39 protein-coding genes and 5 pseudogenes (1 of these 44 running past the window's edge) are annotated in these 57,671 nt (G+C 61.5%); 26 read left to right on the forward strand and 18 right to left on the reverse strand.

Going from position 1 to position 57,671, the window contains the following annotated elements; genetic code table 11:
* Nucleotides 1-157: 157 nt before the first annotated feature.
* From FJ471_RS05155 to FJ471_RS05175, 5 genes are all read right to left on the reverse strand, one after another.
* Entirely contained in the window at nt 158-370 is a 213-nt protein-coding gene (locus tag FJ471_RS05155) for a DUF3329 domain-containing protein (protein ID WP_140802087.1), read from the reverse strand.
* Between the two features lie 82 nt (nt 371-452).
* Entirely contained in the window at nt 453-1,367 is a 915-nt protein-coding gene (iolE, locus tag FJ471_RS05160) for a myo-inosose-2 dehydratase (RefSeq protein WP_140802088.1), read from the reverse strand.
* Between the two features lie 37 nt (nt 1,368-1,404).
* Nucleotides 1,405-3,249 (reverse strand): 3D-(3,5/4)-trihydroxycyclohexane-1,2-dione acylhydrolase (decyclizing), encoded by a 1,845-nt coding sequence (iolD, locus tag FJ471_RS05165; RefSeq protein WP_140802089.1) that lies wholly within the window; start codon nt 3,247-3,249, stop codon nt 1,405-1,407.
* 35 nt (nt 3,250-3,284) lie between these two features.
* On the reverse strand, nt 3,285-5,219 hold the full coding sequence (gene iolC, locus FJ471_RS05170; RefSeq protein WP_140802090.1) for a 5-dehydro-2-deoxygluconokinase: 1,935 nt from the start codon (nt 5,217-5,219) through the stop codon (nt 3,285-3,287).
* 154 nt (nt 5,220-5,373) lie between these two features.
* Entirely contained in the window at nt 5,374-6,219 is an 846-nt protein-coding gene (locus FJ471_RS05175; RefSeq protein ID WP_181179177.1) for a MurR/RpiR family transcriptional regulator, read from the reverse strand.
* A gap of 158 nt (nt 6,220-6,377) precedes the next feature.
* Here FJ471_RS05175 and FJ471_RS05180 point away from each other — a divergent pair, with 158 nt between their 5' ends.
* Entirely contained in the window at nt 6,378-7,487 is a 1,110-nt protein-coding gene (locus FJ471_RS05180; RefSeq protein ID WP_140802092.1) for a Gfo/Idh/MocA family oxidoreductase, read from the forward strand.
* A 13-nt stretch (nt 7,488-7,500) separates the two neighbouring features.
* Here FJ471_RS05180 and iolG read toward each other — a convergent pair whose 3' ends face one another.
* From iolG to iolE (FJ471_RS05210), 6 genes are all read right to left on the reverse strand, one after another.
* The gene (gene iolG / locus FJ471_RS05185; RefSeq protein ID WP_140802093.1) at nt 7,501-8,493 is read right to left on the reverse strand and encodes an inositol 2-dehydrogenase; all 993 of its coding nucleotides are present in this window, start codon (nt 8,491-8,493) and stop codon (nt 7,501-7,503) included.
* Between the two features lie 20 nt (nt 8,494-8,513).
* Nucleotides 8,514-9,332, reverse strand: coding sequence for an ATP-binding cassette domain-containing protein (locus tag FJ471_RS05190; protein WP_140802094.1), 819 nt, complete (start codon nt 9,330-9,332; stop codon nt 8,514-8,516).
* Complete coding sequence (locus FJ471_RS05195; RefSeq protein ID WP_246684614.1) at nt 9,332-10,441, reverse strand: ABC transporter permease; 1,110 nt, start codon at nt 10,439-10,441, stop codon at nt 9,332-9,334. Before FJ471_RS05195 ends, FJ471_RS05190 begins: the two co-directional genes overlap by 1 nt.
* 76 nt (nt 10,442-10,517) lie before the next feature.
* A complete protein-coding gene (locus tag FJ471_RS05200) occupies nt 10,518-11,480 on the reverse strand; it encodes a sugar ABC transporter substrate-binding protein (protein ID WP_140802096.1) in 963 nt (320 codons plus the stop codon).
* Between the two features lie 131 nt (nt 11,481-11,611).
* Nucleotides 11,612-12,454: a polysaccharide deacetylase family protein gene (locus tag FJ471_RS05205; RefSeq protein WP_140802097.1), complete on the reverse strand. Its 843-nt coding sequence runs from the start codon at nt 12,452-12,454 to the stop codon at nt 11,612-11,614.
* Nucleotides 12,444-13,373 carry a myo-inosose-2 dehydratase gene (gene iolE, locus FJ471_RS05210; protein ID WP_140802098.1) on the reverse strand — a complete coding sequence of 310 codons (930 nt, stop codon included), beginning with the start codon at nt 13,371-13,373 and terminating at the stop codon, nt 12,444-12,446. The genes FJ471_RS05205 and iolE (FJ471_RS05210) overlap by 11 nt, the downstream gene beginning before the upstream one ends.
* A 439-nt stretch (nt 13,374-13,812) precedes the next feature.
* Between iolE (FJ471_RS05210) and FJ471_RS05220 the strand changes: the two genes are divergently transcribed.
* The 8 genes from FJ471_RS05220 (at nt 13,813) to FJ471_RS05255 (ending at nt 25,458) form a co-directional block, all read left to right on the forward strand.
* Nucleotides 13,813-15,438 carry a PLP-dependent aminotransferase family protein gene (locus FJ471_RS05220; protein ID WP_246684615.1) on the forward strand — a complete coding sequence of 542 codons (1,626 nt, stop codon included), beginning with the start codon at nt 13,813-13,815 and terminating at the stop codon, nt 15,436-15,438.
* 158 nt (nt 15,439-15,596) lie between these two features.
* Nucleotides 15,597-17,858 (forward strand): class I SAM-dependent DNA methyltransferase, encoded by a 2,262-nt coding sequence (locus FJ471_RS05225; RefSeq protein ID WP_140802100.1) that lies wholly within the window; start codon nt 15,597-15,599, stop codon nt 17,856-17,858.
* Nucleotides 17,855-19,126, forward strand: a complete 1,272-nt coding sequence (locus FJ471_RS05230; RefSeq protein WP_140802101.1) for a restriction endonuclease subunit S — start codon at nt 17,855-17,857, stop codon at nt 19,124-19,126. The genes FJ471_RS05225 and FJ471_RS05230 overlap by 4 nt, the downstream gene beginning before the upstream one ends.
* Nucleotides 19,123-19,734, forward strand: coding sequence for a hypothetical protein (locus FJ471_RS05235; protein ID WP_140802102.1), 612 nt, complete (start codon nt 19,123-19,125; stop codon nt 19,732-19,734). The genes FJ471_RS05230 and FJ471_RS05235 overlap by 4 nt, the downstream gene beginning before the upstream one ends.
* 3 nt (nt 19,735-19,737) lie before the next feature.
* Nucleotides 19,738-22,815: a DEAD/DEAH box helicase family protein gene (locus FJ471_RS05240; RefSeq protein ID WP_140802103.1), complete on the forward strand. Its 3,078-nt coding sequence runs from the start codon at nt 19,738-19,740 to the stop codon at nt 22,813-22,815.
* Nucleotides 22,816-23,053: 238 nt separating this feature from the next.
* Nucleotides 23,054-24,406: a site-specific integrase gene (locus tag FJ471_RS05245; RefSeq protein WP_140802104.1), complete on the forward strand. Its 1,353-nt coding sequence runs from the start codon at nt 23,054-23,056 to the stop codon at nt 24,404-24,406.
* Nucleotides 24,407-24,445: 39 nt separating this feature from the next.
* Nucleotides 24,446-25,138: a hypothetical protein gene (locus tag FJ471_RS05250; RefSeq protein ID WP_140802105.1), complete on the forward strand. Its 693-nt coding sequence runs from the start codon at nt 24,446-24,448 to the stop codon at nt 25,136-25,138.
* A gap of 8 nt (nt 25,139-25,146) precedes the next feature.
* Nucleotides 25,147-25,458, forward strand: coding sequence for a hypothetical protein (locus tag FJ471_RS05255; protein ID WP_140802106.1), 312 nt, complete (start codon nt 25,147-25,149; stop codon nt 25,456-25,458).
* On the opposite strand, the gene FJ471_RS35185 is transcribed toward FJ471_RS05255, so the two are convergent.
* From FJ471_RS35185 to FJ471_RS05275, 5 genes are read right to left on the reverse strand one after another with little or no spacing between them, the layout of a single operon-like run.
* Nucleotides 25,455-26,480 (reverse strand): hypothetical protein, encoded by a 1,026-nt coding sequence (locus FJ471_RS35185; RefSeq protein WP_246684616.1) that lies wholly within the window; start codon nt 26,478-26,480, stop codon nt 25,455-25,457. The two genes, FJ471_RS05255 and FJ471_RS35185, sit on opposite strands and share 4 nt — an antisense overlap.
* Complete coding sequence (locus FJ471_RS35190) at nt 26,380-27,465, reverse strand: hypothetical protein (protein WP_246684617.1); 1,086 nt, start codon at nt 27,463-27,465, stop codon at nt 26,380-26,382. The genes FJ471_RS35185 and FJ471_RS35190 overlap by 101 nt, the downstream gene beginning before the upstream one ends.
* Nucleotides 27,466-27,480: 15 nt before the next feature.
* A complete protein-coding gene (locus FJ471_RS05265; protein WP_140802107.1) occupies nt 27,481-33,027 on the reverse strand; it encodes a DEAD/DEAH box helicase in 5,547 nt (1,848 codons plus the stop codon).
* Between the two features lie 15 nt (nt 33,028-33,042).
* Nucleotides 33,043-34,110, reverse strand: a complete 1,068-nt coding sequence (locus tag FJ471_RS05270) for a hypothetical protein (protein ID WP_140802108.1) — start codon at nt 34,108-34,110, stop codon at nt 33,043-33,045.
* Nucleotides 34,107-36,935 (reverse strand): hypothetical protein, encoded by a 2,829-nt coding sequence (locus tag FJ471_RS05275; protein ID WP_140802109.1) that lies wholly within the window; start codon nt 36,933-36,935, stop codon nt 34,107-34,109. The genes FJ471_RS05270 and FJ471_RS05275 overlap by 4 nt, the downstream gene beginning before the upstream one ends.
* A 297-nt stretch (nt 36,936-37,232) precedes the next feature.
* Between FJ471_RS05275 and FJ471_RS05280 the strand changes: the two genes are divergently transcribed.
* The 8 genes and pseudogenes from FJ471_RS05280 to FJ471_RS05315 form a co-directional block, all read left to right on the forward strand.
* Nucleotides 37,233-37,715, forward strand: coding sequence for a hypothetical protein (locus FJ471_RS05280; RefSeq protein WP_140802110.1), 483 nt, complete (start codon nt 37,233-37,235; stop codon nt 37,713-37,715).
* Nucleotides 37,716-37,806: 91 nt separating this feature from the next.
* A complete protein-coding gene (locus FJ471_RS05285; RefSeq protein WP_140802111.1) occupies nt 37,807-39,759 on the forward strand; it encodes an ATP-binding protein in 1,953 nt (650 codons plus the stop codon).
* 185 nt (nt 39,760-39,944) lie between these two features.
* The gene (locus FJ471_RS05290; RefSeq protein ID WP_140802112.1) at nt 39,945-40,646 is read left to right on the forward strand and encodes a hypothetical protein; all 702 of its coding nucleotides are present in this window, start codon (nt 39,945-39,947) and stop codon (nt 40,644-40,646) included.
* A 2-nt stretch (nt 40,647-40,648) separates the two neighbouring features.
* Nucleotides 40,649-42,361: an ATP-binding protein gene (locus tag FJ471_RS05295; RefSeq protein WP_140802113.1), complete on the forward strand. Its 1,713-nt coding sequence runs from the start codon at nt 40,649-40,651 to the stop codon at nt 42,359-42,361.
* A gap of 71 nt (nt 42,362-42,432) precedes the next feature.
* The gene (locus FJ471_RS05300) at nt 42,433-44,469 is read left to right on the forward strand and encodes a Druantia anti-phage system protein DruA (protein WP_246684618.1); all 2,037 of its coding nucleotides are present in this window, start codon (nt 42,433-42,435) and stop codon (nt 44,467-44,469) included.
* A gap of 234 nt (nt 44,470-44,703) precedes the next feature.
* Entirely contained in the window at nt 44,704-46,392 is a 1,689-nt protein-coding gene (locus FJ471_RS05305) for a hypothetical protein (protein ID WP_140802115.1), read from the forward strand.
* Nucleotides 46,393-46,758, forward strand: a complete 366-nt coding sequence (locus FJ471_RS05310) for a hypothetical protein (RefSeq protein WP_140802116.1) — start codon at nt 46,393-46,395, stop codon at nt 46,756-46,758.
* A 69-nt stretch (nt 46,759-46,827) separates the two neighbouring features.
* Nucleotides 46,828-47,377, forward strand: a pseudogene (locus FJ471_RS05315) (DUF2493 domain-containing protein); the annotation flags it as partial.
* Nucleotides 47,378-47,401: 24 nt separating this feature from the next.
* Here the strand turns inward: FJ471_RS05315 and FJ471_RS05320 are convergent.
* Nucleotides 47,402-48,742, reverse strand: a complete 1,341-nt coding sequence (locus tag FJ471_RS05320; RefSeq protein WP_140802117.1) for a hypothetical protein — start codon at nt 48,740-48,742, stop codon at nt 47,402-47,404.
* Nucleotides 48,743-49,020: 278 nt separating this feature from the next.
* Here FJ471_RS05320 and FJ471_RS05325 point away from each other — a divergent pair.
* From FJ471_RS05325 to FJ471_RS35195, 6 genes and pseudogenes are all read left to right on the forward strand, one after another.
* Nucleotides 49,021-49,965 (forward strand): annotated as a pseudogene (locus FJ471_RS05325) (IS630 family transposase).
* A 278-nt stretch (nt 49,966-50,243) separates the two neighbouring features.
* The gene (locus FJ471_RS05330; protein WP_140802118.1) at nt 50,244-50,570 is read left to right on the forward strand and encodes a DUF736 domain-containing protein; all 327 of its coding nucleotides are present in this window, start codon (nt 50,244-50,246) and stop codon (nt 50,568-50,570) included.
* Between the two features lie 57 nt (nt 50,571-50,627).
* A pseudogene (locus FJ471_RS05335) lies at nt 50,628-51,134 on the forward strand (S26 family signal peptidase).
* A 70-nt stretch (nt 51,135-51,204) separates the two neighbouring features.
* Entirely contained in the window at nt 51,205-51,540 is a 336-nt protein-coding gene (locus tag FJ471_RS05340; RefSeq protein WP_140802119.1) for a DUF736 domain-containing protein, read from the forward strand.
* Nucleotides 51,541-51,542: 2 nt separating this feature from the next.
* A pseudogene (locus FJ471_RS05345) lies at nt 51,543-52,074 on the forward strand (lytic transglycosylase domain-containing protein); the annotation flags it as partial.
* Nucleotides 52,075-53,094: 1,020 nt separating this feature from the next.
* Nucleotides 53,095-53,370: a hypothetical protein gene (locus FJ471_RS35195; protein ID WP_246684619.1), complete on the forward strand. Its 276-nt coding sequence runs from the start codon at nt 53,095-53,097 to the stop codon at nt 53,368-53,370.
* 31 nt (nt 53,371-53,401) lie between these two features.
* Here FJ471_RS35195 and FJ471_RS05355 read toward each other — a convergent pair.
* Nucleotides 53,402-53,611, reverse strand: a pseudogene (locus FJ471_RS05355) (cold-shock protein).
* 395 nt (nt 53,612-54,006) lie between these two features.
* On the opposite strand from FJ471_RS05355, the gene FJ471_RS05360 reads away from it, so the two are divergent.
* The 3 genes in view from FJ471_RS05360 to FJ471_RS05370 are tightly spaced (at most 36 nt apart) and all read left to right on the forward strand, a layout consistent with a single transcriptional unit that may run on beyond the window.
* Complete coding sequence (locus FJ471_RS05360; RefSeq protein WP_210241997.1) at nt 54,007-55,722, forward strand: DUF262 domain-containing protein; 1,716 nt, start codon at nt 54,007-54,009, stop codon at nt 55,720-55,722.
* Nucleotides 55,722-56,489: a DUF262 domain-containing protein gene (locus FJ471_RS05365; protein ID WP_140802120.1), complete on the forward strand. Its 768-nt coding sequence runs from the start codon at nt 55,722-55,724 to the stop codon at nt 56,487-56,489. The genes FJ471_RS05360 and FJ471_RS05365 overlap by 1 nt, the downstream gene beginning before the upstream one ends.
* A gap of 36 nt (nt 56,490-56,525) precedes the next feature.
* Nucleotides 56,526-57,671: the 5' portion of a hypothetical protein gene (locus FJ471_RS05370; protein WP_140802121.1), read on the forward strand. The gene runs 495 nt beyond the window's last position; only the first 1,146 of its 1,641 coding nucleotides appear in the window; it begins with the start codon at nt 56,526-56,528; its stop codon lies off the right edge, out of view.

Below are 57,671 nucleotides of genomic sequence, written 5' to 3' on the forward strand. Positions count from 1 at the left end.
GCTTTGAAGTCACGGAATGGATACTCGGGTCTGCGCCGCGTCGCTTCGCTCCTTGCTTCGCCCGTGGATGACGAAGCGAGAGGTGGTTCGGCCAATCGCCAACGCATGCGATCCGTCATGCGTACCTGTCCGATCCGTGAGCCACCCATCGACCGCTTCACTCCTTCGGCTCGGCCGGAGGCTTGTTCTCCTCCGCCGGCTTGTAGAGGTAGAAAAACTGCCACACCGCATAGCCGGCGAAGCCGAGCGCGATGACGCCCCAGAACGGCGTGCCGGAGGCGAACTCGATCGCCGACCAGATCAGGCAGACCGCCACGACGGCGATGCGCCGCCACAGCGGCCGGAAGAAGGGGTGCTCATAGTCTTTCATCGCGCCAATCCAGGATTTTGCCCAAGCGCATCAGATAGACCGGGCGCCCCGACTAATCCATCATTCATGACTAATCCATCGTTCAGGCCGGAAACCCTTGTGTCTCCACCGTATAACCAGCGGCCGTCATCACCCGCATCAACTCCTTGTGGCCGACCTGCGCCATCTTCAGCGGTGGGTTCTTTTTCGGATCCTGCTCGGCCTCGACGACGAACCAGCCCTCATAGCCATGATCGGCGAAGCGCTGGACGATGGCGCCGAAATCGAGCGAGCCGTCGCCCGGCACGGTAAAGGCACCAAGCGCCACGGCATCGAGGAAGGACCGTTTCGAGCGGTCGAGCCCGTCGATGACGCCCATGCGCACGTCCTTCACATGGACGTGGTTGATGCGCTTGTGGTGGTTGTCGATGGCGCGCAGCACATCGCCGCCGGCAAAGGCGAGGTGGCCGGCGTCGAGCAGGAGCGGAATGCCTTCGCCGGAATGGCGCATGAAGGAATCGAGCTCCGGTTCGGTTTCGACCACCGCCGCCATGTGATGATGATAGGAAAGCGGCATGCCCTGCTCGGCGCACCATTCGCCGAATTCGGTGACCCGGCGGCCATAGGCCTTCATCTCGTCACCGGTGAGCTTTGGCTTGGTGGCCAAAGGCTTGGAGCGGTCGCCCTGGATCGAGCGGCCGACCTCGCCATAGACGATGCAAGGCGCGTTGACCGCCTTGAACAGCTCGATCATCGGCTGGATGCGGTCCTTGTTCGTGGCGAGGTCCTCATTGACCAGCGTGCCCGAGAACCAGCCGCCGCAAAGCGTGACATCGGCTGCCTTCAGGATAGGCAGCATCGCCTTCGGATCTTCGGGAAAGCGGCGGCCCTTCTCCATGCCGGTGAAGCCGGCCGAGCGCGACTGGCGCAGGCATTCCTCCAGCGACACGTCATCGCTCAATTCCACGAGATCGTCGTTCCACCATGCGATGGGGGACATGCCCAGTTTGGCTTTCAAGTCGTCACTCCAAATGTCGGTTCGTTGCGAGGCCGGCTCAGCCCTGGCGGCTGCCCAAGGCTTCCTCGTATTTCTTGCGCGCGGCGTTCACCTGTGGCCGCGACGAGACTTCCGGCACGGCGACATCCCACCAATGGCCGCCGGCATCGGTCGAAACCAGCGGATCGGTGTCGATGACCAGCACGGTCGTCTTGTCGTTCTTCTTCGTCTTGGCCAGCGCCGTCTCCAACTCGGCGATCGACGCCACCTTTTCGGCGACGGCGCCGAGGCTTGCCGCATGCGCGGCGAAGTCGACGTCGGGCAGCTCCTCGTGGCGAGCGTCCTTCAGGAGATTGTTGAAGTTGGCGCCGCCGGTCGCCATCTGCAGCCTGTTGATGCAGGCATAGCCGCGATTGTCGAGCAGCACGATGGTGAGCTTCAGGCCAAGCATCACCGAGGTGGCGATCTCGGAATTGAGCATCAGATAGGAGCCGTCGCCGACCATGACGACGACCTCCTGGTCGGGCTTCGCCATCTTGACGCCGAGCCCGCCGGCTATCTCGTAGCCCATGGTCGAGAAGCCGTATTCGGCATGGTAGGAGCCCGGCGCGCCGGCCTGCCAGAGCTTGTGCAATTCGCCCGGCAGCCCGCCGGCGGCATGCAGCAGGGTTACGCCCGAGCCCATGGCGCGCTGCACGGCGCCGATCACCTGCGCATCGGACGGATAGGCGGCGTTGGTCGCGGCCGTCACCTTGGCGGCCGCGGCCTGCCACTCCGTCTTGCCCTTCAGCGCGTTGTCGGTCCAGGCGCTAGGGGCCTTCCAGCCCTTCAGCGCGGCGGACAGCTCGGCGAGCCCCTCGGCCGCATCCGCGACCAGCGGCAGCGCCCAGTGCTTGCCGGCGTCGAAGACCTGCGTGTTCAGCCCGATGATGGTGCGGCCGGCATTCTTGAACAGCGCCCAGGAGCCGGTGGTGAAGTCCTGCAGCCTGGTGCCGACCGCAAGCACGACATCGGCTTCCTCGGCCAGCCGGTTGGCGGCGGAAGTGCCGGTGACGCCGACCGCCGCCATGTTGAGCGGATGGTCATCGGGGAGCGAGGACTTGCCGCCCTGCGTTTCGCAGACCGGAATGCCGGCGCCCTGCACCAGCTTCGCCAGTTCATCGGAAGCCTGCGAATAGAGCACGCCGCCGCCGGCGATCACCAGCGGCTTCTTCGCTCCCTTCAGCGCCGCGACGGCTGCGGCCAGCTCACTGCGGTCCGGGCGCAGCCGGCGCGGCGTCCAGACGCGCTCGGCGAACAGGCTTTCGGGATAGTCAAAGGCCTCGGCCTGCACGTCCTGGCAGAGCGAGAGCGTCACCGGGCCGCATTCGGCCGGATCGGTCAGCACCTGCATGGCGCGGTTGAGCGCCGGGATGATCTGCTCCGGCCGTGTGATGCGGTCGAAATAGCGTGATACAGGGCGGAAGCAGTCGTTGACGCTCGCAGTGCCGTCGGAAAAGTTCTCGGCCTGCTGCAGCACCGGATCGGGCAGCCGGTTGGCGAAGACATCGCCCGGTAAAAACAGGACGGGCAACCGGTTTACGTGCGCGAGCGCGGCGGCCGTCACCATGTTGAGCGCGCCAGGACCGATCGAAGAGGTCGCGGCCATGAAGCGGCGGCGGAAATTCGCCTTGCCGTAGGCGATCGCCGCATGCGCCATCGCCTGCTCGTTATGGGCGCGGAAGGTCGGCAGCTCGTCGCGGACCTGATAAAGCGCCTCGCCGACGCCGGCGACATTGCCATGGCCGAAGATCGCCCAGACGCCGCCGAAGATCGGCACCGTCTTGCCGTCGATCACGGTCATCTGCCGGCTAAGGAAGCGGGTCAGCGCCTGCGCCATCGTCAGGCGAACGGTCTTCGTCATTGTCGTTTCCTCCGGCTTCCGTTGACGCCGTTTTCTTATGCTGCCTTGCGCCCACGCGCGGCAAGCCATGCCTCGGTCAGTTGCTCGAAGCGCGCGGCCATGTCGGCCACGGCCTCGTCGTCCGACATCTTGCCGGCCAACCATTGTTCGGCGGCGTTGATGAAGATGGTGCGACCGACCGCAAATCCCTTGACGATCGGCGCATTGCTCGTTGCGGCAAACGCCGCGACCAGCTCGTCCTGCGGCGCTTCGAGACCGAGCAGAACGACGCCCCGGCACCATGGATCGTTCCTGACGATCACCTGTTCGATCTTCGCCCAGGCGCCGGCCGAAGCCTGTGGCTCCAGCTTCCACCAGTCGGGCTTGATGCCCAGCGCATAGAGTTCCTCCAGCGCGCGTGGAATGGTGGTGTCGTCGAGCTTGCCGTGCTTGCCGGCGATGATCTCGACCAGCAGTTCGCGGCCGACCTTCCGCGCCGCCTCGAACAAAGCTCTGATCTTCTTCTGCTGCTCTGTCTTCAGCGCCTCCGGGTCGTCCGGGTGATAGAAGCACAGGCACTTGATGCAATGGTCGACCGGCCATTCGGTGAGCTGCGAGCCGATGTCCTGCGAGAATTCGAAGCGCAGCGGCCGCGATCCAGGCAATTCCACCGGGCGGCCGAGCCAGGCGAAGGGATGGCGGGCGAATTCGAACATCGCGTCGCGGCCGTATTTCTCGTCGATCAGCATGCCGTAGCCGTCGCGGCCGGCGGCGACCTTTGCCGCCGCCTTGACCGTCAGCACCTTGAAGTCTGGAATGCGCGCAACGTCGGCGCCGACCTTGGCGGCAACGTCCTCCAACTGGACGCGATGATCGCAGGCCAAAGCCATCAGCGAGGGAATGTCGCGCCTGCGCGTCGTCGCCCAATGGATATGGTTGATCGCCTCGTCCTTGCGCAGCGCCAGATGCTTGCTGCCGTGCTTCAGGAAGAACTGCAGCTCCTCGAAGGTCGGATATTCCGGCGCGCAGAGCAGCCGCGACACGGCGAACGCGCCACACGCATTGGCCCAGGTCGCGGCGGTGGCAAAGCTTTCGCCGCCGAGCCAGCCGCGCAGGAAGCCCGACATGAAGGCGTCGCCGGCGCCCAGCACATTGTAGATCTCGATCGGAAAACCCTTGCCGACGATGCCGTCCTCGAGGTCGTCGCTGATCGGCCCGTCATAGACGATGCAGCCCTTGGCGCCGCGCTTCAGCACGATGGTGGCCGAAGACAGCGCGCGGATCGTCTTCAGCGCGCTCAGGCAGTCGTCGGCGCCCGAGGCGATCATGATCTCCTCCTCGGTGCCGACGATGAGATCGCAATCCGGCAGCACCGTCTTCAGCTGCGCCGAGACGCGGTCCGACTTGACGTAGCGCTCGAAACCCTCGGCATGGCCGGCAAGGCCCCAGAGGTTCGGGCGGTAGTCGATGTCGAACACCACCTTGCCGCCCCGGGCCTTCATCAGGCGGATCGCCTTGCGCTGCGCGGCATCGGAATTGGGGCGCGAGAAATGCGTGCCGGTGACGACCACCGAGCGGGCAGAGGCGATGAAGGCCTCGTCGATGTCTTCCTCGGCCAGCGCCATGTCGGCGCAGTCGGAGCGGTAGAAGATCATCGGCGAGACGCCTTCGCTCTCGACCGAAAGCAGCACCAGCGCCGTCAGCCGCTCCTTGTCAGTCTTCAGGCCGTCGACAGACACGCCCTCGCGCTGAAGCTGCTCGCGGATGAAGCGGCCCATCTGCTCGTCGCCGACCCGGGTCAGCAGCGCCGAGCGCAGCCCGAGCCTTGCCGTGCCGACGGAAATATTGGCCGGGCAGCCGCCGACCGACTTGGCGAAGGAGGTGATGTCCTCCAGCCGCGAGCCGATCTGCTGGCCATAGAGATCGACCGAGGCGCGGCCGATGGTGATGACGTCGAGCGGCGGGTATTTCCCTTCCACGGCTTCGCCCATTCGAACCTCCCATCGGCCTTGTTGTGCAGAGCAGCGTCGTTGTGGACAGCACGCGCAAACGGCGGCGTGGTGCCATCAATATGAAATATTAATTCCAATCTACAGTCAATATGGAATGAGCATTCCCGAGACGAAAAGAGCTCGCCGGCGAGGCTCAGCCCTTGCGCCTGCGCCCGGCTTCGCGGCGCTTCTCGCCGACGGCGACGGTCAGCGCCATGGCCAGCGCCATCGTCGCCGAAATCGAGCGGAAGCCGCCGAAATCGGCCTCGGCGACCTCGAACCAGACCTTGGCGAATTGCGCCAGCGGCGAGAAGGACGAGTCGGTGATCGCCACGATCGGCACACCCTGTTCCGCGATCGAGCGCGTCTCGTCGATGGTTGCCGGCGCGTAAGGCGAGAAGCTGATGGCGATGACGGCGTCGCGCGGCGTGGCGAAGCCGATCATCTCGGCGTTGAGCCCTGCGGCTGATTCCACCAGCTGGTTGCGGATCTTGAGCTTACCCAGCGCATAGGCGATGTAGGACGCCACCGGATAGGAGCGGCGCTTTGCCAGCACATAGATGGTCTCGGCCTTCGCCAGCAGCGTCACTGCCTGTTCGAAATGCGCATCGTTGAGCGAGCGCGAAATGTCGCCCAGCGAGGTGCTGGCGGCGGCGACGAAGCCGTCGAAGATCGCCCGATGCCCGCCGCCTTCCTCGGCTTTGGCGCGCAGCGCCGCCAGCCGCTCGTCATAGGAGGAGTTGCGCTCGCGCAGCCGCTCGCGGAAAACCTGCTGCAGGCTGGTGAAGCCGTCGAAGCCGAGCTGCTGGGCAAAACGGATCAGCGTCGAGGGCTGCACGCCGGCCGAGGCGGCAATGCTTGCCGCCGTGCCGAAGGCGATGTCGTCGGGGTTGTCGAGCGCATAGGCGGCGATCTGCGCGATGCGTTTGGGCAGGCTCGCGCGCCTGTCCAGGATCGTCGCGCGCAGCGTTTCGAAATCGCGAGGCACCCGTTCGTCCATCGTCGCTCCGCCCACGCCCATAAGGTTTTTCCCTCTCCTGCCTCATCATAGCGAGTTCGCGCAAGAACACCATAAAAAATGATTTGGATATTCCATTCTTTGCCAAAATGGACTAATTCATCCACATCAATTCTTTCCTCATCTTGGAGACAATCGACATGGTCGGAGTGGGCCTCATCGGCACGGGCTTCATGGGCAAGTGCCACGCCATCGCCTGGAACGCGGTGGGCACCGTCTTTCCCGATGTCGAGAAGCCGAAGCTGGTGCATCTGGGCGAGGTGAATGACGAGCTTGCCAAGCGCAAGGCCGGCGAATTCGGCTTCGCAAAGGGCTCCGGCGACTGGCGCGCCGTGGTCGACGATCCGGACGTCGATGTCGTCTCGCTGACCACGCCCAACCAGTTCCATCCGGAAATGGCGATCGCCATCCTCCAAGCCGGCAAGCATCTGTGGTGCGAGAAGCCGATGGCGCCGAGTTTCGCCGAGGCCGAGACCATGGCGGCCGCGGCGAAGAAGTCCGGCAAGGTCGCGGTGCTCGGCTACAACTACATCCAGAACCCCGCCATCCGCCATATCGGCGCGCTGCTCGAGGAAAAGGTCATAGGTGACGTCAACCTCGTGCGCATCGAGATGGACGAGGATTTCATGGCCGACCCGGAAGCGCTGTTCTTCTGGAAGCACGAGGCTTCGTCCGGCTATGGCGCGCTCGACGATTTCGCCGTGCATCCGCTGTCGCTGATCAAGGCGCTGTTCGGCCGTGTGTCCCGCGTCATGTGCGACATGGTCAAGCCCTATGCCGACCGCAAGACCGCGTCCGGCGCCCGCCGCGCGGTCGAGACCTACGACATCGCCAGCGTCTTGATGCATCTCGAGAACGGCGTTGCCGGCACGCTTATGGTCAACCGCTCGGCCTGGGGCCGCAAGGGTCGCATCGCCATCCAGATCTTCGGCTCGAAGGGCTCGATCCTCTACGACCAGGAGCGGATGAACGAGTTCCAGCTCTACCTCACCGCCGACCGGCCGACCGAGCAGGGCTACCGCACCATCCTGGTGGCGCCGCATCACAAGCCCTACGATTCCTTCCTGCCGGCGCCTGGCCATGGCCTCGGCTTCAACGACCTCAAGATGATCGAATGCCGCGAGCTTCTGATGCGCATCGCCGACAAGCCGGCCCGCATCATCGACTTCGACGAAGGGCTGGAGATCGAGCGCACCGTGCATGCCATGGCGCGCTCGTTCCAGGAGCAGCGCTGGGTCGATGTGAGATAGGGCAGGCAACGCCTCAGAACCGGACAGGCTCGAAGCGGCCGGACTTCGCCGAGGCAAGCGCCGCTTCGCACAGGATCATCGCCTTGCGGCCATCGGCGGCGCCGACCGCCGGCTTCCGCCCCGCACCGACCGACTGGATGAAATGGTCGAGCTCTGCCTCGTAGGATTGGGCATAGCGCTCGACGAAGAAATAGAGCGGCCGTTCAGTGGCGATCCCGCTCTCGCCGCTGAGGCTGACCGAGGTCGGCGTGCGGTTGCCGGCCTGCAGCATCCCCTTCGCGCCATGCACCTCGATGCGCTGGTCGTAGCCATAGACGGCGCGCACGCTGTTGTTGATGTGGCACTGCCGGCCGGACGCCGTGCGCAGGATGAACATCGCTGTGTCGTAGTCGCCGAGCTTGGCGTAATAGGGCTCGACCAGCGATGAGCCGGTGGCGAAAAGCTCGATCGGCTCCTCGCCCAACAAAAAGCGCGCCATGTCGAAGTCATGGATGGTCATCTCGCGGAACACGCCGCCGCCGCCGGCCAATGCTTCCTCGGTCTCCGGCTCCGGGTCGCGGCTGGTGATGACCACCTGCTCGACCGCGCCGATCTCGCCGGCCTCGATCCTCTTCTTCACAGCGGCGAAGGATGGATCGAAGCGCCGGTTGAAGCCGATCTGCAGCGGCACGCCGGCCTTCGCGACGGCCGCCAGGCACTGGTCGGTGCGCGCGATGTCGAGGTCGATCGGCTTCTCGCAGAAGATCGCCTTGCCCTTGGCGGCGGCCTCGATGATCAAGTCGGCATGGGTGCGGGTGGCGGAAGCGATCACCACGGCCTTGATCGACGCATCGTTCATCACCGTCGCGGTGTCGGCGATCTCGGCGCCCGTTGCGGCGGCGATCCGCTCGGCCGCGTCGCGTCGCGGGTCGACGATGGCGCGCAGGCGCACGCCCGGATGCCGGGCAAGATTTTTCGCATGCACCGAGCCGATCAGCCCGGCGCCGAACAATGCGGCGTCGATCATTTTTCTCTCTTTTCAGTCCTTCAGGAGATAGCCGCTTCCACACCGGAACCCGGCTTGGTGAAGCGCTCCAGCTCCTGCTGCAATTCGCGGATCTCGCGGCCGCCGGCCATCATGTCCAGCACCTCCTTTTCGGTGATGTCGCCCTTGCGGAACGTGCCGAGCGAGCGGCCGCGGTTGAGCATGGTGAAGACATCGCCGATCGGATAGGCGTGATGGATGTTGTGGGTGATGAAGATGACGGCGAGCCCGCGCTGGCGCGCCTGCGCCACATAGCGCAGCACGATCGAGGCCTGGTGCACGCCGAGCGCCGAGGTCGGCTCGTCGAGGATCAGCACGCGGGCACCATGATAGACGGCGCGCGCGATCGCCACGCATTGCCGCTCGCCGCCGGAAAGCGTGCCCACCGCCTGCTGCGGGTCGCGCACATTGATGCCGATCCTGGCGAGCTCTTCATAGACGATGGCGTCGGCCTTCTTCATGTCGATGCGTTTTGTGACCCAGGCGCCCTTCACCGGCTCGCGGCCGAGGAAGAAGTTGCGGGTGATGCTCATCAGCGGGATCATCGACAGGTCCTGGAAGACCGTGGCGATGCCGGCGTCGAGCGCGTGGCGCGGCGAAGCGAAGGTCACCGGCCTGCCGTCGACATACATCTGGCCTTCGCTCGGCGTGTGCACGCCCGACAGCGTCTTGATCAGCGTCGACTTGCCGGCGCCATTGTCGCCGAGCAGGCAGTGCACCTCGCCGGCATGCGCGGCAAACGACATGTCGCGCAGCGCCGTCACCGAGCCGAAGCGGCGGGTGACGTTGCGCAGCTCGATGAGCGGAACGGCATCAGTCATCAGCGCGCCTCCGTCGCCTTGCGGCGCACGTAATTGTTGACCAGCACTGCGATCAAAAGCATCGAGCCGAGGAAGACCTGGAACCAGTCGGTGTCGATGCCGGTGTAGAAGATGCCCATCTCCACCGTGCCGAAGATCAGCGCCCCGAACATTGCGCCGATCGCCGAGCCGTAGCCGCCGGTGAGCAGGCAGCCGCCGATCACCGCCGCGATGATCGCCTGGAATTCCTTCTGCGTGCCGCGCAGCGTGTCGGCGGAGCCGGCCTCCAGCACCTGGATGACGGCGAACAGCGTCGCCGACAGCGCCGTGCCGATGAACAGCAGGATCTTCACCCGGTCGACCGGCACGCCGACATTGCGCGCCGCGCGGTCATCGCCGCCGACCGCGAACACCCAGTTGCCGAAGCGCGTCTTGACCAGCAGCCAGGTAGCGAAGGCGGTCACCGCCACCCACCACAGGATCGACATGGACAGGCCCTGCACCATCGCCGAGCCGTCGGGGCGCGCGGCGATCACGCCATGCGCGGCGAGCCAGGCGAAGACCGGCGCGCCGAACTTGCCGCCGAACAGCCAGACCACGAAACTGCCTTCCTGGCCGTCGGTGATATAGGGGATCTGCGTGCGCCCGGTGACGGTGCGCGTGATGGCGAGCGTCAGCCCGCGGAGGATGAACAGGCCCGCCAGCGTGACGATGAAGGAAGGCAGCCTCGTGCGCACCACGAGGATGCCGTTGAGCGCCCCGACGATGATCGCAATGACGAAGGCGATCGCCACCGCCACGGGGATCGAAAGCCCGAACTGGGTGACGCAAAGCCCGATGGTGACGCTGGCAAAGCCGATCATCGAGCCTAGCGAAAGATCGAACTCGCCGCCGATCATCAGCAGCGCGACCGCCGCGGCAAGGATGCCGAGCTGCGCCGACACCTGCAGGAAATTGGCGATGCCGGCCATCGAGAACAGGCCGCTGTTGCCGGCGGTGATGCCGAAGGCGAGGAAGACGATGACGGTGCCGGTGATGGCGCCGAGCTCCGGCCGCCGCATCAGGCGCACCAGGCGTCGCGAAACGGGTTTCGGCTCGGGTGGATGAGCCGGGTTCAGTGCATCGGTCACGATCGTCATCCCAATAAGCGTCCAGGGCACCCAACAAGAAGCTCGCCGGCGCTTTCGCCGGCGAGCTATTATAGCATCAGCGGATGCCGGCCTTGCTGAGATCGCGCACGGCGGCCGCGTCATCCTTCATGATGAAGGACGGACCGGTGCGCACGGCCGATGTCGGGAAGGTCTTGTACATCGCCTTGTTGGTCAGGAAGACGACGGGATAGTAGCCCATCATATATTGCTGGTTGTCGATGCCGAACATCATGGTGCCCTTGGCCACCGCATCGAGGATCTCGGGCGACAGGTCGAACGTGCCGATCTTGTAATTGCCGATCGTGCCGGCGTCCTCGAACATCTTGAGCAGCGGTGCGGCGACCGTCGGGCCTAGCGTCAGCACGCCGGTGACGTCCGCATGCGCGGTGAGGTAGCCTTCGACGCGGCGCGTCACGTCGGTCGGGTCCATGGTGGCCGCGACCACGTCGGAGGAGCCGCCGCTCTTCTTCAGCCCGTCATTATAGCCTTCGCAGCGCTTGTCGAGGCTGACATTGCCGACCTCGTGGTTGATGCAGATGCCTTTCTTGACGCCGGCCTTGGCCATGATCTCGCCGGCCTTGACGCCGTTGTCGTATTCCGAGCCGCCGCCGACGAAGAGATCGAGGCCCCAGGGCTCCACCGCTTCCTCGCCGCTGTCGATGACGACCACCGGAATGCCGGCGGCCTTGGCCGCTTCCACCGGCGCCTTCAGCGCGTCCATGTCGGGAATGGAGACGACCAGGCCGTCCGGCTTCGACGCCGTTGCCGCCTCGATCATGCGCGCCATGCGCACCACGTCGAAGGTTTCCGGCGCCTGGTATTCGACCTTGACGCCGAGCTGCTGGGCGGCGGCCTGCATGCCGTTCTTCACCACGCTCCAATAGACGTCGTTGGCCTGGCCGTGGGTGACGAAGACGATGCGCACATCGCTTTCCTTCTTCACCTGGGCCGGCGCGGGCAGGATGCCGGCGCCGGCAAAGGCAAGCGAGAGCGCAGCCGCGCTCAACACATTTCGCATTCCGGACATCGAGAATAAGGCACTCATAGTGGTTCTCCTCAGGTTATCGTTGTCTGCTCTCAAGTTTTGGCCTCGACCCTCCCGGTCAGGCCGCTTTCGTCATGTTTCCAACTCTTTCTTCTCGGGCATGATCATGCCCGGAAATCCCGGAGCGAGCCGCGGCGGATGGACAGTCCTTCCACGAAGGCCATGAAATCCGGGTCTGGAAGCAGGTCGAATTCGTCGATGCGGATCTGCGCCGAATTGGGCTCGATCACCTCGATCTCGCCGGGCGCATTGGCGTGCAGGCAAAGGAAATTGAGCCCTTCGCCGATCTGGCCGAACAGGGCCTCGTAGCGCGCGCGGGCCGGCTGGTTGCGATGCCAGGGCGTCTCCAGCACGGCGCTTGCCAGCGTCTCGCCGGCCTCAACCAGCCGCTTGCCCGGCGCCGCATAGACGCCGTCGTCCAGCCTGCCGAGATTATGGATCGGCCCGTAGACCGAGATGCTTTTGGGAAACAGCGTCGGCAGGCCGTAGTCGATGCCGACCGCGGCATAGCGGTCGACGAATTCCGGCGAGAACACCGCGCCCATATGGCCATCGATATGCGTGAGCGTAAGCCCCGCGGCCAACGCCGCGTCGATCTGCGCCCGCATCTCGGCCTCGACCGCTTCCGGCTCGCCCTTGGCGCGCAATTCCGGCACGGCGCGGAACAGATAGCCGTCGCTGTCGACGATGCCGGACGCCTGGCTCGCCTTGGTCAGCGGCCGCCAGCGATAGTACTTCTTCTCCGAGGTGAGCGTGATGTGGACGCCGAGATTGAGCGAGGCGTCCGCAGCACCCTCCTCGGCGATTTCCAGGAACCACGGGCAGGGCACCATCACCGAGCCGCTGTCGACCGCGCCGGCGCGCTTCAGCTTCAGATAGGCGACATTGGCGCCATGGCACATGCCGACATCGTCGATGTTGATGACGACCTTGCGTTCAGCCGGCATGGCGGACCTCTTGTGCGCGTTCGTGGACGTAGAAGCCGGCGCCCTGCGCCAGCCTCTTCAAATTGCGGTAGCCCATCGTGGCATAGGTCAACGGATGCGCCTTGGCCGGATCCTGCTCGGCCTCCACCACCAGCCAGCCGGAATAGCCCTGGTCGGCGAGGATCTTGAGCAGCGTGGCGTAGTCGATCGCGCCGTCGCCCGGCACCGTGAAGACGCCTTCCATCACCGCGCCCATGAAGCTCATGTCGGCGTCGCGCGCCTTCTTCAGCATCGCCGGGCGCACATCCTTGCAATGCACATGCACGACGCGTTCGACATGCCGGCGCAGCATTTGCTCCGGGTCGCCGCCGGAAAAGGCGCAGTGCCCGGTGTCGTAAAGCAGGCCGACCGCCTCGCCGGTTGTGTGCATCAGCCTCTCGATTTCTTGATCGGTCTCGACGATCGTGCCCATGTGATGGTGGAAGGCCATGCCGACGCCGAAATCTAAAAACCGCTCGGCGAGCTTGGTGATCTTGGCGCCATAGGCCTTCCATTCGCCATCCATCAGCTTCGGCCGCTGCGAGATCGGGTCGTGGATCGCGCCATGCCGGCCGCGCGAGGTATCGGCATAGACGACGCGCCTGGCGCCAAGGTCGCGAAGCAGCGTCAGATGCGGACGGATCGCCTCGAATTCCTCGTCGACGTCCTTCTCGCAGATGCGCCCGTCATACCAGCCGGAGACCAGCGCCAGCCCGTAATGGTCGAGGATGGGCCTGAGCTCGCGGCTGTCGCGCGGAAACTTGCCGCCAAGCTCGGTGCCGGCATAGCCGGCTTCCGCGGTTTCGCCGAGGCAGGTCTCGAGCGGCGTGTCGCCGCCCAGTTCCGGCACGTCGTCATTGGTCCAGGTGATCGGATTGATGCCAAGTCGAACTGTCGTCATTGCTCGCTTTCCGCCCCGCAGCGGGGATGGCTGCGGGGTTGATGGTCTCGGGAGGAGATGGCTGCGATTGCTGGCGGCGGGCGAAAACCCAGCCGTTTCGTTCGGCCAGACGCCCTCCCAGCGCCGTGCCTCACATGTCCCTTATCGACGTCTTACCCCAACGTCAGTAAGCGAAGTCTACCCCGCTCTGTCTCCCTCGCGAGGGCCAGTTTTCCGGAAAATGAAGGAACCAGTTTGTGACGGCCGGCGGCTGTGGCAGGATGGGGAGGATGGGAAATCTGGAAATCATCGAGCGTCGGCGCGAGGCCCCCCTCTCTGCCCTGCCGGGCATCTCCCCCTCAAGGGGGGAGATCGGACGTCGCGTCAGCCCTCGCCAATCACCAACATTGCAAGGAGAAGCGAGGCGCCTGAACTGCCAATCTCCCCCCTTGAGGGGGAGATGTCCGGCAGGACAGAGAGGGGGGCGAAGGAACTCGACCTTCAAAGCCTGCGGCACGCAATTGCGCGCTATTCGCGGAGCAGCGTGACCATGCGCCCGCACCCCAAGCCCCAACCCTTCCCGCTCGACATGCTCACCGTGAACCGCGCCGGCCCCGAGCAGCTCTCGCGCCAGCTCTATCACGGCCTCGTCGCCATCATCCGCAGCCGCGCGCTGCCGCCGGGCTCGGAGCTTCCCTCCACCCGCGCGCTCGCCGCGGAGCTCGGCCTTGGCCGCAACACCATCGTCGCCGCCTACGACCAGCTCGCCACCGAAGGCTATCTCGCCAACCGCCAGGGCGCCCGACCGGTGATCGTCGACCTGCCCGACGGCCCGCGCGAAACACCGGCGGAGGAGCCGCCCGAGCCGCTGCGCTCACCCTCGCTGCGCGGCCAGCAGCTGCTCAGCCAGCCCTACCATCACGGCCGGCCGGGGCATGTCGCCTTCCACCCCGGCATGCCCGATGCGGGAAGCTTTCCCTTCGGCGTCTGGGGCCGGCTGGTGGCGCGCCGCGCCAGCCATGGCGGCGAGACGCTGTTCGGCACCTATGATGTCACCGGCCACCCGGCGCTGAAGGAGGCGATCGCTGGCTATCTCTATTCCGCGCGCGGCGTGCGCTGCCGTCCCGAGCAGATCGTCATCACCACCGGCGCGCAAGCCGCCTTCGATCTTCTCGCACGCCTGCTGCTCGACCCCGACGACACGGTGTGGATGGAGGAGCCCGGCTATTACGGCGCCAAGGCTGCCTTCACTGTGGCCGGCGCAAGGATCCTGCCGATCCCGGTCGACCAGGAGCGCGGCTGGCGTCTTGAGCATGATCCCGAGAAGTGGGAACCGGTTCTCGGACAAAGATCATGCTCCAACAAAGAGTCAGATGCGCCAAGCTTTTCGCCCCGCCTCATCTATGTGACGCCGGCCTGCCAGCATCCGCTCGGCATCACCATGCGCATGGAGGAGCGGCTGCGCCTGCTCGATATCGCCGAGACCGCCAATGCCTGGGTGATCGAGGACGACTTCGACGGCGAATACCGTTTTCAAGGGAGGCCCGTGCCGGCGATCCAGAGCATGGACCGCTCCGGCCGCGTCATCTATGTCGGCACCTTCGCCAAGCTCCTGTTCCCGGCGCTGCGCCTCGGCTTCATGGTGTTGCCACCGGAGCTCGCCGGCCGCATCGTCAACGCGCTCTCCACCACCGGCCAGTTCGCGCCGCTGCTGCTGCAGGCCGCGCTCGCCGATTTCATCACCGAGGGCCATATGAGCCGGCATCTCAAACGCATGCGCCGCATCTACGCCCAGCGCCGCCAGCTCTTTCGCGACATCGTCACCGAGCGCCTGCGCGACGAAATCACGCTCTCGCCCGCCGAAGCCGGCATCCAGGTGGTGGGTTATCTGAGGGACGGCATCGACGACATCAAGGTCAGCCAGGCCGCGGCGAAGAGGGCGATCAACGTCTCGCCGCTGTCGAAATACTTCCAGAACACGGCACCGACGCAGGGGCTGGTGCTGGGCTATGCGGCGTGCGATGCGGCGCAGATGAGGGATGGGGTGGAGAGGCTGGCGGCGGCGATAGGGGAGACGCTGGGGTGATCAATCCTGCCGATGTGACCCGGTCGCCATTCAAAAGGTAACTACCAGAGACGCTTCGCACAGTCGGTCCTTGACTTGTGCACTAGTGGTCGATTCAACGATGTTCCGCGAGCTCTGTACTCCCAACACACCTTCAAGTCGGATGGCGAATCGCTGAGATGAATATCCAAGCCCACGAAAACCTTAAGTCTACGATTTGGGAAATAGCAAATCGATTGCGTGGTCCATATCGCCCGCCTCAATACCGGCTGGTCATGCTGCCGATTGTGGTGTTGCGGAGACTCGACTGTGTACTTGAAAAAACAAAGGGGGCTGTTCTCAAAGAGTATGAAAAGCTGAAGGCGCAGAACATGCCGGAAAGCGCAATGGAAAGGGTACTCGGGCGCGTAGCGAATCCCCAGCGAAAGCATCCGCTTTATAATGTTAGCCCTTTCACCTTTCAAAAATTGCTTGGTGATCCAGAGAACATTGCGCCGAATATCGTTTCGTACATCAACGGATTCTCGCCTACAGCACGCGCAGTTTTTGAAAAGTTCAAATTTACCGACCAAATCGAAAAACTTGACGCTAGCAACCGACTTTTCACGATCGTCAAGGCGATGACTGATCCCCAGGTTGATTTACACCCTGACCGAATAGACAATTTGCAGATGGGCTACCTGTTCGAGCATCTCGTAATGAGATTCAATGAGCAAGCGAATGAAGAGGCCGGTGACCATTTCACCCCGCGCGAGGTTATCCGTCTGATGGCGAACCTCATTTATACCGGAGAGCCAGAAGTTTACAAACCAGGGATATACCTCGAAATTTATGATCCTGCGTGTGGTACTGGCGGAATGCTGTCTGAATCAGAGCGGTACTTCAAGGGAGAACCCGGGGGTGATCTCGGGCACAACAAGTCTGCAAATTTGGCGTTGTTCGGACAAGAGTACAACGATGAAGCTTGGGCAATTTGTTGTTCCGATATGCTTATCAAGGATGAAGATGTAAGTAATATCGCTCTAGGTGACACGCTGGGCGACGGCAAAACCCACGACGGCTTCGAGCGTAGAAAATTCCATTATCTGCTCGCCAATCCGCCCTTTGGCGTGGAGTGGAAGGACCAACAGAAGGTTGTCGAAAGGGAACACAAAGAATTGGGCTTTGCGGGGCGTTTCGGCGCCGGGCTGCCCGCGATCAATGACGGTTCGCTGCTGTTTCTTCAGCACATGATCTCTAAGAAGCACCCCTATAAGGAAGGGGACGAGAATAACGTTGGTTCTAAAATCGCGATCGTTTTTAACGGCTCACCGCTTTTTTCTGGCGACGCCGGGTCCGGCCCATCTAACATCCGCCGCTGGATCATTGAGAACGATTGGCTGGATGCCATCGTGGCGCTGCCCGATCAGCTCTTCTACAATACCGGCATCTTCACCTATGTCTGGCTGGTTACGAATCGGAAGGCGCCCGAGCGCCGCGGCACGGTGCAGCTGATCGACGGAACTCGCTTCTTCAAGCGCATGACGAAGAGCCTCAACAACAAGCGCAACGAGATCAGCGACGAGCAGATCAGTCACCTGACGCGCATCTATGACAATCACCGCGATGGTGAGACAGCGGACGTTCAGATCAATGGTGATACCGAAAAGCGTGTGGTCTCGCGCACCTTTCAGAACCATGAGTTCGGCTTCCTCAAAGTGACTGTGGAGCGCCCATTGCGCATGAACTTTGAGCCGTCAGCGGCACGCATAGCTAAGCTGGATGGTCAGAGCGCCTTCATCAATCTGGCAACTTCGAAAAAGCGCAAAGACGACAATGCGGCGGCGCGCGAGATCGCGGAAGGGCGCGAGCAGCAGGAGGCCATCCGAAGCGTGTTGACTACGCTCGAAGCTAAGGGCCGGTATATGGACCGCCGACTCTTCGAGGCGGACCTTGATCGTGCCGCCAATCGTGCCGGGGTTAAAATCGCCGCGCCGGTCAAAAAAGCGATCTTCGCCGCACTGGGCGAGCGCGACCCGAACGCAAAGGAATGTTTCGACAGCAAGAACAGGCCGGAGCCGGATGCTGAGTTGCGAGACACCGAGAACATCCCGTTGCCAGAGACATTCCAAATGCCGAAGGCGTTCTTGGAAGCTGTTGCAAAGCCTGAGAACGCCGCACATAAAGGGGCGAAGCTGCCGATGTTTTTCGGTCCGGACAAACCGATTGACCATCTAATCACGGCGATGCAGCCCACGATCGACGCTTACATGGCGCGCGAGGTCCTGCCTCATGTTTCCGACGCTTGGGTCGACTACGATAAGATCAAGGTTGGGTACGAAATCCCCATCAACCGGCATTTCTACGTCTATAAGCCGCCGCGCCCGCTGGATGACATTGCGACCGATATCGCCGCGCTGGAGGGCGACATCGCCGGGCTGTTGAAAGGGCTGGTTGCGTGAAGCCCAACATACAATATCCGGCGGGCTGGAACTCAAAACGCTTGAAGTACGCTGCAAGCTATAACGACGAGGTCTTGCCTGAAAGTACCGACGATCTGACGGAGATCGATTACGTTGAGATTTCCGGGGTTTCTCTTGCCGGGGGCGTGGAAGAAGTCAACCGGCTGGCATTCTTCGAGGCACCGTCAAGAGCACGTCGAAAGGTCCGCAGCGGAGATATCCTCATATCAACCGTCCGCACCTACCTGAGGGCTATTGCTGCCGTTGACGTGGCGTCGGATGGCCTGATTGCCTCAACTGGCTTTTGCGTTGTCAGGCCACTCGATGGAATCGACTCGGCCTTCCTGGGGTGGGTCGCAAAGTCTGAGCCGTTTGTTTCTGAGGTTGTCGCGCGCTCCGTTGGAGTGAGCTACCCAGCTATAAACGCGAGCGACCTAGTCACAATCGAAGTGCCACTCCCGCCGATCGATACCCAACGGCAAATTGCACGATTTTTGGATGAGAAGACGAAGCGGATTGACGCACTGATTGAGAGGAAACGCCTGCTTCTGGATCGGTTGTCCGAAAAGCGGCAGGCCGTCATCACCCACGCCGTCACCAAGGGTCTTAATCCCGCCGCGTTGATGAAACCCTCGGGTATCGATTGGGTCGGCGACATCCCAGTGCATTGGGAAGTGCTGCCGTTGAAACGTGTATTAAGCAGTTCCACTTATGGCATCTCTGCTTCTCTGGAACCCGCTGGAGAGGTCGCAGTGCTCCGGATGGGCAACCTAGTCGATGGGGAAATCGACCTTGGCGATTTGCGATTTCTCGACGAGGTAGATGAGAGTCTACTGCTGGAGGCCGGCGACGTTGTCTTCAACCGCACTAACAGTCTTGATCTAGTCGGAAAAGCCTCGATTTTTCGGGGGAACGCAGACTTCCCGGTGTCGCTTGCGTCTTATCTGGTCCGCTTCCGTTTCTCCGACAAATACCTTCCGCAGTACGCCAATTTCGTCATGGGGACGGAGGGCCTGCTAGCTTTTGCTCGCACGCTTGCTCTGCCGAGTATCGGTCAGGCAAATCTCAATCCATCGAGGTACGCGCAGATAGAATTCCCGATTCCACCCATAGCCGAGCAGTCGGGGATAGTGGACTATCTCATGGAACAGACGAGCAGGTTTGCGGCGGTTTGGGACCGCATCGACGGATCGCTGCAACAATTGGCGGACTATCGAGCTTCGCTCGTCACCGCCGCCGTGACTGGGGCCCTCGCGGAGTTACGATGACGCTGGATGCACCGACATACTTCGGGCATTTGCGTGCCTACATGAACGATCGCTATGTCGTTCACGACGGCACGGGCGGCGAAGTCGTTCTTACCGAGAAATACTTCCCGCCCACGGGGACGCGCTCCAAAACGCGGCGCATCCGCTTGCTCCTGCCCGGTCAGGGATTGGCTTTCAAGCTGGATCACGATCAAGTCGAATCGCAGCGCAAGAAATCCAAGCCGCCGCTGTTCCACTTCCTCAATGACAACGCCAAGCCGTGGTCTAAGCGCTGCGATTTCGTGATTTTCTACACGAAGGGCCCAGCCTTTCATGCGGATTGTATCGAGTTCAAATCCAAGAGTCTGACAGCCGAAAAAATTGTTCCTCAGCTTAAGGCGGGTTTGAGTTGGGTGAGAACGCTCAAGCGCACCGTCGAGCACTATACCGGCGATACTCGGAAAATCAGGGTGCGAAAGTTCGTATTCGCTGAGAACGACAGTCCCGGAGCTTATCTCGACGCGAACAGACAACTCAACGCAGATCCGTCCATTCGCTACTACCATTTTGCCGAGGTGCAAGGTCAGTCCCTAGCAGCGTTGCACAACACCTCAGTGCAGGAGATTTGAGCCATGTCCGGTCATACCGAATACGACTTCGAGACAGCGATTGAAGCTGGGCTGGTCGGTATGGGCGGCTATGCGGTGCGTGGCGCAAGCACCTATGATGAGGCGTTAGCGCTCTTTCCCGATGATGTGATCGGATTCCTGAAAGACAGTCAGGCCGCGAAATGGGGGCAGCTTGAAGCGCTGCTCGGGACCACGACGCAATCGACCGTACTCGAAAGCCTCGTCAAGGAACTCGATATCAAGGGCGCGCTGCACGTCCTGCGGCACGGCTTCAAATGCTATGGCAGGAACTTCCGGCTGGCCTATTTCCGGCCTAACTCGGCGATGAACCCTGAGGCAGCCGAGGCTTATGCCCACAACCGACTGACCGTCACGCGGCAGGTTGCGTTCATCTCCGCTATGAAGAAGGCAGACGGCAAGAACCGGCGGTGTATCATCGACGTAACGCTAGCTGTGAACGGCCTGCCCGTGGCAACGGCGGAACTGAAAAGTAATCTTGGGAGCAGTCCACAACGTGCCGCTGACGCGATCAAGCAGTACATGGAGCATCGCGACGAGCGCGATTTGCTATTCGCCTTCAAAAGACGCGCACTGGTGCATTTCGCTGCCGATCCCGATGAAGTGTGGATGACTACACGGCTCAAGGGCAAGGAAACTATCTTCCTCCCTTTCAACCGGGGCAATAATCATGGCGCTGGCAATCCGCCTGTCGAGGGCAACTGGAAGACCCACTACCTCTGGGACGAGGTTCTACAGGCCGATAGCCTGCTGGATATCCTGCAACGCTTTATCCATCTGGAAGTCAAGGAGCGGCAGGTCAGGACCGACAAGGGCGTGCGGACCATCCGCAAGGAAACGATGGTTTTCCCGCGCTACCATCAGCTCGACGCGGTGCGAAAGCTCACCGCACATGCACGGGCGAATGGATCAGGTCGGAACTACCTGGTTCAGCACTCCGCCGGCTCTGGAAAATCCAACTCCATCGCGTGGCTCGCACACCGGCTGTCGAGCCTGCACGACGCCAATGATCAGAAGGTGTTTCATTCAGTCGTGGTTGTCACCGACCGGCGCATACTCGACCAGCAATTGCAGAACACGATCTACCAGTTCGAGCACAAGACTGGCGTAGTCGAGAAGATCGACGAGGACACCCAGCAGCTCGCTCGTGCGCTGTCGAACGGGACGCCAATCGTAATCACCACGATCCAAAAATTTCCCTTCATCTCGCAGGCGCTGTCCACCCTGGAAGGTAAGGGCACAGGAGTAAAGATCGATACTGCGGGCAAGCGCTTCGCGGTGATTGTGGACGAGGCGCATTCTTCGCAGAGCGGCGAGACAGCTACTGCGCTAAAGGGAATGCTGAACAGGGATGGAATCGAGGCGGCGATTGCCGCTCAGATGTCGGACGAAGAGGACGACGGTCTATCCGATGACGCCAAGGGCGCCATGCTACGCGACGCGTTGAAGCGAGCTCGTCAGCCGAACCTCAGCTTCTTTGCCTTTACCGCCTCACCAAAGTTCAAAACCAAGACGCTGTTTGACGAGCCGGGGCCATCTGGTACGTCACCATTCCACGAGTACTCCATGCGGCAAGCCATTGGGGAAGGCTTCATCATGGACGTGCTCTTGAACTACACGACCTTCAAACGCTTCTTCGGACTCATTAAGCAAGTTGAGAATGATCCCGAAGTGCCGCGCAAGAAAGCCGCGAAGGAGTTGACCCGATATCTTGAATTGCATCCGGTCAACATCAATCAAGTAGTCTCCGTCATAGTGGAGCACTTCCGTCTCTACGTTTTGCACGAGCTTGGCGGACGGGCCAAGGCGATGGTCGTCACCGGCTCGCGTCTAGCTGCCGTCAAATACAAGTTGGCGTTCGATCGCTATATCAAGGATCACGGATATACCGGCATCCGCTCGCTGGTCGCCTTCTCCGGCACAGTGGAAGACCCAGAAGACCCAGGCTCGTCCTACACTGAAGTGTCGATGAACGACGGGCTGGCCGAAAGTGAGCTGCCCGAAACTTTCGAGCGCGACGACTACCGCGTCCTTTTGGTCGCCGAGAAGTACCAGACGGGGTTCGACCAGCCGCTCTTGCAGACCATGTATGTGGTTAAGCGGCTCGCCGGGGTACAGGCGGTGCAGACGCTATCTCGCCTCAACCGGATGGCTCCGGGCAAGGCGCGCACCTTTGTGCTCGATTTCGCTAACGAGGAGGAGGATATCTACAAGGCGTTCAAGCCCTACTACGAGGCAACGCCAATCGGCGAGAACGCCGATCCGCACCGCCTTTCCGAATTGCAACATAGGTTATTGGGATGGGCGATCTTCGCGCCCGATGATGTAAACGCCTTTGCTGAGGTTTGGTACCGAGGCAAGCGCGATCATTCCGCCACAGATCACCGACTAATGAACGCAGTGCTCGATTCTGTTGTGCAGCGGTTCGTTGATAAAGAACAGCCTGAGCAGGACGAGTTTCGGGGCCAACTGACCGCGTACCGGAACCTCTACGCCTTCCTTTCCCAGATCATCCCCTACCAGGACAGCGAGCTCGAAAGGCTCTATGCCTTTGTTCGTAACCTGACCGCTAAACTTCCTCCGCCTGGCGATGGCCACGCCTTTGCGCTGGAAGACGAAGTGGCGCTTCGCTTCTTCCGTCTCCAGCAGATGACCGAAGGTTCAATCGATCTAGGTTATGGTGAAGCCACCCCGCTGAAGGGACCTACGGACGTTGGCACGGGAGGCTTCACGGAAGAGGGCGTCGCGCTGTCCACGTTGGTTGCGAAGCTAAACGAACGCTTTGGCACCAATTTTACCGAGGCCGATCAATTATTCTTCGATCAAATACGTGCGAGCGCGGAAGCGGACGATAAGATCGTCGAGGCCGCAAAGGCCAACAACCTGGCCAATTTCTCATCCTATTTCGAACGGATGCTCGATGAGCTCTTCATCGACCGTATGGAGGGCAATGAGGAAATCTTCTCGCGTGTTATGACGGACAAGGAGTTCCGGTCGGCGGCCCACGAGTATCTTGCGCTCGAAATCTTCCGGCGAGTACGTGATCGGCAAAAGGCCGATTGATGGCCTAGTCAACTGGCGCACCCGACAGGATTCGAACCTGTGACCTCTGCCTTCGGAGCAATTTAGAGTAGCCCTCCGAAAAACGCGAGAGGGTACGCCATGGCGCGCTATCTATCTGATACCGCTAGACTTTCTGGAAGGACGCTTCCACGATCCTATCCGAACCTACGCTACGATTTCCGCCCGCGTGCTTACGTGGTGCTTACGCGAGAGATCGGGGCCGATCGGATGAAATTCCATGACTAAGATCACAAAACGGATCGTCGACGCCGCAACTTCCCGCGAAAAAGATTACGTCATATGGGATGACGAACTACCCGGTTTTGGCCTCCGCGTCTTCACCTCCGGTAAGCGGAGCTACGTCATTCAGTACCGCGCCGCCGGACGCTCGCGTCGCTACACAATCGGCCTCCATGGAGTGTGGACACCAGAAACAGCACGCCAAGAGGCGAAGGTCCAATTCGGCCGCGTCGCCAGCGGTAACAACCCCGCAGAAGAACGGCAACTCGACCACCAGGCGATCACGGTGAAGGAACTCTGCGCCCTCTACATCACGGATCTCGAAGCAGGTCTTATCCTTGGGAAGGGTGGCCGTCCGAAGAAATCCACGACCGTTGGCACCGACACGGGCCGCATCAACCGACACATCATCCCGCTCATCGGCACGCGACGGGTCAAGGATCTCACGAAGGCCGACATCAACAAGGTTCTCAAAGACATCATGGCCGGGAAGACACGCGCCTCGGTCAAAACCGCCAAGCTGCGTGGCAAAGCGATCGTACGGGGTGGCGCAGGGACAGCGACCCGGACTGTCGGGTTGCTAGGCGGCATCCTCACATACGCCGTCGAGACCGGCATCATCGAACACAGCCCCGCGCATGGTCTGCGCAAACCAAAGGATCAGGTCCGTGATCGGCGGCTCACCGAGGACGAGTATCGAATTCTCGGCAAGATGCTCCGCGAGGCTGCCGGCAATGAGAAATATGCGATGAGCGTGGAGATCATTCGCCAGATTGCGCTCACGGGCTGCCGCCGGTCCGAGATGATAGAACTCATGTGGAGGGAGGCAGACACCGACTCCAGTTGCTTGCGTCTCATCGATAGCAAGGAGGGAGCCTCGATTCGTCCGATTGGTCTCCCGGTCGTCGAATACCTCGAGGAGCGAAGAAGAGACCACTCCGGTACCTATGTGTTCCCCGGTCCCCGAATGGAGGATGGTGCCTTTGGCGGCTTCGCAAACCACTGGGAACAGATATTCAAAGGCTCTCCGCTGGCGGATGTGACGCCCCATGTCCTGCGCCACAGCTTCGCCAGCATCGCCAACGATCTCGGCTTCACCGAAGTGACGATCGCCGCGCTGGTCGGCCATTCGAAGGGCTCGGTCACCAGCAAATACATCCACACGCTCGACACCGCCCTCGTGATGGCGGCGGACACCATATCGGGATACATCCAAGGTCTGCTTGACGGAATCGAGTTCAAGCAAACCGCCTATGCGCTCGACCGCGCGTCGCGCAAGGCCGCTCTGGCCCGGTTCCTTCTGCAAGCGGCAAGCGACCCTGAGAGCGCCCAGGCGCAACTCGCAGCATGACGCCGGCGGGCAAACGCGCGCGAAGGGGACACCGAACAGATGGTGCGCGACACTGGTCAGACGGACAAGACGACCACGAGGTTCCTGCTCGACTCCAACATCTGGCGGTATGTGCTCGATGCTGGAGCCCAAGGCGCGTTGTTGCGCGCCGCAAACAGCAGTTCCGTGATTGTCCAAGTTGCACTGGTCTACGAAGCCCTGCGACTGCGGGATGTGCCCCTGCGAAACCGGCTCATCTCGCTAATGACAAACCAGCGGTTCGAGCGTCTCATGCCGGAAGCATATAGCGAATCGATGGAGATCCTTGACGAAGTTCGGCGGCTCAGACCGGAGTGGCTGAGGCCTTCTCCGCATCAGGCGTTCTTCACCCGCAGCCGCAACGATTGGTCGCGAAAAATGGGCGGGTTCTGGGTGCGGTGCGCACGGTCGCCCGAGACGGAAGCTCTCCGCGTGCAGATGGCGGAAGGCTCTTTGCTGACACAGGCTGCCGAGCAAATCAGGGGTGCACGCAAGGAAATGATGGAGGTGGGCTGGAAGGTCAACCCCTCGATGGACAAGACACTTGCATCGCCGCTCCGCCCCGTCGCGGGCTGGAACGGCGAGATGGTGGAGGCGTGGCGCATCGAGAGTTGGAACGGCGTCACATATGCGTTGTCTCGCCCAGGTCACCCTACTGGATTTCCCCGTTCGTTGAACTCGACGATGGCCTATTGCACAGTGCGGCGTGGGTAGAGTTTTGGTTGCATCTGGCGAGCGCCGAAGCCCTTGGCCGGCAGTGGATGCGATGGGCACATTCGTTCGCGCAGCGATTTCGCAAGGTTACAGATGGGTTCGGCGCAGACAATCAACTGTTCACGTACCTCCTCGAAACGGACGTCGTGATCAGCGCGGACAAGGCATTCCTCGCGATCCTGGACGAGTGCCGCCCATATGCACCGCGTTCGCTGCCGGTCGGGCGCCTTGTCGCCGCCGGGATGCCCGGAGTCGAGTCGGTCCTCAGCCTTCTGCAGACACATCCGAGAGGCGGCGACAGCAACTCGATATTCGCCTAGCCAGCGGCGAGTTGGACCTCGGCAACGCCTGGTTCGACGATCCAATCAACAAAGTCGCGCCTTTTCGCGTGCACCTTTGCCAGCGCGTTCCGAACAAAACTGTCTTGCGGATTGACGTTTATCACGAGGGTGTCGATCGCGCGCGTGAGCGGGATCATCACCCAACGGGACGCGTGCTGCGCGGCCGATTCCTCGGCCGTGCGATAGAGGTCATCAACGACGTGATCTTCGGAGAACCACTGACTGCGCTTGTAGTCCCACAGCGTGTCGAGCTGGAAATTTATGACCGTCCAACCCTCGAGCCCACGGCAGGAGTCGTATTGTACAAACCGCAGTTGATCGCGGTGGGTGGGAAAATGCTCGCGAACATCCCGGCTTGTTCCGTCCCACACCATGCCGCCGCTGCGCTCATAGATTGCGGCGGGTCGGCACAATTGGCCCAACGGCCCAGCCGGCACCATGACGGGGGAAACACAAGCGAGCATATCGACGGGCGCGTTTCCAAGTGCGCGCGCATCGTCACACCAGGCTCGCAAGAGTTCTGGCCTGCTGGCCAAATCGCCCTCTACGACAAGCACTCGACCGCCAGGGGCATCGCTATTCGGTTCGAGATCCCAATCATCGATACCGAGACCTGCCGCCATGTCTCTGACGAAGGCGGCAAGGTTGGCCTTCATGCGCATGCAGCGCGTCAGCCGTCTCGCCCGCAGCGACATCTTCGGAACACCCTGCGACCAGTCGGCCACCGATTCCCGCACATACTGATCAACGCCATCTGAGACCGTCAGCCGCTCTGGCTCGTAGAGGTGGCGCAGGATTGCGATCTCGTCGGCCGGCCAGTCCTGCCCCTCATCGACAAACACCAGGTCCCAGTCAAAATCGGCACCATGCTGCATCATAAGCGCGTCGAGATCAGCGCGGCTAACGGTGCCGGATTGGAGGTAGTCGAGCAGCGCCGCCTTGTGTTCGTCGAAGCGTTCCAGAAAGCCGTCGTAGCTGTTTATGATGCCGAGTTGACGCATCACGCGGCCAAAGAACGCGTGAACTGTGTCGATCGCGATCCCCCCCTGTTTCCAAGCTCTTGGGGACACCGAGCAACGCCATGGTGCGCCGCAGGTCGGCAACGAGCGCCTTGTTGAAGGTGAGCAGCAAGGATCGTTGCTGCCGCACTTCATAGGCCCGATATGCCATTTGCAGGAGGATGACGGTCTTGCCCACGCCACCGCGTCCCTTGAGGATCACCTGGCGCTCGCCGAGATCATCAAGCCACGCATCGGACATCGCGCGCTTGGCGATCATATCCATGCGGCGGCGATCGAGTGGCGTCGGCTCGAGCGTGTCGAAGAGTTCGAACTCCGTGGACAAGAGGCGCTCGAACACCTCCCCCGCGCCAAAGACCAGGTCCACGCGATTTCCATTGCGGTAAGGCCGTGCGATCTGCCCGAGCACGTTCAGCACGCGCTCGAAGCTGGCATCGCCGCCGAGGCAATTGTGCGGTCGCTTCGGCAGATCGCTTTCGCGTAGGCCGGTAAAGAGGATCAGGTCCTGAACGTGGATTTGATCGAGGCCATGCCGTCCGAGATACTTCTTGAACTCGAACATCTGCAGCCGGTTTTTTTCGGTCACGCACTCCCAGGTTGCTCTGCCGTTTCGAATGTAGCGGACCGATGCGACCTTGCCGTCGAAGCGTACCCCCGAAGCATCGTGGGATTTGACTTCGATCACCAGCGCGAAGTTGCGGACGCTTGCCGCTTTGGGGACGAACGGCTCCATATCGCGCGGGTAGAATTTCCACTCGACATCGAAGGCACGCGGCGAGGCAAACTGGCCCACAACGATAAGGTCGAGATCCTCGACCTTATATCCGTACATCTTGAAGCCGACGAAGATCTTGACCACGTCCTCGCGGCTCTGCGCCAAATCAGGCCAGAGCTTGAGAAGCAACCGCCGCACGTGAAGTGCCGCCTCGTATTCCTGCCCCTCCAAAACGCCTAGAATCTCAATCACGCCCTCGGCTCCTTCCTATGCCCCGAGCGCGCTTTGCACGTTCCTGGTCGCCGCCGGAAGGTTTCCCCGTACCAGCAATTCGTTGACTGGAATGACGGGTATCTCGCCCCACTTCTCGCGCATGTCGGCTATGGCTGGATCGGCCGGATGGTCGCCGGTCAAGGCACCCGCGAGCGCGATCGCGAAGCGCTTGCCATCAACGCGCGTAGCCAGAATTGGGATCGTGACCGGCCCGATAACCGGCACGGTGACGTCCTCATCCACCGCGAAGGCGAAGCCATCGGTCTGTCGCTCGAGATCCTGATGAAGGAGTCGGCTCGATGAGCGGATGCGACGCGCATTGAATGGCTGCATCTCCCCGCTGATGAGGTAGTCGAGCAGTTCCGCGCCGACGTGTCGATCGAGGAGCCCGTGCTCGAACTTATTCTTGAAGCTCCGCAGACAACGATAGCAGGAGGCGTCGCAATCCTCAGGGCACGTTTTCATCAGGGTCAGTGCTTGCTCGAACAGTTCGCTGCTACGGTGAGCGACTTGGCTGGCGAACCCGGCGCCGCCTGGAAGCGTGTCATAGAGAAATATCTCCGCTTCAAGCCCGCTCGTTCCCGCAGGGGTCAGCGCGGGTCGATATTCAGCCATCAACTCGCCAGGCTCGATCTGGAGCATGGAGGACGCGGCCTTAGCCAGTGCTTCGCTGACCGTCCGCAGTGCCACGTCCGTGGGATAAAGCCCCGGTTTGAGCTTGAGCGGTGCGGCGACCCTGAGCGAGAATAGGGCAATGTCGGTAATGAAGTCGGTGCCGAGCACCAACCCGCGCGTCGTGCCGCTCCCCGGACATTGCGGTTCTTTCTCGTCCGGAAAAGGCTTCTCGTGCGGACCGCCAAGCGCCGCGGTTGCCTCAGCTGACGCTTCGATCCGTCCGCACTTGGTGCAGTAGTTGTAGCCCTCTTGTTTCGGACCTGTGTTTGAAACAAGCAGGTGCTTGCGGTCGGGCATCGCCCGGATTCGATCGTTCACAGGGACCCACTTCTCGTCGTCTGCCGGGGTGGGCATCGTCAGTTTCGCCCGCGTCGCATGGGCCGTCTCGGGCATGTCGTCCGGGGACGTCATCTCTTCCTCGTAGACCGGATGGGCAAATCCCGGCGGACGCATCCAGAAATGGGTGGGACCGAAAGTGCCCTCACCACCACATGCACGACAATCATGCGCCACCCCCGGCTTGAGCCCGGAGTCGAGTGGCACGGTCTCAGCAAAATGGCACTCCGAGCACTCTCGATAGAGCCGCCGGTTTTGCCAAGCGTCGAAACGGTCGTCAGGCATCGGCGCATAGATCGCCCCCGATGTGTAGCATTTGCCTGAGATCCATACGGTCTTGCCGGGCGCGTACTGCGAGAGTGCGACAGGCAAGGATTGCGACGGCGCAAACTTCATGACCGGCCGAAACGACGTCGAGCGATCAATATCAAAGACGTTGAAAGTCGCGACGTCGGTCGGAAACGCGTAGCGTGGAAGCACGCCGCGGTAGAGCAAGCGGTCAAGCAGTTTACCCGTCAAAGCCTTTTCAGGCGGCGCCTCCTCACCCTCCTCTTCGGGAACTTCGGGAGCCTCCTCCGCGTCCTCCTCGACGGTCTTATCGCCACCGAGGGATTTGGCACTCAATGCCTCATCGACTGCCTTGAGAACGTCCTGCACCATCTGCTCCAGGAGGGTCTCGCGGTCCTCATCGTGCAGTTCATTGGGGATCCAGTCCGCCACGCGGGCCCGCAGTTCTGCCTCGTGCGCTTTGAGCCAATTGGCGAAATCACTCCTGTTGAGAATTTCGGTTCCAGATTTGAAGCCTTCGACGGTGCCCAGCACGGAGAATAGGCTCGGATCGGCATCGGGGTCGAAGCCGGGTATCCGGTCCTGGTGATAGCTTTGCAGCAGGAACGCTCGGATATGTCGCTGTACGATATCCGGATTGTTGAGCGTCAGCTTCGGATCGACGACCGGCCCGGCGATCATGGCCTCGGGCTGGCTGAAATAGTGTTCGTCGTGACTGTCGGCGCTGCCGAATGCAACCACGGTCGCGACCGCATTGCCTCGACGCCCGGCGCGGCCTGCGCGCTGTTGATAGTTGGCCCGCCCTGGCGGCATGTTGCGCAAGGCAACACCCGACAATGCGCCGATATCGATACCGACTTCCATGGTCGTCGTGCTCGAGAGCACGTCGATGGCAGTGGACCGCTTGGCTGCCGCTCCCCAGTCGAGCGCGACGTCCTGGAACAGCAGTTCATTCTCCTCGGCGCGCGAGAAAACGTCCTCGCTTTGCGGCGCATTCAATTGGGCGGTGTGCTCCGCTGCGATCAGCGCCATCGGCTTGCGATCAGGATCGGTGAGCGCCGCCACGACGGGGTTGCGATAGTAACCCTTGCGCGCGGTGAAAACGGGGTCTTCCAGAGGATTGAGCGGAGCGATGTTCGTGCTGGCGCAATCGAGGCAGTGGGCGATCCGTGACATCGGACGGTGAACCGAGCGGCAATCGCCGCATCGCACCCACGAACCGTCGAGTTCCAGAGAGAGATTCTTGCCAGCAAGCCGCTTGAACCCGCTCTCCATCTCTTCGGTGAAAATCGCCATCAATGGCTGTTGCCAGGTCTTATCGAACACCTTGCGCGTGGCACTGTCGGGGATCACGCGCTGCATGGCGCGGAACGTGCCCTTCTGTGCCCGAATACTGGTTCCGCGCCCCTTCGGACGCTTGTACCATGTCGGTGGCATCGCGTTCAGCCAGAAGCCATTCGACCGCCAACAGCGCAACCAGGCGCGAGCGAGACCGATCTTCTCCTCGTTCGTTTCAGCTAGGCCAGGAATGTTCGGCAGCGCGTGTACTGCCGTAACCTTGTCGGCGCTCTCGCGAAGTGATGCGAGCGCAAGGGCCTCGAGACCCAGATAGCGATCCTGAACCGTCTTAACGATGTCATCGAGAAGCGCCTGGGGCACCGGGTCGCTCCTGTGCTTCACCCACAGCATCATCAGCTTTGCCGAATCCTCCAGTGCGCCATCACGCACGGCCGCGGCGATTTCGGAGTCCGTGGCGAACGTCTCGCCGGGTTTCAATTCGGGTCGCAGCCGCACACCCAATGCTTTGGAGGCGAGGATGACGGCCACGTAGAGGTCGCCCAGGTTGAGCATCGAGGCAACCATTGGCTGCTGGCGAAGCCTGTCGAACCCCCACACGATCAACGACCGCAACGCATCGCGCACCGAGTAGAGCTGAAGGTTTGGCGCCAGGCGCGCCGCGACTTGGCGCGAGTCAGAAAACACGAGCACCTTGCGCCCGCGCAAAGGGGCAAAACTCGTTGCCTCCTGCGGTCCGGGTGGCTGGACCTGAATCTGACGCGCGACGAGTGCCTGGAAGGGTTGGTCACCCTTGGTCTGGTGATCCTGAACCGATGTTCGCCCGAACGCAGCGGTTTCGCCACATACCGCACACGGCGTAAATTGCCCCCGCACTTCCGCGCGCGTATCCACCTCGCCGTCCTCATCTGTGGGCGGCGTGGTGCGATCTTTCCGTAGATAGACGGTGCGGCTGCGCGGACCGGGAACTGGCGGGTTGAGCCGGCCGGTCTCAAGGTCGTACTCGGCCAATTCCACGACATCCGTCAACCGGGGTTCCGCCAGGAGCAGATCGAGGTCGAGCAGCGGTGCGGTCTCGATCCCCGGCATCTTGAGTCGGCGGCCCGGCTCGGACCAGAGCGCATTGGGCGTGTCGACGTCGTCCGAATGCGCCCGGGCATGGGCGGCACCACAGTTGCGACAGGTGTAGAATTCCAGCACGCGCGAGCCACATCCACAAACTTCACGCGGCTGGCTGTACATGCGACCGCATACGCCCGACCGATCCTCCGGCGCGACCTCGGTACATTCAGGATCCATGCACACCCACAAGCCGGGCAGTCCGCGATAGAAATTGTGAATCCGACATGGCAGGAGGCCGGCCGCATCCGCTGACTCCCGCGCTACGCTGCCGAGCGCGAGCAGCGATGTTACGGCACGGTTTGCCAGGTCGGGCGCATCGGGAAACAGCGCTGCTCCCAGATCGGCCACCGGCCGCGCGACCTTCATCGTCATGTTGACGAGCAGACCCAGTGGCGCGAAGGTTTCAAGTGCCGCGAACAGGCTCTTCTCCAGGTCCGCAGCCGGAGCGACGTGCCGGTGCGCCAGAAGCGGCGCGACAGCGGTCTGGCGTTCCGCCTCGTCGGGCGAATAGAACCCGTCGAGATCGATCGTCGCGAGAACTTCGGCATCGGCGGCCGTACCGGGAGCCGCATGCGATCGCAAATCGAGGTCACCCACCACCGGCACGAAACTCTCAACTGGCGCACCCGACAATTGTGCACCAAACTCGCCGCCCTTCGCCGTGTCGGAAAAGCTGGCGGTCGCGCAGATGACCTGGAAGCGCTCTACCGGAATGCCGAGCCGGGCGCGCAAGCGGCGGAGGAGCAGGCCGACCTCCGCCCCAGCGGCGCCTCGGTAGAGGTGCGCTTCGTCGAGAACGACGGTGAACTTCTCGTCCGGATTGTTGGCGAGCCAAGCACTGGTCTGGTCGAAAATCGTCCGCTCGATCGGACGCATCAACATGTACTCGAGCATCGAATAGTTGGTGACGAGAAGATCAGGGGCCGCCGCTTGCGCCTCGTGGCGGGTAATCAGTTCGCTGTCGTCGGGCAACGTCACGGCGCGAAGGGGTTCACCTGTCTTGCGATTGACCCAGTCCGTGCCCTTGGCGCCAAACCATTTTTCGAGGTCGGGCTTGGCTGGCCATTTTCCACGTTCCTGCAACTGTCGGCGCAGCTTCGCCGCGCGTTTCTGGTCGTCCGAAACTGGACCAGAAGCCTGGCGCTCTATCTCGACATAGAAACTCTCGAACGACGCGAGTTTCTTGCCGTCCCGCTTTCCCGATCTCACGCCGGCATAGGGTGTGCGGCTCGTGTAACGGGCAAAGGTGGGTGGACGTCCCGCCCACGCGGTAAACAGCTTGACCAGCCGCGGATCGCCAAAGATCGCGCGCATCCTGCCCAACTGGTCGTTCACGAGCGCGTTCATGGGATAGAGCAGTAGCGCACGAGCACCCCGCTGATCGCGGAACGCCTCTGGATGCTCGGCCGCTTCGCGAGCAAATTTGCCCAGGATCGGGAGCAGGAACGATTCCGTCTTACCTGAACCGGTACCCGTCATGATCACGAGGTTGCTGCCATCGATCAGCGCATGGCGGATCGCGTCGCCCTGATGGCGATACGGCGGATCGAACAGCAGCCGCGCATTTTTGCCGTCCCGTTTTGAGAGCGCGGAGTAGACTGCCAGAGCAGCGGGCGGAAGGCCCGCTATATCTCCGAACCGCTGTCCGACCTTATATTTGGGGGTCGATTCCAGATAAGGAATCTGATGGGTGACGCCCGCACGATCGAGGAGCGTTCGACGCTGCGCGATGAGCGCGGCATCGCCGATGTGATAGGTCGCCTCGATATAATCTTTGAGCGATGAATGCAGTTCATCGATCGTCTCTTGGATTGTCCGCGTCATCCGCCCCGTGTCCCGCTATTTTTCACATTCGAAATAGAGATAATCCCTTAGAAATGCCCGTTCCGCATCCACTTGATTTGCGGGCATCCGAAATGACATCAGGCAATTCGCCGGCTTGCGTTCTTCACCGACAACGCCAAGGCGCCGTCGCGCCCAACTCGGGAGGGGGAAGAATAAGTCGAAGTCCGAGAACGCGTCCGTCGAGCGGACACGATAGCGTTGAGGCCGACCAGCCCGTGCGTCGAGGGCCAGTTGAATTCGCCATGCGCTGTCACAGCCGCGCCAACGACTGCCTGGCAGCGGGAGATCAACCAGCGCTTCGAGTTGACCGAGGTTGAATCGTGCATATGCCCACAAATCCGCGCCGTAAGCTTGCGGGCGACGAACGATGAAGCAACCGGTCTGGCGCAGAGGCGCACGCCATCGATCTCGGTACCGACGTGTTTCCACAGTCCAGTCGAGGATGCGCGTATCCTTCGTATCGGAGATCGCCGATCGCCCTCCGAGCCGCGCATCCATGCCCGCAATAAGGGACCCAGCATCCTCCATCTTCGGCACCTTCAGCCAGGTGTCGAGCGATAGCTGACGAAACCCGATGCCATCGAGCAGGAGAGCAAGATCCTCGCCCTCCAACGCCTCGATCATGCGCGTCGCCGCGCGGGCCTTCACGCGTTCTCGCAGTTCCGCCGGCAGGGGCAGCGGATCGTCGCTTGCCAGCCCCACCACGAATGCCGTTCCGGACGGATGAATGATGAAACTCGGCGGAGCGGCAAACAACCAGGTGGCCTTGACGGTCTCGTCGAGCGTCGTGACGTCGCTCAGTTCCAGAAGGTCCCCCGCAGCAACCAGAGCATCGACCAGACGCTCGAGTTGCTCAACGAAGGTGTCGTCGATCGAGACCAGGTTGCGATGACTTTCGATCACGGCTGCGATCAGAGTTCGTGGGGAACATGGGCACTGATAACCCGCCAGGCGGCGCAACGTGGCAATCCAATATTCATCGTCGGTGTTGGCTCCCGCAGGGAGGTGCAAAGCTTCCCGAGCAGACCCGACAACAGCGGCAGGCGAGACAACGCTGATCATCGGCGACCCTCCTCCCCTGGTTCCGACCCCGAGGCGACCGGTGTCGCAATGCTAAGCAATCGTGCTGCTCGAAGCAGGAACGGTACAGGTCTCAGGGCGTCGAGATGCGCTCCAAGCGCATCGGTCCATGGCCCGTCCCCATCGAGCCAGCCGGCGATGGCCAGAGACGCTGCGCCGGCGCCGTTGGGGACTTTGCTGTAGCGCCGAGCCAGGGCCTCAAATTCCGCGATCCGTTTGGCCAGCGCCATCGAGCGAAACTTGTCTATGTCCCGCGCGATGACAAAGTTGAAGGCGGGCGGGGCACCCGTCTGCGCGGCAAGGTCTTTGAGGTCCTTCGGACCTTTCAGCGATTGAGAATAGCGAGCCTCAGCCCCAGCCCAGTCCGAGCCGAATACCAGCGCTGCCAAAGTCCGCTGAAACGTTTTGATGACTGCCTGCTGGCGCGACGATACAAGCGGACCGACGAGTTTGGCGCCCGTCCATAGCTCCAACAGCGCAGCCAGTTGCCCGATCGCCTCCCCCGCCGCGGGGTCCACCCCAACTTCTGGCTCGATCACCAGCCCGGACAGGCTGCCAAGAGTTTGTGGCATGCTGACCACGAGCGCTTCAGATCTGTCCCCATAGGAGGCGACACACAGACCTCCCTGCTCGGTGGGGGAGAAGTCAGATTCCAGTTCTTTTGCGTTGAGCTCGATAGCGTTGGCGGGTTGCGCAAACGGAAAGAACCGCGCGACCACCGGGTCGTCACCACCATGGTCGTCGATGAGGCGCAGCGCCGTGCGGTTGGCGCCACGATGCCAGACCCACCTCAGCGGCGCCACGTCACGATGAAGCGGCAATCGCCAACAACCGCTCGCGTCACCGTCTACAACGAGCCGACCCGATGTCGCCGTCAGATACGCCCATGGATCGGTCTCCCTTATCAGGAACGCCGACACCGCGCGCATCCAGGTCTCCTTGGTCACCGGCAGGGGAAGTGCCGCGACCTGTTCCGTCGCGAGGACACCACCAGCGGCATTCAGCATCTCCACGAAGATCCGGACCTGTTGCTGGGCTGGACCGAGCGCCTGGAGACTCACTTCCCCCTTCCAGAACTGGTCAAGGCTCGGCTCGGCAGGGTCGGCAGTAATCGCCAAGCCGCTATGGTTCGTTGTTCCGGCGATCCACGGCTCCGGCGGCCGAATGGTCAGCGCGACGTAGCCCGCCGCCGCTTTCGGAGCACCGCCGGCCTGTGATCTCACCTCCACAGAAAGGGTGTGTCGTCCAACGTCCAAATTCGTGAGCTTCAGAAAGATCGGCGAGTTCCCGTTCGCCGGGATCTCAAGCGTGGGACCCGCGTTCAACCGAACCGCAAAGCGCTCGACCGAATGGTCGGCTTCAAGAGAAAGGCACGGACTTTCGCCCTCCATCCACTCGGCGAATCCTTCGCCATCCCAGCGCCGCGCTTCCAAGCCAGCCGGCGCAATGCGTATTGACTGCCCTACACCGAGTCCGAGGGCGCGCAGCGCCGTGATCACTTCTTCTGAAAGGTGCGAAGGCAAATCGAAGCCGATGGCGGTCGCGCCCGTAGACCCGAGCGTGACCGGCGTCCCAATTTGCCCGGTCGCGATAGGGACGTCTGAGACCAGCACATAGCTTTGGCCTGGCCGTACCATGCGGCCGATAACTTCATGCGCCAGCCCATCTGCTCCAACGCGAAACAGCCAGATCGGCCCTGTTGTGATGCACCCGTCCGCGGCCAGCAACTGCTCCAGCATTGGAGGCGGATCGCTGAACTGGACAATTGGCCGATCCGAAGATGGCCAGGATGCGAGAAGGCGTCGTTGATCTCCCAACATCAGCCAGCCGGGTGGCAGCAGGCCCGGCGAGCCGCCGACATTGCATCGTGCCCGCCGCAGATACGCACCGAGGTCAGGCGAGAGGTCCCCAATCGGTCGCAGAGACGGGAGTTCAATCCAAGATTTCCATTCGCCAGGGCCCGCGCGCCGCAGTGTCAGAGCCGGTCGGATATAGGGCTGGGCAGTGGTGACCGCCGTTCGCGGCGCAGAGGCGTTGCCAGAACTTCCCGGAAGCTGGCGCGCTGTCCCCTTGAGTTTATAGCGCTCGGCGACTTGTCGTGCGTCCCTGAGCCAGGCGCGCGCCGCACTCGCCTTTTGAAGATCGGCAACGATCCGCTCGAGCGTGACCGGAAGCACGAACTGGGCAACGGCCTCTGTCCGGCCTGCCAGCAGCGCCAGGACGATCCGACCAGCGATTTCCTCCTGTTCCAGGAAGTTGCGGAAACGGGATGGAGCATCGTGCGACACGCCCGCCAGGAAGCGACCGATCTTCGCTGGCTCGTCGCCGAGCATTTTCGCGAGTGGATAGCGCCAATGGTACAGCGCACGAGCCAGATCAGATTGCAGATCTCGCGGCAACAGCGCGTGGGTAATGGGCCACGCTATGATGGAGAACCAAGAGGCCCACGGTCCTGTTGGCTTGAGACCTGCATATTTCTCGTGGAACCGTCCGAACCAACGGCGGAGTTGGCGGCGATCCACCAAATGCCGCCACTCTGGCGTTCGGCGCTCGAACGTCGTCCAGTATTCATCGCCATCATATTCGTAGCCCTGCTCGGCAGCGTAAACGACCCACACAAGCCAGGACTGTGCGGTTTGTTCGACGCCCAGCGACCGGTTGAGCAGTTGTCCGACGACGTTTCGCTCGTCCGCGTCAAGCCCGTGCTCAATCGCGAAAACGGGCAGGCCCTTCGGGCGGCGCGTTTGAGCGAGCGCAGCGAAATGCGCCTCGAGGCGTCGCTGCCAGCCTTGAAGGATCTCGGCCAAACCGGACTGCAATGCGCTAGCGGGCGACCGCACCGCGCGGCCGCCACAAATGCATATTCAACATTCACCCCCCAAAAGCCGTGTAAGTCCTTATCGGCGTTTGTCAGTCGCCGGATTATTCACCAAGTGAACCTAGGCAGATAGTTCTACGAATGATAGTCCACAAAGCAAATTACGGAAAAGTTGCATCGCCGAAATTGCCAGCGTCTCGATTTGCTTCGCGACTCAAGAACGAACTGATGCAACGTCGCCGCTATGGCGGGGAGCCTATCAAGCAATCGGAGGCAAGTGAGACCGATGGGCAAGCCACCCTATGATCAGCGAACAGACATCGAGCGGCTCCGGTCGCAATGGACGAAACTGACTGGCCTGCACAACCGCAACGAGGCATCCGCAGCCATCGTTCGCTGCGCCACCGCTGCCGAAATCGCGGCCAATTTTGCGATCAGAACCGAATTTTCACGCCGCACTCAATTTGACGCTCGTGTCGTCGACGGGTTTCTCATTTGGGCAAACGGTCTCGACGGTAAGATGAACCGGCTGATCCTTCCGATCTGCTTCAACGGCGTGAAAAGCGCCGAGTTCAAGAGACTCCAGACGGCCGCCAAACGCATCCACGAGGTCCGCAACGAAATCGTCCATCGCGGCGTGTTCTCAGATCCCGAAGACGCCGAGTTCATTGTCGGCCAGTCCCGCGAATTTATCGAAACGCTCGTTCATCGGTACGACGACACTTTCCGCTTGCCGAAAGCGTCGTCGCGCACCCGATCACGGAAATAATGCGTCGGGCGGCGCGCACACGCCGACAGAAAGTTGGCCTAGGTAGGTTGTCACCCCATGCGGCCAAGAGCCGTGATCAAAGGAGAACGACATGACCACCATCGACACGGACACGACCAGCGACCGACTGCTCACCGAGGTTGAGCGCCAGCAGAAGTACCTGGACCGGCTTCCAGACGATTTCGCCTTTCCGCTCTTCAATGCCGCCCAGGCTCTCGAATCCCAGCGTCGCAGCGGGTATCGCAACACCGCCGCGGCCGGCCGCGAAATCGTCGACAACGCCATGGAGGCGGGCGCGAACAGGATCGACGTCTGCTTCGGCAAGCCCAAACAGTTGAAGGCGCATCAGCGCGCCGAATCTATCAATGCGATCGCGTTCATCGACAACGGCTCGGGCATGATCCCCAAGATGGCGCAGTATGCCCTGTCGTGGGGCGCCAGCACGCATTTCGATGATCCGAACTTCATCGGTAAGTTCGGGTTTGGACTTCCCAACGCTTCGATCAATCAAACCCGGCTCGTCGAGGTTTATACCAAGATCGAAGGCGCCAAGACGATCACGAAGGCGTGGCTGGATGTGCGCGAAGTCAAAAGGCATGGCCTGCAGTCGATTCCGGAGCCGGTCGAGGCAGATTTGCCGGAGTTCGTGCAGACCTATCTCGACAAGAAGGGCCTCGCATTCGATCACGGCACCATTGTCGTGTGGGTCGATCCCGACCGGATATCCTACCGCACCGCAGCGTTGATGCGCGAGCATCTGATCGACGACTTCGGCGTCACCTATCGGTACCTGCTGGAGAAGGTGGACCTCTTCGTCGAAGGCACGAAAGTCGAGCCCGTCGATCCGCTGTTTCTGACCGAAGGCGCCCGCTACTTCCTGCCGCAGGACAAAGGCGGCGCGGAGATGAGCGCGGATTGGAATATCGCGGTCAAGTATGTGCGCAACGCTCAAACCGGCCAGGTCGAGTTGACCAAGGTCGGCGACGCCGAAGAGCTCAATCGTGATGACCCGGACCTGGAGGCCGCAGGCGCGATCTATATCCGGGTCAGCCGGTTTCCCTACGGCTTCGCCAAAGACAATGCCGGCGGCAAGGCCGAGACCGATGCCCACCGCCGTTTCGAAGTCCGCAAGACGCGTCGCGGCATGTCCTTTGTGCGAGCTGGTCGTGAGATCGAAACGGTGGACGTCTTCCCCAAGTCGATGAAGGACCAGGCCAAGGGTCTTGGGAACTGGCCCTTGCTCCAGTCATATGCCTATCACTGGGGCGTCGAGGTGCGTTTCGATCCCACTCTCGATGAAGTGTTCGGCATCACCAACGACAAACAGACAGTCAGGCCGACCGAGGATTTCTGGCGGTTGCTCGCGTCGGAAAAGGTCGATGCTCAACTCGGCCGCGAGCAGGCGTTCCAGCGCACGAACCGGAAGGAGGAGAAGGCAAAGCAACGTCAGGCCGAGGCGCGCAAGGCGGAACGGAAGACCAAAGCTGAAGAAGCGGCGGCCCGGGCCGACAGCGTGGGCGGCCAGAAGCCGAAGGTGGCCGATCACGCGAAAAGCAAGGCCAGGGCGGACTTTGACACCGAGGCAAAGCGCGTTGCCAAGGTGGACCAGATTTCGATCGACAATGCGCGGGCTGCCCTCGAAGCCGAGGCAAAGCGCCGGCCCTACGTCATCGATTTCTTCGATGAGCCGCGCGGACCGTTCTACAAGCCGGAATGGAACTTCGGCAGCCAAGTCGCGGCGCGCATCAATCGTGAGCATCCCTTCTTCCAGGTCCTCTATGCCCCACTGCTCGGCCTCGCCAACGGCGACGAGGCGAAGCAGGCCCTCGACCTGCTGCTCATTTCGCTGGCGCGCGCCGAGTTGGGCGTCAACGACGAGCAGGCGGCGCTCTGGTACCAGGCGCAGCGCGAGCGGCAATGGAGCCCGTTCCTCGCCGATGCGTACAAACTGCTTCAGCAGACGATGGCCGCGCCGGATGAGGAAACAGCCGAATCCGACGACGTTGAAATCCCGGCCGCCCCATCGCTCGAGAAGGTCTCTTGACGAGGACGGAGGCGCCCCTGGCGCCTCCGTCCCATCTACCCCACCGCACGCCATGGTGCTATCCTGGCCATGGTAGAGTACCAGCTCGAGACCAGTGTAGGCGCGGCCATGAGCCGCCATGTCCCCCGGACGCTGCAACGGCCTTCAAGCTGAGTTGAAGGTCACTGCAGCCAAAGGAGGACTCCGTGAAAAACGGCGTTACGACGATTCGCCTTGATGACTTGATCGAGGCCGCTCTTACCAACAAGCCCTACAATCAGCAGCGTTTCGGCCGCGAGGTCGAGCGCTATTCCCGCCGGATCTCGAAAGCCCGCGCCCCCGACCTACCGGACGATCTCCATGCCGATATCGCCCAGGAAGCCTTGGCGCTTCTCTTCAAGGCCGGCGCCGCCGTTCTCGCGACCGACACCGGCAAGGCAGCTCTCCGCAAGGCGGTGCTCAAGGCAGTTCGTATCGTCCGCGCCAGCTTCGCACCGCCCGGTCAACGGACGCGACCCGCGCCCGTTGACCGGACGCGAGTGATGGCCGGTGAACAAACGCGAGTGGCGGCCAGTGCGAAACCCGCTTCCATCGCCGCCGAGCATGTCGGGCGTGTGGTTGACGCCGGCGCGATCGAACGTGCCACCGTTGGCGAGGGCCTGAACCGGGCGATTGACTTCGACCGCCTCGAACATCCCGACGCAACTGCGGCCGTCAAGCAGGTCGAGGACCGGATGGAGATCGACTTCATCCTCGGCCAGGCGCCATCCCTTGTGGCGCGTTCTCTTCGGTTCATTCATATCGACGATGAACCCGTGGAGTTGGTCGCTTCTGCCGCGCATCTCAGCAGGTTTGCCCTGAATCGGCAGGTCAAGGCCTTCCTGTCCGCCTGGCGTCTGGCGGCGTAGCGATGTCCGGGCAGCGCCGATCGCTGCGAGGCGCGGGCTTCGGCCCGCTCCTCGAGGCGCAGAAAGCCTATGCCCGAAGGAGCGGGGCCCGGTCGAAATTTGGCCTGATGGTTCCGGAAGCTTTCGTTCGCGGCATCCGGGACCTCGGTTACCGCAGCAATGGCGACGCTGTGGCGGAGCTGATCGACAATGCCCTCCAGGCCCACGCCGACCGGGTCGACGTCGTCTTTGGCTACGAAGGTTCGGGCTCGACCAAGAAGCCGGTGCAAATGGCCGTCGTTGACAACGGCCACGGCATGGAACCGGCCATGATCCGTATGGCGGTCATGTGGGGCGGTACGCACCGCGAGAATGACCGTGACGGGTTGGGGCGGTATGGATACGGATTGCCCTGCTCGTCGGTCAGCCTCGGACGCCGCTTCACCGTAATTTCCCAAGTTGATGGTGGAAGCCTATCCGCCGTCGAGCTTGACCTCGATGACATCGCGGCTGGCAAATATACCGATGCCGAAGGCGACATTGTCGTTCCAGCCCCGCGGCCTGTGGCCCTTCCGGCCTTCGTTGCCGACCACATCGCCAATATTTATCCGGGCGGATGGACCTCCGGCACGGTCATCTTGGTCGAGAAGCTTGATCGCCTTGAGTGGTCCACGACCCAGGGCATGCGCGACAATCTGTGCCGACAGTTTGGTGTGACGTACCACAAGCTGCGGGGCGAGGCTGCGCTCTATGTAGACGGTCATTTCGTCTACCCAGTGGATCCCCTGTTCCTGACCCCTGAATTCTCCCTCTACGATCTCGACGAGGAGAGGGCCCAGCCCTTCGACCCCGTGCGCGTCGAAGTGCGGGATACCCAGTCCGGAGCCTATCTCGGCGCGGCGACGCTTCGCTATGCGTGGCTGCCGCCAAGCTTTGGTTCCGTCGATAAGGAGCGCGACGCGGTCGGGCTGAATGCCAATGCCAGGTTCTCCATCCTCAAGGACTATCATGGCATCATCTTCAGCCGGAACGGGCGCCTCATCGACGTTCAGACGCGAACGCCATGGACGAGTTTCATCAACAATGATCGCTACATTCGAGTTGAGGTCGAATTCTCGGCGACGCTCGATGAGTTGTTCGGCGTCACGACGTCGAAGCAGCAGGTGACCGTTTCACCTGCAATCTGGGACCTCCTGCGCGAGGCCGGGTTGCCCAAGGCCATCGAACAACTGCGCAGCAAGGTCAAAGAGGCCAAGGCAGAACGGCGCCTGAAAACCCTATCGCCCGAGCCCGGCCAAATGCGGCTGTCGGAACGGGCTATGAGCCGGGCCAGCCTGCTGCGTGAACCGGCGCACTCCAATCCGCAATGGGATTTGGGTCTCCGTGTATCGCCTTACCGTTTGGATTTCGAACATGCTGCGGGCGGCCTCTTTTTCCGCACCGACCGCAGCGGAGGGGCCCGGACGCTTCATATCAATACCGCTCATCGCTTCTTTGAGGAGATTTACCAATCGCCGGCGGCAACCCCCATGTTGCGTTCGGCCCTCGAACTCCTCCTCTTCACGCTTGGCGACGTCATCCTCAACGAGGACAATGGCAGCGCGTCCGAGAGCGCGCATCGGATGCTCGCCTGGTCCCGCCGCCTCGATCTGGCTCTGCAGACGCTTGCAGATCATCTCAAGTGGACGGACGAGATCGACGTTGGACAACCGGCTTGGCCGGAGGATACTACCTAGCGGGGGGCACTTGATTTTGCGATAGAGTAAGCGGGCCGCTCCACGCGGCCCGTTCGATTCTTGGAGTTGCTGTGTCGGCGGACGATAAACTCTTTGGCCCAGGGCGGCAGCGCGCTTTCTCGCCATTTTTGGCACCGGACGAGCGCCGCCAGCTCAATGAGGCCCTGAGGATCAGCGGAGATCTGCCGCGGGGTTTCGCGGACGAGTTGCGCGCCCTGGCCCGTCGCTATGTTGACGACGGCGAAAGCGTAAAATTGCGTGCGCTGTGCCTGCTAGTTGCCGATCTGTGCGAACAGGGCTGGCAGGTCGCGGTCGAACAGGATCGGATCATCTTCGAGCCTCCCGGCCTCAAGCGCAGCGGCGAACAGAGCATTGAGGACGTCAAGGCCCGCGTGCGCGCGGCGCTGCAGACGGCCCGTCTGCGCCAACTGCGCGAGCCGTCCGTCCGGCAATTCCTCAAAAGGATGGAGCGATCGACGCTGCGGCCACAGGGTCGGACCTCCGTCCTCGATCTTATCGACGATGGCGCCTCCCTCGCGAAGGCCCTCAAGAAGGTGGCAGCGTTGCCGGCCGACGAGCGGGATCAGGCGTTGGCCACGATCATCGATCCGGTCGTCGAGATTTGCGAAAGCGGCGCAAAGTGCCGCGATACCGGCCTCGGATTGATCGATATCTGGCGGTATTTCCGCCATACCTGGGCGCATGAGTACCGCTCCGTGCCCGGACGGCAAATGCTTGTCCTGATCCGAAACGCCGCCCGACCCAATCGCCCGATCATGGGCATCGCCATGCTGGCGAGCCCGGTGATGCGGCTCGGTACCAGGGATCGTTGGATCGGATGGCTGCGCGAGTCCGCTGAGGAAAAACTGCAGAGTGGCGAGTGGGAGCCGATTGGCTTTGCCAAGGCCGTGCGCAAGCGCATCGCCGACTCGATTAAGGCCATCCGCTGGGACGATCTCGCCAGGAAGGAAGAGATTGCTCACCCCTCGGAAACGGTGGTGTTTCGTCTTGAGCAGAAGGCAGCGGGAGCGGCCTTTGCGCGAGAACAGCAGTTGAAGGACCACTATGAGGATCACCACGACGAGCACGGTCGGGTGAAGCCTTACCGCGGCGATCTGAAGTTCGCCCGGCCAGACTCCGACTGGAAGGGTGCTTCAGAGGACCTACTTTTCGTCCGAAAGCGGGCCGAAGGCCTGGCGCAGTTGCTGTTCGCCAAGAGCGTCTTTCAAGCTGCGCATCTGTCCCGTAAGCCGTTCGAAGCGCTTGACCAATTGTTCCGGAGCAAGGACGGGCAGCGCGCCATTGACATTGCCCTTGCCGAGTTCCGCAAGGCTGGACTCTCCAGCGAGGTTGCCGATGTGTCGGTCTGCGGGGCCGTCCACCCCTACAACGAGCTTTTGGGCGGAAAGCTGGTCGCTTTGCTTCTCACCTCGACCGAGGTCCGGAACGCGTATGCCAAGCGCTATGGCGGCCAAACGAGCGTCATCGCGTCCCAGATGGCGGGACGGAAGATCTCAAAGCCGGCAAAGTTGCGGATTCTGACCACCACGAGCCTGTATGGTGTCGGCTCAAGCCAATACAACCGCCTCATTCTTCGAGCCGATGACCATTCGGAGTTGCCCTTCGACGTGGCTTGGGGAGCAATCGGCAAGAGCCTGACAGGGGGTTTCGGCACCCTGCACTTGGGGAGGGAGACTGCGCATGCGTTGCGCAGCATGGCAATTGCCCGTCACGACTCCCGGCGCGTTAATAACCGTTTCGGTGAAGGAACGAGTCCGCGACTACGCCAGATACGAGAAGGTTTGGACGCCCTGGGCCTAAAGAGCGATGCGATCCTGCATCACGCCACTCCTCGCATTTTCTATGGCTGTGAACTCAGTCCGCACGCGCGAGATGCGCTCATGGGATTCGGCGTTCCCGAAGCTGCAGCACCTTCCGCCCGCGATTTGGCAGCCGCTTGGCGGCGCCGGTGGGTCGGGAATCGAATTCTGCGCGAGGACACGATTGATAGGCTTAGAGGACTAGGCGTTACGAGCGTTCGAGCGAGCCTACACGCCGACCCAGATGGGCAGTTCGTCCTACCCTTCGAGCTACCGTCGGTCGGATAGTTGACACCTCGACCGGTACCTCAAAATCCTGAGCCGCGTTGACGGGCTTACCGCACCGGCACTCGGCGCCTCGCGTGAAGGTGCGGCGTGACTGAGGCAAGGCTGGGAGGTCGGCTGGCGACGATCGATGCTGATTCGCTGCAGCCAGGGCTGTAGTCCTCGCGTTGACGCGCACAAGCGGTTTCGCGCAAAAATACCAGTTCCCTCCTTCCGCTTCCTGAGGCTCATCACGTTATGCCGGACCCACTGGTTTTCCCAACTTGGCGCGATTCGTGGCTGCCCATCGAGGGGATGCCCGAGTTGCTAGCAGCGGCTGACGCAGCTTTGCGGCAACGCCGAGCGGGCAACCACCGAATACCACTGTGGTCGGCCACGAGCCCGGACAAGGAAAATCTCGCCGTCGCCATCCGTGCGTTGCACGCATGGGCGGAGGGCGAAGCTCCCCCGGACGTCGCGGCACGACCACGCCTCATCCGACGCATCCATGACATGGTAAGTCCCGTTCTCCATGCTGCGGCGTGGCCGCGCTGGTTGCTTCTTGAGCACGCATTTCTAGATGCTTCGGCGACCGGCGATCTCCTATTCGCTGCGCTCGTGCTACGGACGCTGTGTGAGGAAGCGATCCGTCTCCATGCGCTCGACATCGATGCGAACAGGCTCACAGTTCTGGCGGGATCGACGGTGAAAGAAGACGAGGATCGCGTAAAGCAATTTGTCTCATTTGCTTGGGCCTCGCTTGCCGGTCTCTCCATGAACACGATCATCGAGGGGGTGGGTTGGCCTTCCCTAAGTTCGACAGCAAAGGCAATGCCTCGTCTGGAAAGGGCGCGTGCCGCGCTCAACAGTTACGTCCATCCAAACTATGGAAGCCACATCGTTGCCCTTTACCCAGAGCGTTCTGCGGCCGCGAGGCTGGTCTTGGAGGCAGTTGCGACGGTCTACGAGGCATTCTTCGCGCTTTCTTGGTCGCAGAAGAAGCTAGTTGCTCGTACCTTACCCCACGGCTTGAGTCCGTCCGAATCTTGGAAGCGTACGACTCGTCGCTTCATGTCCGACATCCTGCCTGAGCTTCGACGAACGGCGGAAAACGACATGGTAGCCGAGGTGATAAAGGCGCCCGCTACGGTCGAATGGCTCGCAACGGAAAGGAACGACTTGGAGGCCATTCTCCGTGACCCCGCAGCAGTCCCCCTAATCGAAGGCCTGCCCCGGAAGCCTCTAGGACCTCCAGACGCGCACAAACTCGCGTTCAGAACATGGGAGGGCGCTCGTGCTGCTGACATTCTCGGATTCGCTGCTGCTAGGCGTGCCGAGCAGAATGTCGTTTCCGAGTTTCCGGCTGGCGCACCCGCCCCAACCGATCAGGTTCGATGGCTACGCTTCAATGCCCTTTGCCTCCAACTCGCCATGCTGATCGATCGAGCCAAGGCAGCAGCCCTCAAAGTGCAGCTTGTACGACAAATCGTGCAAGGAAACAGTTTGGCCATACCACTCTGCGTCCGATCCTTGATCGAGCATCGAGCGCTTGCTGTCTGGCTCCCGGCCAAAATTGGATCGGCACTAGACACAGCGGCCACCGAGATTCAAGCGGATCGGTTACTCCCGGAATTCGGCCGACAGGCCGAAACCGCCCTAGCTAACTTTCTGGCTAGTCAGGGGAAGGAAACCAGAGAAGAGCGGCGTGCTTGGATCATGAGTGAGCAAGGCGGTGTGCGCGTAGCCTGGCTGAATCTGAAGAATATTGTGGAGGCAGCATTTGGGGAAAATGACCGGTTCCACAAGCTATATGCCCTATCCTCCGCCGCGATGCATGCGCGATCGTGCCGCGGAATGGACTTCCTGCTTCGGGCCGCGGATTTGAGGGCTCATTCTCGTTACACCGGATTGCTCGTACTGGAGCGCCTCTGCACCTGGAATGAATAGATGGATCATTTGTCGGCAGCGGCCATCGCATCCGGTCGCATGGAGCATGCCGCAGCTTTTGGGGGTACGGCGGCGGCGGCGACAGACCGCATCGCCCAACAGATGTTTGGTCATTTCCAGGAAGCGTTCCTCCCAAGCCTGGACTATTCGGGAGATGGCACCAAAGAGGATCCTTTTTCTCTCGAGCCTCATCTCGAATACTATCAGGCTTCCCGCGCGCTGCTCATGCAACTGGGAGTCAATCCAGTTGAAGCCACGCGCGTGTTGGATCACGATGCGTCTGGTCAACTCTGCGATAAATGGCACGGGCCTGATCGAGAGTATTGGTTCAAAGCGCCGTTCAATCGAGATCCAGCTACTTCCTGAATAGCCGCTTGATCCGGCGCGAAGCGGCCTGAGGCTCGGCTCTCCGCGTCACCCGACCTGCTCGACGCGCAGCGACCCTTCGACGCTTTCGAGTTGATGCGCGATCAGGCCGCCGATCACTACGAACGGCATTCGGGCTCGGCCTGGCGCCACGCTCCGGGTCGATGGTCAACCACCGGCACCTCACCGCCGATAGCCACGATTTTCTCGCCGCTCGGCGTGGGGTTGGCACCGAGGTCATGATGTCGGCAGGGCCGAAAATCGCCCTCAGCGGAGGCCTCGACTTCAACGACCATCAACTCATCTGGAAGGTGCTTGACAAGGTCCTCGCGAAGCACCCCGACATGGTGCTCATCCACGGCAAGTCCCCCCAGGGCGCCGAACTGATCGCAGCCGAATGGGCCGACAGCCGCGAGGTTGGCAGATCGGATTTGCCCCCGATTGGACCAAGCTCGGCAGGGCCGCCCCGTTTAAGCGCAACGACGCGATCCTGGATCTCCTGCCCATCGGCGTTATCGTTTTCCCAGGCACCGGCATCCAGGACAACTTTGCCGACAAGGCGAAAAAGCTTGGCTTCGTGCCCTATGACTTTCGGAACCGGCGCGCGAGTCCTCGCTAGAGATCAGATTGGACGAAGCAGCCATCAGTCTGGCCGCTCGTCGTTCTCCGCCGAACTCAGCAAACCGCCATTCTTGATCCATTGCAGCGCACTAATTGATCGCGCCTGTCCGGCAGCGTCATCTATCGACCAGTATTGGAGAGACACTGGGGGATGGTAGACGTAGGGATCGATGCCAGTTCCTTTTGGCCGCTCGGCAAATTCAACCTTCGCTGCGCGCGCGGAAATATTCAAGAATGCAGGGCTGATAAGCGCGCTCAGCTGGTCGATCCTGCGCCGCAGCCACCCGATCATTTCAGCATTTGGAAATTTGGGATCTGCGGCTGAATTCAGGTGCGCGAGAATCTCTACCAATTTCTGACGCTCCGCGATGCGCTGATGCACTGCCTCGAAGAACTCGATGCGATGCTTTTCGCGTGCGTCGAAAGCTTCTTCCAACTGGCGAAGCCTCTCTGCCTCCTTGAATTGTCGCGCACCTTCCTCCTGCTCTAGCCGACGTTCCTTTGCGAAGACAGCGTGCTGGGCGAAAGCCTCCAAAACCGTCGGCAGCTTCTGTTCAAGCGGCTTGGACCGGCGGTCAGAGAATTTGCGCCGTAGCCCGGAATATGCATTGGCGTGAATAACGATCGAGAGCCGCTCCGAGGGAAAATAGTCATACTTGGGCCAGGGCTCCCGGGCCATATTCCAACGCGCATTCCGTTCCTGCTCTTTCAACTCGGCGGGGGTTGGCTGGTGTGGATTGCGATCTACTGGTGTCTCAAGAGCGAATGTAACGGGTTCATCATCGATCACCAGAACCAGCCCGTCGTCGATTGCCTTGGGTATATAGCCTTGCGTGCCAGCGAGCGAAAAGAATTGGGCTAGCAGTGCAATGCCCCGTTCTATTGCAGGCGGACCAATCCTGAGCGGTACGACTCCTCTCCCTTTTGCGGATACGAAACCCTCACCGTCAGGGCGTGCTTTTCGGATGGTCCGAAGAGTCGCTGAAAGTATGGTCACATCTGCCGTCGCTTCGTCAGCGGTCTTCTTCGGGCCGTCTGATGGCGTTGTTTCCTTCGCAATTTCCGCCAGTTTCTCGCGCACGCGCGTTTTCGCCTCGGTCACCTCCTTGGAAAGGTCCGGATTGATCGCGCCCATGATGTGGATTTTAGCTAGACGTTCATCGCTGAGGTCCGGGAGGGGCGGATGCCGGACCGGTTTTCTATGCTGGAGCTTCGCCCAATAGCCACGTTCCGGCGTCGGTATTTCATGACGCGCGCAAATCTTCTTGAGGCCGGTTCCGGTGATGTTGTAGTCGGCGGCCACCTTTATCAGTGGTCGTTTCCAGACTTGCTCATATAGCTCTGCGCGAGACACGGTCGGCATCGGTCACTCCATGGATGTCTGATGGCTGTGATGGGTGGCTGGACTAGCCTATGATCAGTGGAAGCGCTGCCAAGCGATGGCGCCAGTATCAAACGCGAGAGCCGGTCCTCTCACGGGAGAATGGCGCGATCTTCCCGATGGCGCCAGTCCGGATGAGAACCGTGCGGCTGCCGCGTTTACCTCGGTCCCTAGAGCGGGATGAGATTTGTGAGAGTCGTGGGATTCCCAAATCATCGCAGTTCTGATTCAACATGCATGCTGGGAGGAGGCCAGCATGGATGGCAGCCTATTCGATGGACCTTCGCGAGTGGGTTGTAGCCGCGGTCAAGACGGAAGGGCTCTCGCGACGCGCGGCGGCGGCTCGGTTTGGCGTCAGCTACAGCGCGGCTATTCAGTGGCTTAAGCGTGTCGAGGAGACTGGCAGTGCTGCACCTCGTCAGGTCGGCGGCTACAAACCGAAGAAGCTCTCGGGAGCGTGGCGCGACTGGCTGATCGAACGCTGTCACGACAGGGACTTCACCTTGCGCGGCCTTGTGGCCGAACTTGGCGAGCGTGGCCTGAGGGTCGACTACCGTTCGGTGTGGGAGTTCGTGCATGCCGAGAAGCTCAGTCACAAAAAAAGACGCTGATCGCCGGTCGAACAGGATCGTCCCGATATCGCGCGACGGCGCATGCAGTGGACGAAGTATCGCGGCCGGATCGATCCGGCGCGACTGGTCTTTATTGACGAGACCTGGACCAAGACCAACATGTCGCCGCTCAGGGGCTGGGCGCCGGTTGGACAGCGCATCAAGGCCAAAGTGCCGCATGGCCACTGGAAGACCATGACCTTCCTGGCCGCGCTGCGCCAAGACCGGGTCGACGCGCCTTGGCTGATCGACGGACCGATCAATGGCGAGAGATTCCTCCTCTATGTCGAGAAGGTTCTCGCTCCGACCCTCCGGCCGGGCGACATCGTCATCATGGACAATCTCGGCTCGCACAAAGGCAAGGCGGTGCGCCGCGCCATACGCGCCGCCGGCGCCAGGCTCTTCTTCCTGCCGAAATACTCGCCCGATCTTAATCCGATCGAACAGCTCTTTTCAAAACTTAAGCACTGGCTGAGAAAGGCAGCAAGCCGCACCGTCCACACCGTCTGCGACGCGATCGGCCAAATTCTCAACCGCATCACACCGACAGAATGCTCACACTACTTCGAAAACTCCGGATATGACCGAAACTAATCTCATCCCGCTCTAGGTGCCGCAAGACCGCTCCAGTACGGCCTCTCTCTTGGCTTGATCTGTCCGAAGGCCGGCTTCGCCTTGATCGCCTAAAGCGCAACAGCGCCGTCGAAACTATCTTCCCCTCTCGGCCAACAGGCCGGGATTCCTCGCGAGACAAGATAGTTCCTCCTTTGCCGTCAGGCCCCTTTGGGGTGCGCCGTCGATCGCCTTCGGCCGGACGATCGCCATCGAGGCCACATCGTGCGGGCTCGAGCCAGAAACCAAGGAGAACTACCATGGCCACCATCGGCACCTTCAAGAAGACCGCCAACAACGAATTCACCGGCGAAATCGTCACCCTCTCGGTCCAGGCCAAGAACGTCCGCGTCACCCCCGACACCCGCTCCAGCGGAGAGAATGCCCCCAGCCACCGGATCTTTGTGGGCCGAGCCGAGATCGGCGCCGCCTGGAGCAAGCAGTCCAACGAGGGCCGTCCGTTCCTGGGCCTCAAGCTCGACGACCCCAGCTTCACCGCCCCGATCTACGCCAACCTGGTCGAGGACGAAGACGGCGAGAGCTACAGCCTCATCTGGTCCCGCCCTACCCGCCGCAACGGCGAATGACGACACAAAGTCCCCCGCCCGGCTGGTCCGGGCGGGGCTTTCCGGCGTTCAGCATCGGTGCGATACCGGTGCCGAAGCGCGTCATCGGTCGTGCCAACCAAACTGATCTGGAACGCATCCGCCAGCACACCCATCAGCTTCTACACGATCGAGCCGGTCGCCGCGATCGAGGTGACCGATCTGGTCGTCGTCGACCCGCCGTAGCCGTTCGCTACTTTCCTCGCGGATCGCGGCTACCTGCTCAAAGGCGTGCCGCTCCTGAAACGCGTTCTTGTGGTCGCCGGACAGACAGTCTGCCGGAAGGGCCTCGTCATCACGGTCGATGGCCTCAAAGTCGGGGCAGCGCTCGACCGTGATCGTGCCGGCCGCGACCTGCTGGCCTGGCAGGGCTGCAAACGCATCCCGGACGGCGCAGTTTTCCTGATGAACTGGCAGGTTCGCGACAGTCTCGACGGTCGCTACTTCGGCCTGAGTTCAACTGACCGGATCATCGGACGAGCGGTCCCCTTGTGGGCCGACGAGGACGGCGACGGTCGCTTCCAATGGCGCGCGCCAACTCGGTGAACGCGAGGCGATTGTGTGCCGTGGTTGCCCGGCGCGCGTCATTTCCACCGTACACGCAAGGAGCCTTCCCATGCCGCAGATCGGTCATTTCACCCGCACTTCATCCGGATATTCCGGAAGCGTCCGCACCGTCTCGCTCGACCTCGAAATAACTTTTGTTCCGGACGAGAACGCCGACGTCGAGAACGCCCCGGCCTACCCCGTCCATCTCGGCGACGAGGACAGACCGGAAATCGGGGTGGGCTGGAAGCACACGGGCGACCACGCCGGCTCGTTCATTTCCGTCGTGCTCGACGACCCGATGTTCCCGCATTCCGTTCGCGTTCGATTGTTCCAATGGGACGAGGACGGCCGCGATTGGGACCTGCACTGGACGCGCCAGAAGAAGCGCGAAGAGCAGGAATAGCCATGCCCATTCTTGCGTCGACCTTGTCTTTGGAGGTGCGGCGGGCGCCGCATCATCGTCCTCCTTCTTCTTTCCGGCCTAACTTGCGCGACGGGTGCAACGCTTCCGGGCGTTGCACAGGTATCCGTCCCGGTGCGCACGACCTCTGCGCATCCAAACGCCGCGCATATTGCCGAAGCGTCACGCCGCTTCGGGATTCCAGCGACCTGGATCGTCGCCGTGATGCGCGCCGAAAGCGCCGGCGATGTGCGCGCGGTCTCGTCGGCCGGTGCCATCGGATTGATGCAGGTGATGCCCGACACGTGGACCGAACTTCGGGCTCGTTACAGCCTCGGCCGCGGTCCGTACGACCCGCATGACAACATCCTCGCCGGCACCGCCTACTTGCGCGAACTGTGGGGCCGCTACGGCAAGGTCGCCGCAATGCTCGCAGCCTACAATGCCGGTCCGGCACGCTACGACGAACACCGCGCGACCGGCCGTCCGCTGCCGGCCGAGACGCGTAAGTACGTCGCTTCGCTTGCGCTGGCGCTACGCGGCGAACGTCCGTCGAAGATCGCGTGGGGTGGCTTTCCAGCCGCTCGACTGGCACGAAGCAGCGGTCTTCGTCGTGCGCGCCGGCCACACATCCAGCATCGACTCGCTGCCGCCAGGTAGGCTCCTGATCATCCGTCCCGGAGACGCCCCGAGCACGTCTTGCGCCTGCGTGGCAAGGGCTCTTCATCGCACGCGACGACAAGGGAGCCGCCCCATGACCGGCTGCGCAGCAATTCGCGTTCCATCGGGCGCTGGCGTGGCATGGAGTACGCCGGTGGGGGGGCGCGCGCCACGACCGGAGGATGGCAAGATAAAAGCCCGCACATTGCGCGTTCTGACGGTTGTTTGTTTTCAATAAGTTAGTCAGACATTTCACAATGTCCGAATATGTGCTGCACCTTGCGGCGATGTCGATTTCTTCGTGGTTACCGTGACTTAATGCAATGTGTGGTTCTCCGAGCCATGACCGTCAAGGTTCGAAGCCGGTAGGAGGGAGCGTCCGGAGGCTGCGATGCGTGGCTCGACAAGGCACTAAGCCCGGCAACAGCACGCCGCCCGCTGAAGTGGCCTTAGGGAGAAGGGCGCTAAAGTTGATGGGGCTGTGATGTCAGAGCCTCGCGGACTTAGCTCGCTGTGACTGCCGACGGGCGATCCATGTCGCCGACGCGGCTGCCTCGTCGTGCGATCGGATGAGGACCGACGTCGCCCGCGTCCAAGCTTCTATCGCGGCGCTTGTCGACGAGGGTTTCTGTTGGCTGTGCTTGGCACTTCACCGAAGTCGCATAGCTGGCCCCATTGCACGCGCGGCGTCTATCCTGACAAGAATGCGCGTACCGACGTGCTATGGTGTCGGTGGTTTCTACGACACGTGATCTTGCCTGTCATGAAGCGAAGAGGAGAGTTCACACGTCCAGGATCAATCGCCGCGTCTTGCTTTTCCACTCTGGCAGTGCCGTTGTCGCCTCGACGGTCGCGGCAACGGCTCTCGCTACGGAGCCACCGGGCCGAGAGCAAGAGTTGTCCACCGAACTGCGGGCACTGGTTGAGGCTCACAGCACAGCATATGCGGCGTTCGGCAAGTCCGTCCACGAAAGGGGCGGCGGCAGCCGCGGTCAGGACAGGGCGAGCCGAGAAGAGGAAAAGGCGCTGCTGGCAATCTGCGCGTATCCTGCGGCCGGAGAGAGCGATCGCTTGGCCAAGGCCCGATATCTTCTGGAGATCGAGGTGCGCGGCGAACTCGACTTGCCGGAGCAAATGCAGGCTCTTCTGCGCTCGACAATGTGGAAGGGATGAGACCGACTGCGGTGTAGTCGGTCAGCCTCCATCAGATCGTCCGTAGCTCGCCGGCTGACGTCTTTCCAGAACGTTTGTCCTGCACTAATTCGTAGCTGACCTTTTGACCATCATTGAGGCCCCGCAAGCCGGATCGCTCGACGGCCGAAATATGCACGAACACATCTGGGCCGCCATGGTCAGGCTGAATGAACCCGAAACCCTTTTGCGAATTGAACTAGTTCACTGTCCCGGTAGCCATCGAGAACCCTTTTTCTGACAGAATGACCGCGCTGACCGCTGGCCGTTTTCAGCGGCAAGACCGGCAGGCCAAGCATATCCATGACGGTCATCCATTGCCAACACGGAAAGCGCACCGGGCTTGGACTGAATGTCCGGAGTGCGCCTCGCTTCATTCGTTGCGCAGATCACGGCGAGAGATTTTCAAGCGGACTGCGTCAACACGCTAAAAATTTCTGCCGGTCCGGCAAAAATTGGTGACTTGCCAATCCGTTTCTGATCTCGTCTACGCAACAAATGAATCGGACGGCGGCACAATTTAGTTCAACGCTGCCGCACCAAGTAACAATCATCAAATGGGCTTAGCCAGAATTGTTAATGCTTGCACCAGACCAAATGCCTGACGACGAGGCGCCAATGACGACTGCCCTTTCGACCATGAAGGTCGGGGATATAGAGGGGCGCTTTCGAATCTGCGCCTATCAGCGCGGATATCGCTGGGGCCGGCACGAAGTCCACCAGCTGCTCGATGACATTTGGGAAAGCAAAGGCTCACCGTATCGGCTGCAGCCGATCGTTGTTCGCGCCATCGCCCAGAATGAATGGGAGCTGATCGACGGGCAGCAACGCCTGACAACGCTGTATCTTATCTATCTTTTCATGCAGAGATCGGGCCTGAAGAAGTTCGGCCCTCGATATTCGATTGTCTACGACACGCGCGACAAGAGCGGTGAATTCCTAAATGCGCCCGACAGTGCGCGAGCCGCGGACAATATCGATTTTCACTATCTCTACGCGGCCTATGCGGAAATCGAAGCCTGGTTCGGCCCGGACGGGCATAAGCAGCAGGAACGGGCCGATAAGCTGTTCATCTGGTTCAAGGACGGGGTCGAGGTAATCTGGTATGAGACGGGTGCCGAAGAGGACCCGATCGCACTGTTTGCGCGGCTGAACATCGGGCGTATTCCGCTTACCGATGCTGAGCTGGTCAAGGCGCATTTGCTGACGCAGGTACAGGGGCCTCAACATCGTGCGGACCGCGCCTTTTCGGTAGCCGCGCAATGGGACGGCATCGAGCGCGATCTGCGCCGCTCCGACATCTGGGCTTTCATCTCCAATCGGCAGGGCGACGATTACCCCACGCGGATCACCCTGTTGCTCGATACGCTCGCCGAGCGACAGCAATTACCGGATGCACAGCATGGCCAGCGCCAGACCTTCGAGAGGCTGAGGGATGCAATCACGCGCGATCCCATGGACTTCTGGAACGAGGTGGTGGAATTGCACGCCCGCGTGCTGGGCTGGTTCGAGGATCATCACCTCTATCACCGGATCGGCTTCCTGATCGCCAGCGGAGACAACTTTGCGGAGATACTTGCCTTGGCGCGAGGCAAGCTGGTCAGCGAATTCACCCAAGCGCTGGTCAGACGAATTGTCGAAAAGCTCGACCTCAGCCGCAAAGCGCTTTCCGCGATCAGTTACGAGAGCGGGGCCAGTCGGAAGAAAGCCCAACAGGCGTTGTTGTTGATGAATGTCGAGACCACCCGCCGCCGCGACACGTCGGGCGAGCGCTTTCCCTTTGCGGCGCATCACGGCGAAAGCTGGTCGCTGGAGAATATCCACGCCCAGAACTCAGACGTGCTGCGGAACGAGGAGGAGTGGCACAGTTGGCTCGCGCTTCATTACAAGGTACTGGCCGACCTGCCGATTAGCGACGAGCTGCTGAACCAGCGTGACAACCTGCTCGCTGAATTGGACGCTGTGTCCCGGCCGGTCACCAACTTGGTGTTCCAGCGGCTTTCGGTCGCTGTAATCGACCTGCTCACCGCCACGGATCAGGCTGTGGGCGCTGCCAACATGGCAAATGACATGCACGGCATCGCCAATTTAGCCTTGCTGCAGAGCGGCAAGAACAGCGTGCTGAGCAATTCAGCCTTTGAGGCTAAGCGGCAGGACCTGCTCGCGATGGACAAGGAAGGCGCCTATATCCCCGTCTGCACGCGGCAGGTATTCCTTAAATATTTCGGCGATCACGGGGCCCGCAAACCCTACTTCTGGAGCCTGCCGGATCGCGAGGCTTACTTCGCGGCGCTCGTAGATCTCCTCGGTCCCTATCTCAAGGAGACAGTCTGATGCGCGAAAGCTTCATCACCTCCTATGCGCACCTGTTCGAGACGCGGGAGGGCGGAACTCAGATCGATCAGGTCGAGGTGCCCCTCATCCAGCGCGACTATGCACAGGGGCGTAGCGACAGCACGGCGGTTCAAATCCGAGGTTCCTTCGTCGAGGCCCTCCATAAGGCAATCATCGAGGACCATCCCATTAGTCTCGATTTCGTTTATGGCGACCTTGGCAATGGCACGCTGAAGCCGCTTGACGGTCAGCAGAGGCTGACTACGCTGTTTCTGCTGCATTGGTATCTCGCGTCTCGCACCGGGCGGCTATCGCCGGATGACAGCTGGACGCGCTTCCGCTATTCCACCCGTCCGACGGCGGAACTGTTCTGCGAGTTGCTGGGCCGACATGCCTTTGCCGGGCCATATACCGTGTCGGAATGGCTGACCGACCAAGCTTGGTATCTGCATACTTGGAACCATGATCCGACCGTGCAATCCATGCTCCGGATGCTTGACACGATCCATGCGCACTTCGCCGGCGCAGATTTCGAACAGGCATGGGCGCGCTTGACCGACAAGGCACGGCCTGCGGTATCGTTTCACGTCTTGCCGCTTGAGGGCGCCGTCGAGAGCAATGCGCTCTACATCAAGATGAATTCACGAGGAAAGCCGCTAACGCCATTCGAAAACTTCAAGGCGCGGCTTGAGCAAATCACGACTAGCCTACCGAGGGCGGGTGAATTCGCCCGAAAAATGGACACGACCTGGTCGGATTTGTTCTGAGTCTACCGCGGCAGAGACAATCTCATCGACGAGGAGATGCTGCGTTACCTCGAATTCGTTATGGAGATCGCGTTGTGGCGCCAGGGACAATTTGCCTTGGAAGACACATTCAAGCTGGCCGAGCAATTGTTCGGGCCTGCCAACAATCCGGCGGCTGCGGACAATCTGGACTGGCTCGCCCAGTCCATCGACATCTGGAGCGATATCGATATTGCCGCCTATTTCAGGTCGCATATGCGCGGCAATACGGCGGACCCGACCGGGGGCCTGCCGATGTTCCGCGATGAGGTGGACTTGTTCAAGCAGTGTTGCGACAGCTATGCGCGACGCGTGGGCAGTCGGCCCTTCGGCTGGCCTGAAACCCTGCTGTTGCATGCCTTTGTCACCCATCGTAGTGAGGAAACGGCCGACTTCCCGCGGCGGCTGCGCATGCTGCGCAATCTGATTGAGGCCTCGCCCAACGAACTGCGCCTCGAAAATATGCCCGGCTTGATCAAGGACGTGGAGACTCTTGTCCGCGAGCCTGACGTTAGGAATGCCTTGCGGCTGACGACGTTCAATTCCGGGCAGGTCGGGGACGAGAATGACAAGGTCGCCGCCATCGAGCGGGAACCGGCCATCGAGGCCGCCCTTCGGCGCCTCGAGGATCATGCCCTGTTGCGCGGCTGTTTGATCGCCTTTGACCTCGATGTCGATGCGGCGACCTTCAACACTCGCGCCGCACAATTCGAGAGCTGCTTCTCGGACAAAGCCCTGTGGCCCACTCTGACGGCGGCCCTCCTGGCGGTGGGGAACTACAGCCGACTGAAGGGAGCGCGGTTTTATTTCGGCAGCGCCAAGGACAACGCGACGTCCTGGCGTGAAGTATTGACGCGCGGCAATCGCGAGGACGCCAAACAGACGCGCTATATCCTCGCGATCCTGCTCGACTGCCTGTCTCAGTCAACAAACGAGCCAAAGACCGTGCTGGACGGTGTGGTCGCCAATTACTTGGCAAACGCTCCAACCTCGAGTGGCTATGACTGGCGTTGGTATCTGGTCAAATATTCCATCATGCGCGACGGCAATTCGGGGATCTACGTCGGCAACGACCGTGAATTGGGCTATGGCCTCTGCATGCTGGATAAAACGCAGCTTAACAGCAATTACCGCGACCCGTTTCTTTCGGCGATCATCAAGCAG

The sequence above is a fragment of the Mesorhizobium sp. B2-7-1 genome, assembly GCF_006440735.1.
Classification (GTDB): domain Bacteria; phylum Pseudomonadota; class Alphaproteobacteria; order Rhizobiales; family Rhizobiaceae; genus Mesorhizobium.

Excerpts from the sequence above, each read along its gene's own strand:
- FJ471_RS05295 (WP_140802113.1), top strand. The coding sequence starts at position 40,649 with ATGTCCGGGCAGCGCCGATCGCTGCGAGGCGCGGGCTTCGGCCCGCTC.
- FJ471_RS05235 (WP_140802102.1), top strand. The coding sequence starts at position 19,123 with ATGACGCTGGATGCACCGACATACTTCGGGCATTTGCGTGCCTACATG.
- FJ471_RS05240 (WP_140802103.1), top strand. The coding sequence starts at position 19,738 with ATGTCCGGTCATACCGAATACGACTTCGAGACAGCGATTGAAGCTGGG.
- FJ471_RS05305 (WP_140802115.1), top strand. The coding sequence starts at position 44,704 with ATGCCGGACCCACTGGTTTTCCCAACTTGGCGCGATTCGTGGCTGCCC.
- FJ471_RS05245 (WP_140802104.1), top strand. The coding sequence starts at position 23,054 with ATGACTAAGATCACAAAACGGATCGTCGACGCCGCAACTTCCCGCGAA.
- FJ471_RS05190 (WP_140802094.1), bottom strand. The coding sequence starts at position 9,332 with ATGACTGATGCCGTTCCGCTCATCGAGCTGCGCAACGTCACCCGCCGC.
- FJ471_RS05270 (WP_140802108.1), bottom strand. The coding sequence starts at position 34,110 with ATGATCAGCGTTGTCTCGCCTGCCGCTGTTGTCGGGTCTGCTCGGGAA.
- FJ471_RS05360 (WP_210241997.1), top strand. The coding sequence starts at position 54,007 with ATGACGACTGCCCTTTCGACCATGAAGGTCGGGGATATAGAGGGGCGC.
- FJ471_RS05265 (WP_140802107.1), bottom strand. The coding sequence starts at position 33,027 with ATGACGCGGACAATCCAAGAGACGATCGATGAACTGCATTCATCGCTC.
- FJ471_RS05220 (WP_246684615.1), top strand. The coding sequence starts at position 13,813 with ATGTCCGGCAGGACAGAGAGGGGGGCGAAGGAACTCGACCTTCAAAGC.
- FJ471_RS05340 (WP_140802119.1), top strand. The coding sequence starts at position 51,205 with ATGCCGCAGATCGGTCATTTCACCCGCACTTCATCCGGATATTCCGGA.
- FJ471_RS05250 (WP_140802105.1), top strand. The coding sequence starts at position 24,446 with ATGGTGCGCGACACTGGTCAGACGGACAAGACGACCACGAGGTTCCTG.
- iolE (WP_140802098.1), bottom strand. The coding sequence starts at position 13,373 with ATGACGACAGTTCGACTTGGCATCAATCCGATCACCTGGACCAATGAC.
- FJ471_RS05310 (WP_140802116.1), top strand. The coding sequence starts at position 46,393 with ATGGATCATTTGTCGGCAGCGGCCATCGCATCCGGTCGCATGGAGCAT.
- FJ471_RS05200 (WP_140802096.1), bottom strand. The coding sequence starts at position 11,480 with ATGCGAAATGTGTTGAGCGCGGCTGCGCTCTCGCTTGCCTTTGCCGGC.
- FJ471_RS05280 (WP_140802110.1), top strand. The coding sequence starts at position 37,233 with ATGGGCAAGCCACCCTATGATCAGCGAACAGACATCGAGCGGCTCCGG.
- FJ471_RS05180 (WP_140802092.1), top strand. The coding sequence starts at position 6,378 with ATGGTCGGAGTGGGCCTCATCGGCACGGGCTTCATGGGCAAGTGCCAC.
- FJ471_RS05365 (WP_140802120.1), top strand. The coding sequence starts at position 55,722 with ATGCGCGAAAGCTTCATCACCTCCTATGCGCACCTGTTCGAGACGCGG.
- FJ471_RS05285 (WP_140802111.1), top strand. The coding sequence starts at position 37,807 with ATGACCACCATCGACACGGACACGACCAGCGACCGACTGCTCACCGAG.
- FJ471_RS05320 (WP_140802117.1), bottom strand. The coding sequence starts at position 48,742 with ATGCCGACCGTGTCTCGCGCAGAGCTATATGAGCAAGTCTGGAAACGA.
- FJ471_RS05330 (WP_140802118.1), top strand. The coding sequence starts at position 50,244 with ATGGCCACCATCGGCACCTTCAAGAAGACCGCCAACAACGAATTCACC.
- FJ471_RS05205 (WP_140802097.1), bottom strand. The coding sequence starts at position 12,454 with ATGCCGGCTGAACGCAAGGTCGTCATCAACATCGACGATGTCGGCATG.
- iolC (WP_140802090.1), bottom strand. The coding sequence starts at position 5,219 with ATGGGCGAAGCCGTGGAAGGGAAATACCCGCCGCTCGACGTCATCACC.
- iolG (WP_140802093.1), bottom strand. The coding sequence starts at position 8,493 with ATGATCGACGCCGCATTGTTCGGCGCCGGGCTGATCGGCTCGGTGCAT.
- FJ471_RS05225 (WP_140802100.1), top strand. The coding sequence starts at position 15,597 with ATGAATATCCAAGCCCACGAAAACCTTAAGTCTACGATTTGGGAAATA.
- FJ471_RS35185 (WP_246684616.1), bottom strand. The coding sequence starts at position 26,480 with ATGCGTCAACTCGGCATCATAAACAGCTACGACGGCTTTCTGGAACGC.
- FJ471_RS05155 (WP_140802087.1), bottom strand. The coding sequence starts at position 370 with ATGAAAGACTATGAGCACCCCTTCTTCCGGCCGCTGTGGCGGCGCATC.
- iolD (WP_140802089.1), bottom strand. The coding sequence starts at position 3,249 with ATGACGAAGACCGTTCGCCTGACGATGGCGCAGGCGCTGACCCGCTTC.
- FJ471_RS05175 (WP_181179177.1), bottom strand. The coding sequence starts at position 6,219 with ATGGACGAACGGGTGCCTCGCGATTTCGAAACGCTGCGCGCGACGATC.